At 35.6% G+C, this 46,197-nt stretch carries 35 protein-coding genes and 1 pseudogene; 24 read left to right on the top strand and 12 right to left on the bottom strand.

Annotated elements, in window-relative coordinates; genetic code table 11:
* The 4 genes from D7V20_RS11520 to D7V20_RS11535 all read left to right on the top strand — a co-directional run.
* Window positions 1–4,192, top strand: a 4,192-nt coding sequence (locus tag D7V20_RS11520; protein WP_120384429.1) for a beta strand repeat-containing protein, incomplete at its 5' end; no start/stop codon positions are given.
* 113 nt (window positions 4,193–4,305) lie between these two features.
* Complete coding sequence (locus tag D7V20_RS11525; protein ID WP_120384430.1) at window positions 4,306–4,902, top strand: IMPACT family protein; 597 nt, start codon at window positions 4,306–4,308, stop codon at window positions 4,900–4,902.
* Entirely contained in the window at window positions 4,895–5,512 is a 618-nt protein-coding gene (locus D7V20_RS11530) for an acyltransferase (protein WP_120384431.1), read from the top strand. Before D7V20_RS11525 ends, D7V20_RS11530 begins: the two co-directional genes overlap by 8 nt.
* Before the next feature lie 126 nt (window positions 5,513–5,638).
* Entirely contained in the window at window positions 5,639–6,481 is an 843-nt protein-coding gene (locus tag D7V20_RS11535; RefSeq protein ID WP_120384432.1) for a universal stress protein, read from the top strand.
* Window positions 6,482–6,865: 384 nt separating this feature from the next.
* Here D7V20_RS11535 and D7V20_RS11540 read toward each other — a convergent pair whose 3' ends face one another.
* The 4 genes from D7V20_RS11540 to mutS form a co-directional block, all read right to left on the bottom strand.
* Window positions 6,866–7,531: an O-methyltransferase gene (locus D7V20_RS11540; protein WP_120384433.1), complete on the bottom strand. Its 666-nt coding sequence runs from the start codon at window positions 7,529–7,531 to the stop codon at window positions 6,866–6,868.
* A 258-nt stretch (window positions 7,532–7,789) separates the two neighbouring features.
* A complete protein-coding gene (locus D7V20_RS11545; protein WP_120384434.1) occupies window positions 7,790–8,509 on the bottom strand; it encodes a D-Ala-D-Ala carboxypeptidase family metallohydrolase in 720 nt (239 codons plus the stop codon).
* Window positions 8,510–8,649: 140 nt separating this feature from the next.
* Window positions 8,650–8,973 carry a ferredoxin FdxA gene (gene fdxA / locus D7V20_RS11550; RefSeq protein ID WP_120384435.1) on the bottom strand — a complete coding sequence of 108 codons (324 nt, stop codon included), beginning with the start codon at window positions 8,971–8,973 and terminating at the stop codon, window positions 8,650–8,652.
* 217 nt (window positions 8,974–9,190) lie between these two features.
* Window positions 9,191–11,833 (bottom strand): DNA mismatch repair protein MutS, encoded by a 2,643-nt coding sequence (mutS, locus tag D7V20_RS11555; RefSeq protein ID WP_120384436.1) that lies wholly within the window; start codon window positions 11,831–11,833, stop codon window positions 9,191–9,193.
* Between the two features lie 447 nt (window positions 11,834–12,280).
* On the opposite strand from mutS, the gene D7V20_RS11560 reads away from it, so the two are divergent.
* A complete protein-coding gene (locus D7V20_RS11560; protein WP_120384437.1) occupies window positions 12,281–12,556 on the top strand; it encodes a metal/formaldehyde-sensitive transcriptional repressor in 276 nt (91 codons plus the stop codon).
* 21 nt (window positions 12,557–12,577) lie between these two features.
* Window positions 12,578–13,690 (top strand): S-(hydroxymethyl)glutathione dehydrogenase/class III alcohol dehydrogenase, encoded by a 1,113-nt coding sequence (locus tag D7V20_RS11565; protein ID WP_120384438.1) that lies wholly within the window; start codon window positions 12,578–12,580, stop codon window positions 13,688–13,690.
* Window positions 13,691–13,857: 167 nt separating this feature from the next.
* Here the strand turns inward: D7V20_RS11565 and D7V20_RS11570 are convergent, their stop codons facing one another.
* Genes D7V20_RS11570 through D7V20_RS11580 form a run of 3 tightly spaced genes read right to left on the bottom strand, consistent with a single transcriptional unit; the run spans window position 13,858 to window position 17,040 of the window.
* On the bottom strand, window positions 13,858–14,715 hold the full coding sequence (locus D7V20_RS11570) for an SDR family NAD(P)-dependent oxidoreductase (protein WP_235831634.1): 858 nt from the start codon (window positions 14,713–14,715) through the stop codon (window positions 13,858–13,860).
* Window positions 14,715–15,560 carry an SDR family NAD(P)-dependent oxidoreductase gene (locus D7V20_RS11575; RefSeq protein ID WP_120384440.1) on the bottom strand — a complete coding sequence of 282 codons (846 nt, stop codon included), beginning with the start codon at window positions 15,558–15,560 and terminating at the stop codon, window positions 14,715–14,717. The genes D7V20_RS11570 and D7V20_RS11575 overlap by 1 nt, the downstream gene beginning before the upstream one ends.
* Window positions 15,561–15,582: 22 nt before the next feature.
* A complete protein-coding gene (locus D7V20_RS11580) occupies window positions 15,583–17,040 on the bottom strand; it encodes a flavin-containing monooxygenase (protein WP_120384441.1) in 1,458 nt (485 codons plus the stop codon).
* A 104-nt stretch (window positions 17,041–17,144) separates the two neighbouring features.
* Here D7V20_RS11580 and D7V20_RS11585 point away from each other — a divergent pair, with 104 nt between their 5' ends.
* The 8 genes from D7V20_RS11585 (at window position 17,145) to D7V20_RS11620 (ending at window position 28,931) form a co-directional block, all read left to right on the top strand.
* Window positions 17,145–17,801, top strand: a complete 657-nt coding sequence (locus tag D7V20_RS11585; protein ID WP_120384442.1) for a TetR/AcrR family transcriptional regulator — start codon at window positions 17,145–17,147, stop codon at window positions 17,799–17,801.
* 370 nt (window positions 17,802–18,171) lie between these two features.
* Window positions 18,172–18,939, top strand: coding sequence for a hypothetical protein (locus D7V20_RS11590; RefSeq protein ID WP_120384443.1), 768 nt, complete (start codon window positions 18,172–18,174; stop codon window positions 18,937–18,939).
* Window positions 18,940–18,989: 50 nt separating this feature from the next.
* Window positions 18,990–19,379, top strand: a complete 390-nt coding sequence (locus D7V20_RS11595) for a hypothetical protein (protein ID WP_120384444.1) — start codon at window positions 18,990–18,992, stop codon at window positions 19,377–19,379.
* Between the two features lie 190 nt (window positions 19,380–19,569).
* Complete coding sequence (locus D7V20_RS11600) at window positions 19,570–19,887, top strand: hypothetical protein (protein WP_120384445.1); 318 nt, start codon at window positions 19,570–19,572, stop codon at window positions 19,885–19,887.
* A 353-nt stretch (window positions 19,888–20,240) separates the two neighbouring features.
* The gene (locus D7V20_RS19845) at window positions 20,241–20,411 is read left to right on the top strand and encodes a hypothetical protein (RefSeq protein WP_171407811.1); all 171 of its coding nucleotides are present in this window, start codon (window positions 20,241–20,243) and stop codon (window positions 20,409–20,411) included.
* Window positions 20,412–20,641: 230 nt separating this feature from the next.
* Complete coding sequence (locus tag D7V20_RS11605; protein ID WP_120384446.1) at window positions 20,642–21,220, top strand: hypothetical protein; 579 nt, start codon at window positions 20,642–20,644, stop codon at window positions 21,218–21,220.
* A gap of 902 nt (window positions 21,221–22,122) precedes the next feature.
* Window positions 22,123–28,104 (top strand): calcium-binding protein, encoded by a 5,982-nt coding sequence (locus D7V20_RS11615; protein ID WP_120384448.1) that lies wholly within the window; start codon window positions 22,123–22,125, stop codon window positions 28,102–28,104.
* A gap of 194 nt (window positions 28,105–28,298) precedes the next feature.
* Window positions 28,299–28,931 carry an HD domain-containing protein gene (locus tag D7V20_RS11620; protein ID WP_120384449.1) on the top strand — a complete coding sequence of 211 codons (633 nt, stop codon included), beginning with the start codon at window positions 28,299–28,301 and terminating at the stop codon, window positions 28,929–28,931.
* Between the two features lie 82 nt (window positions 28,932–29,013).
* Here the strand turns inward: D7V20_RS11620 and D7V20_RS11625 are convergent, their stop codons facing one another.
* Window positions 29,014–29,451: a PaaI family thioesterase gene (locus D7V20_RS11625; RefSeq protein WP_120384450.1), complete on the bottom strand. Its 438-nt coding sequence runs from the start codon at window positions 29,449–29,451 to the stop codon at window positions 29,014–29,016.
* A gap of 115 nt (window positions 29,452–29,566) precedes the next feature.
* A complete protein-coding gene (locus D7V20_RS11630; protein ID WP_120384451.1) occupies window positions 29,567–29,812 on the bottom strand; it encodes a hypothetical protein in 246 nt (81 codons plus the stop codon).
* Window positions 29,813–30,002: 190 nt separating this feature from the next.
* Between D7V20_RS11630 and D7V20_RS11635 the strand changes: the two genes are divergently transcribed.
* From D7V20_RS11635 to D7V20_RS11645, 3 genes are all read left to right on the top strand, one after another.
* Window positions 30,003–30,419, top strand: a complete 417-nt coding sequence (locus tag D7V20_RS11635) for a GFA family protein (protein ID WP_120384452.1) — start codon at window positions 30,003–30,005, stop codon at window positions 30,417–30,419.
* A 142-nt stretch (window positions 30,420–30,561) separates the two neighbouring features.
* Window positions 30,562–31,401, top strand: coding sequence for a DMT family transporter (locus tag D7V20_RS11640; RefSeq protein WP_120384453.1), 840 nt, complete (start codon window positions 30,562–30,564; stop codon window positions 31,399–31,401).
* 234 nt (window positions 31,402–31,635) lie between these two features.
* Window positions 31,636–32,964 (top strand): MATE family efflux transporter, encoded by a 1,329-nt coding sequence (locus D7V20_RS11645; RefSeq protein WP_120384454.1) that lies wholly within the window; start codon window positions 31,636–31,638, stop codon window positions 32,962–32,964.
* A gap of 271 nt (window positions 32,965–33,235) precedes the next feature.
* On the opposite strand, the gene D7V20_RS11650 is transcribed toward D7V20_RS11645, so the two are convergent.
* Window positions 33,236–34,471: a pyridoxal phosphate-dependent aminotransferase gene (locus D7V20_RS11650; RefSeq protein WP_120384455.1), complete on the bottom strand. Its 1,236-nt coding sequence runs from the start codon at window positions 34,469–34,471 to the stop codon at window positions 33,236–33,238.
* 219 nt (window positions 34,472–34,690) lie between these two features.
* On the opposite strand from D7V20_RS11650, the gene D7V20_RS11655 reads away from it, so the two are divergent.
* Window positions 34,691–34,873 (top strand): hypothetical protein, encoded by a 183-nt coding sequence (locus tag D7V20_RS11655; protein WP_120384456.1) that lies wholly within the window; start codon window positions 34,691–34,693, stop codon window positions 34,871–34,873.
* A 64-nt stretch (window positions 34,874–34,937) separates the two neighbouring features.
* Here the strand turns inward: D7V20_RS11655 and D7V20_RS11660 are convergent, their stop codons facing one another.
* Window positions 34,938–36,383 (bottom strand): sensor domain-containing diguanylate cyclase, encoded by a 1,446-nt coding sequence (locus tag D7V20_RS11660; protein WP_120384457.1) that lies wholly within the window; start codon window positions 36,381–36,383, stop codon window positions 34,938–34,940.
* Window positions 36,384–36,957: 574 nt separating this feature from the next.
* On the bottom strand, window positions 36,958–37,737 hold the full coding sequence (locus tag D7V20_RS11665; protein ID WP_120384458.1) for an A1S_2505 family phage non-structural protein: 780 nt from the start codon (window positions 37,735–37,737) through the stop codon (window positions 36,958–36,960).
* 259 nt (window positions 37,738–37,996) lie between these two features.
* Between D7V20_RS11665 and uvrB the strand changes: the two genes are divergently transcribed.
* The 6 genes and pseudogenes from uvrB to D7V20_RS20005 all read left to right on the top strand — a co-directional run.
* Window positions 37,997–40,018 (top strand): excinuclease ABC subunit UvrB, encoded by a 2,022-nt coding sequence (gene uvrB / locus D7V20_RS11670; RefSeq protein ID WP_120384459.1) that lies wholly within the window; start codon window positions 37,997–37,999, stop codon window positions 40,016–40,018.
* A gap of 128 nt (window positions 40,019–40,146) precedes the next feature.
* A complete protein-coding gene (locus D7V20_RS11675; RefSeq protein ID WP_407923951.1) occupies window positions 40,147–40,734 on the top strand; it encodes a lipocalin family protein in 588 nt (195 codons plus the stop codon).
* A gap of 343 nt (window positions 40,735–41,077) precedes the next feature.
* Window positions 41,078–42,001: an EamA family transporter RarD gene (rarD, locus tag D7V20_RS11680; protein WP_120384460.1), complete on the top strand. Its 924-nt coding sequence runs from the start codon at window positions 41,078–41,080 to the stop codon at window positions 41,999–42,001.
* Between the two features lie 131 nt (window positions 42,002–42,132).
* Complete coding sequence (locus D7V20_RS11685; protein ID WP_235831633.1) at window positions 42,133–43,857, top strand: hypothetical protein; 1,725 nt, start codon at window positions 42,133–42,135, stop codon at window positions 43,855–43,857.
* 365 nt (window positions 43,858–44,222) lie between these two features.
* A complete protein-coding gene (locus D7V20_RS11690) occupies window positions 44,223–45,680 on the top strand; it encodes a glyceraldehyde-3-phosphate dehydrogenase (RefSeq protein WP_120384462.1) in 1,458 nt (485 codons plus the stop codon).
* 298 nt (window positions 45,681–45,978) lie between these two features.
* Window positions 45,979–46,197 (top strand): annotated as a pseudogene (locus D7V20_RS20005) (hypothetical protein); the annotation flags it as partial.

Genomic DNA, 46,197 nt, shown 5'->3' on the forward strand with positions numbered 1-46,197 from the left:
CATTCAAGATACAGCGGGGAATGATGCGAGTAGTATTACGCAGACGGCTTTACCATCAGACGATAACCACTCGAATATTGATCTTACTGCACCACAATTACAAAGCGTAGAAGTCAATTTAGTAGGGCAATTGGTATTCCATTACAATGAAGCATTGGATGGAACTAATCTACCGAATGCAACTGATTTTAGTGTTACGGTCAATGGTCAGACTGTGAGTCCAAATACAATTACGATTTCAGGTAATGATGTTCTGCTCAGTTTCATTCCAGCGATTGGAATAGGACAAAGTGTGAGTTATGGCTATACCGATCCAAGTGTAAATAACGATACATCAGCCATTCAAGATGTTGCGGGGAATGATGCTGGAAGCATTCCACAAACCACATTGCCAATGGATGACAACCATTCAACAATTGATAGCACAGCGCCACAATTACAAAGCGTAGAAGTGAATACAGCAGGGCAATTGGTATTCCATTACAACGAAACTTTAGATGGAAACAACCCACCCAATGCCAATGATTTTAGTATCACGGTCAATGGTCAAGTTGTTATTCCAACTGCAATTACAATCACGGGCAACGATGTCTTATTGAGCTTCATTCCAGCAATTGGCATTGGACAAACGGTTACGTATAGCTACACCGATCCAAGTATAAATAACGATACATCAGCCATTCAAGACACAGCGGGGAATGATGCTGCAAGTATTCCATTAATAAACTTACCGACTGACGATAACCATTCAACAATTGATAGCACAGCGCCAATATTACAAAGCGTTGAAGTCAATCCCGCTGGACAATTGGTATTCCATTACAACGAAGCCTTGGATGGAAACAACCCACCCAATGCCAATGATTTTAGTATCACGGTTAATGGTCAAACCGTTACGCCAAGCAGTATCAGCGTGACAGGTAACGATGTTTTATTGAGCTTCGTTCCAGCGATTGGAATAGGACAAACGGTCACATATAGCTACACCGATCCAAGTGTAAATAACGATACATCAGCCATTCAAGATGCTGCGGGGAATGATGCGAGTAGTATTGCACAGACGACTTTACCAGCAGACGATAACCATTCAACAATTGATAGTACAGCGCCACAATTACAAAGCGTTGAAGTCAATTCTGCTGGACAATTGGTATTCCATTACAACGAAACTTTAGATGGAAACAATCTACCGAATGCGACTGATTTTAATATCACGGTTAATGGTCAAATCGTTACGCCAAGCAGTATCAACGTGATAGGCAATGATGTATTCCTGAGTTTTATTCCAGCAATTGGAATAGGACAAAGTGTGAGTTATGGCTACACCGATCCAAGTGCGAATAATGATACATCAGCCATTCAAGATGTTGCGGGGAATGATGCGAGTAGTATTCCATTAACGAACTTACCGACTGATGACAACCACTCGAATGTGGATAGCACAGCGCCACAATTACAAAGCGTTGAAGTCAATCCAGCAGGGCAATTGGTATTCCATTATAACGAAGCCTTGGATGGTACAAATCTACCGAATGCGACTGATTTTAGTATCACGGTCAATGGTCAAGTTGTTGTTCCAACTGCAATTACAATCACGGGCAACGATGTCTTATTGAGCTTCATTCCAGCAATTGGCATTGGACAAACGGTTACGTATAGCTATACAGATCCAAGTGCAAATAATGATACATCAGCCATTCAAGATGTTGCAGGGAATGATGCAAGTAGTATTCCACTAACAAACTTACCGACTGACGATAACCATTCAAATATTGATAGTACAGTACCAAACTTTGTGAGTGCATCAGTTGACACGTTGGGCACAACACTGACGTTGACCTATAACGAAATTCTAGATGACGGTAACTTACCATCAGTAAGTAACTTTACAGTAACCGCTGGTGGGATCGTCGTCAATGTCGTTGGGATTAGCGTGAGTGGTCAAGATGTGATTTTGAGCCTCAGTCAAGCAGTAACGACAGGGCAAAATGTACAAGTTTCCTATACAGACCCAAGTGTAAATAATGATATTAATGCGATTCAAGACATCGTAGGGAACGATGCCTCAGACTTAAGCTCAACACTAGTCAATAATAACTCTACAGTAGCAACAGCTGACAGCACAGCACCTGTTTTACAAAACGTTGAAGTCAATCCAGCAGGGCAATTGGTATTCCATTACAACGAAGCATTGGATGGTGTGAATCTACCGAATGCGACTGATTTTAATATCACGGTTAATGGTCAAGTTGTTGTTCCAACTGCAATTACAATCACAGGTAACGATGTATTATTGAGTTTCATTCCAGCGATTGGGATAGGACAAAGCGTTACGTATAGCTACACCGATCCAAGTGCGAATAATGATACATCCGCTATTCAAGATGTTGCGGGGAATGATGCTACAAGCATTCCACAAACTACTTTGCCAACGGATGACAACCATTCAACAATTGATAGCTCAGCGCCAATATTACAAAGCGTTGAAGTCAATTCTGCTGGACAATTGGTATTCCATTACAACGAAACTTTAGATGGAAACAATCTACCAAATGCGACTGATTTTAGTGTTACAGTTAATGGTCAAATCGTTACGCCAAGCAGTATCAACGTGACAGGTAACGATGTATTCCTGAGTTTTATTCCTGCAATTGGCACTGGACAAAGCGTCACATATAGCTACACCGATCCAAGTGCAAATAATGATACATCAGCCATTCAAGACACAGCGGGGAATGACGCTGCAAGTATTCCATTAACAAACTTACCGACTGACGATAACCACTCGAATGTTGATGTTACGCCACCGCCTGCACCGATTATTCTGGGTGCGGAAGATAATGTAGGGACATTCGGCAATATTTACTCAGGTAGCCTGACGGATGATTTAAGTCCAACTATTTATGGTGTTGCGGAAGAAAACAGTATTGTCACTGTTTTTGTAAATAATCTTGAGGTCGGTACTGCAATTGCAGATGGTTCAGGTCGCTGGAGTTATGAACCAACATTAACCAATACAACGTTTAGAAGCGTTCAGGGTTCTCATTTCCAAATTACAGCAACTGCTACAGATGCTTCACATAATGTTAGCCCAATCAGCAATATTTTTGATATAGGAACATATCAAGTCAGTACCACACAGAATCCGACCACAGTACTAGATAAGGATAGTTTATTAGGTTTAGTGGGACTCGATGCCCTTGGACTTATCCGATTAGATAATCAGCCCATAGCTGCTTATGATCTAAATAATGATTTGAAAAAAGTTGTTATTAAAAATGAACAGCTCATTGCATTAGATTCAACGATCAAATATTCGCAATCTGTAGCAGATTTACTTGGTTTGCAGATTAATTATAAGGAAGGAGACATTTTATCGCTATTAGGGATTAAAGTAGGATCAGTGGCCACTTTGGAAATTACAGCTAAAGATGATGGCATAGTGTCTAACAATGAAATAACAGAATTTCTTGCTTCTGTTTATATTCCAAGTCTACTCAATGTCACTGTATTACCAACATTAAGTATTGAAGCATGGGACAGTCGTTATATTAGCGATACCAATAAAGATAGTAATGGTCAAATTGTTGGATATAGCAAAACAGATGCAATTTCGCTTACAGATGTTCAATTATTAAGTGGAACAAAAATAGATATTTACGACCAATTTTCTGATTTTGATCAACATCTGAGTACTTCCAATGTACGAGTTTATGGAACAACTGGAAATGACTCAATTCAAGGTGGTGCATTTAATGATATTTTACGGGGGGGAGATGGTGCTGACACTTTACAGGGCAATGCAGGCAATGACTGGTTAGAAGGTGGTAAAGATAATGACTCTTTAACGGGAGGAATCGGTTCAGATACAGCAATTTACCATGTGCTTGTTGCGAATGATGCAACAGGTGGAAATGGTGTAGATACATGGACTGATTTTCACAAAGGAAATGTGATAACGGATATTGAAGCGGATAAAATTGATATCACTGAATTACTTGAGAACTCGGCGAATATTGGAAATATCCAACAATATGTATCGGTGACGTATGATGCTTTAAAAGATCAAACAGTGCTGCAAATAGATCGTGATGGCTCAGGTAGCACTTATACCAAGAGTAATCTTTTGATTCTAGAGCATGTTAATACCACACTTGAAGAGTTACTTCAAAATCAGCAAATTATTTTCTAATCATTCAATTCTAAATAACGCCCTAAGCTCGCTTGGGGCTTTTTTATTGTCACTTAGCACAGAATTACAAGCTATAATCTAAAGGTATTTTATTTGAATCTTTTATTTTGATTATGACTTTTACACTAGCAACAGAAACGGCTTACGAAGAAGAGATTAAAAAAAGTCGATTTCAAGCGATTGCAGCACCTGTAGAAAATGAACAGCAAGTAAAAGAATTTTTAGAAAAGCATTTAGATGTATCGACAACGCACCAATGTTGGGCTTGGAAAATAGGGCATAATGTTCGATTTAATGATGATGGTGAACCTTCTGGAACAGCAGGTCGGCCTATTTTGGCAACCATTGAAGGCAATGAGTTGACCAATACAATTGTTTTGGTCAATCGCTGGTATGGGGGAATTAAGCTTGGTACAGGTGGTTTAGTTCGAGCTTATGGTGGCTGTGCAGGGCAATGTTTATTATTGGCTGAAAAAATTGAACAAATTGAGAAAAAAGCAGTTTATTTTCAATGCCAGTTTAATGAGTGGGCCATTTTTCAATATGAGTTGAATTCGCAGCAAATTGATTACACAGAGCAATACACTGCACAAGGGGTGAGTGTTGAAGCGATGTTACAAATCCATCAAATAGAACCTCTTAAACTAAAAATTCAAGATGTCACACGTGGGCGAGAGCACCTCAAAGTATTGGAAGAAAATAATGCTTGAACAAGATCCATTGCTCAAATATAGAGAACAACATAAACATCGACTGAATTATATGCCATGGCTATATTATTCATTAAAGCCCAAGAATAGAGTTTGGGCAGAACAATGGCAAAAAGAATATCAAGACTATTTGATGGCGATGGAAACCGTTGAAATTGGCAAGAATTGTTTTATTTCTCCATTGGCGCATATCTTTGCGGAACCTGGTCGTAAGATTGTGATTGGTGACAATACCTTTATCGCCGCTGATTGCACTTTGCATGGGCCTTTGCAAATAGGCAATGAAGTGGCAATCAATCATCATTGTATTTTAGATGGGGGGCGAACAGGAATTAAATTACATGATCAAGTACGTATAGCCGCGTATTGTCATCTTTATGCTTTTGACCATGGAATGGATTTAGCTCAACCTATTTATCAGCAAGCAGTAACATCCAAAGGTATTGAAATTGCTCAGGATGTTTGGTTAGGGGCGCATGTTGGCATTAAAGATGGTGTAAAAATTGCTGCACATGCTGTGGTGGGGATGAACAGCATGGTGACTAAAGATGTTGCTGAACGAGAGATTGTGGTTGGTAATCCTGCCCGATTTGTGCGATATCGTGAATAATTGCTCAATTTCTATAAATAGATCATTAAATTACGGAATTTATTACATAATACTGTCCAAATTGATAAAAACTTATGCTAACTTAAAATAAACAGCCCAAAGCTATACAGCTAAAGCGAGGTTATAATGAACAGAGTAGTAGCTTGTATCGACTCTTCTCCATGCATTAATGCAGTCGCAGAAGCAGCGGCATGGATTGCTCAGGAAACTGGTCGTGAATTGGTTTTATTACAAGTATTGGACTATTACCCAGCGAGTTATCATCTTGGGGAAATTAGTGGCGTAATTGGTTTCGAAAGTAATGCGATGCTGTTAAAAGAGCTTGCAGAATTAGAGCAAAAACAAAGCGAACTGGCTTTGGATTATAGTAATAATTTACTTAAACATATCTCTGAACATATTCTTGAAAAATACGGTATACAAGCGAGTCAGATACAAGAAAAAGGTGATTTTCTAGAACAAAGTTTTAACCAGTTAGATGTTGACGATATCGCTGTGATTGGTAAAGTCGGTGAACGTTCTGCCGAGAAAAATAAGACACTGGGGAGTAATGTTGAAAACTTTATTCGGGGGACAAAAAGCTCAGTACTGACTGTCGGAGAGACTTTTAAGCCACCTACACGTTTTATTTTTGCTTATGAGCTTTCAGATGCTTGTCAGAAAATGTTAAAGCGGGTTGAAAAAAGTGATCTACTCCGATTATTACAATGTCACTTGGTTTATGTTGGCGATCATCCTGAAATACTCAATGAACCAACACAGCGTTTAAAAGATGCGGGTTTGGATGTGGTAGTCGAATATCGTTATGGCGATGTTGCGGAGAATATTTTGGAATACCAAAATCAGCACCAAATTCAATTGATTGTGCTTGGTGCATTCAGTCACAGTAAAATTCATCAATTTTTCTTAGGAAGTGTAACCACCACTATTTTCCGTAACTCATCAGTTCCATTACTGGTTGCAAAATAAGTTTTGAGTCAATTTAAGTCTTAAAATAATAGGTGATTAGTTAAGTAATTACTGTGATTTTATTCACGAAATTTGAATGCCACGTCTTTTAAAATACGTGGCATTTTTTATCAGAAAAATTAAAAAAAATCTTGTGAAATATTGCAATTTAAAATGCAATAGCTTTTTTTGAGGAGATTAATTTAATTGATTAAAAAACAAACTGTTGTTAAAAATATCGTATATTCATGTGTTTAATTGGTAATATATGAGTTATCCACAATTCTACAAACAAGTTCAGGGGATAAATCAGTGCATTGATTGTGCTGGCTAAAAATACCAATTCATATTGTCAAACAAAAAAATCCGCTATAACGATAGAGGATTTTTTAGATGAAAAATATTTTATTTTACAATGGCAATTGCAAAACCATCATGGCCTTTACTACCGACAGTTTGTAGGGCAGTGCACGATAAAATTTTTGGATGATTCTGCATGGCTTTATACATGTCACGAATCCCTTCGATACTTGGTTTATGATTTTCAGGGTCCAGTATGTCACCTGCACGAATCACATTGTCTAAAACGATTACTGTACCAGCGTGAGAAAATTTTAAACTGAGTTCCAAATATTCAGGATAACTTTGTTTATCAGCATCAACAAAAATAAAATCGAAAGGTTCAGTATTTTCAGCTAAGGCATTTAATATATCAGCCGCACGCCCAACTTTAAGTTCGATCGTTTGTGGAAGTTGAGCTCGATCAATGTTTTCTTGCCCTAAAGCGGCATGGGTGTCTCGGCCTTCAATCGTTAAAATATAACCATCTTTAGGCAATGCTCGTGCTAACCACATGGTGCTATATGCAGCAAATGTCCCTAATTCCAAAACACGTTTACATTGATTCATTTGAATAAGCATTTGTAAAAGCATGCCTTGGTTTGCAGCAACAGCAAGATGATCTGGAAAACCTTTATCCTCAGTATTTTTGAGTGTTTGAGTCAAAATTGGGTCTTCAGGGATTAAATGTGATTCGATGTAACTATCGATGTCTGACCACATTTGTTGCATGTTGTACCGCCTCATTAGAGTCACTGGGTTTGTGTAATGTGCATTTTAATGGTTTATACGTAGAGTGCAATTTTCATGGAAACTTTTGGATAATATTTAAGCATTATTTTGGCTAAAGATTTATATAAAAATTGAATTGAAAGATTACTTGAGTAGAGTAACTTTTTTCTTAAAGTGAACAGCCAAATAAAAAGAGATCAAATGATCTCTTTTATATTCTAAAAATGGCAATTTAAAACAGTCAGCATTCAAATACGATTAGAAATTACACATCGAACTATTACGGGTTAAATCAGGTCCCCAAGTACGGTAGCCTTGTGTGTCAATATGAATTTGACCAGAAGCATATAAACCCAGTCCCATATTTAAGCTTTGTCCATACTGCGACCAGAATTGACAGAGTTTGAATTTGGTATTTTCAATATATGCATAATCTTCAGGTTGCGGATATTCAGGCCCAATACGGAAATCGATTGCCGAATTAAACAAATGGCGTGAAGAACTTGCACCACCAGCACATTGGTTTAAGGGTAAATCACGATACACCGATGTCACTGTGAAATCTGTGAGTACTTTTGAAGCCACTAAATATTTAAATACTTTTAAAGTCGGTAATTGATTCCGCCAAATTTCTTCACTTGGAATCATATATTCAGATTTACCACATTTGTCCCAATCACGGGCCGTTTTAAAAAGTTCAAAACTTGGAATAATATTTCCAACGCTATTCTTTTCAAGAAAACGTTCATAATCACGGGCACGTGACTGATTAGAACCGATCATGAGCCAATTACGATATGAGTTGGGCATGACTTTAGGTGGAATAGCACGTTCAATCATAATTTTTTCCTGAGGAATATAAATTCGATGGCCATGAGGTGTACTAATCGTTGGACCTTTTTGGGGAGAAGACGTACAAGCAGTCAAAAGTGTTGCAAAAAAACTGACTGTAAGCAGACCTTTTAGAATATTTTTCATTCTCAATATTAGCTAAAGAAGGTAACGGGCTATTCTAGACTAGTTTGAATCTCGTAATATGGATAAATTGCAAATAAATGTACAATTTGTTTATTCAAATGAAAAAAGACCAGCTTAAGCTGATCTTTAATCTCAAAAAATTACTTTTCTAAGTATTGTAATTTATCAGGTTTACCATTCCACTCTTCACGATCCGCAGGTTGATCGCCAATTTGAGTGATGTTAGGCCATTTCTGAGCCAACTCAGCATTTAATTCAATAAAGACTTCTTGACCTTCTGGTAGCTCGTCTTCAGAAAAGATTGCATTTGCAGGACATTCAGGTTCGCAAAGTGCACAGTCAATACATTCATCCGGACTAATGACAAGGAAATTCGGACCTTCATAAAAACAGTCAACAGGACATACTTCTACGCAGTCTTGGTATTTACACTTGATACAATTTTCAGTGACAACAAAGGTCATGGCGTCAGCTACCTAAAAATATGGTTCTAATTAATAATGGTGTATTTTAGGCAAAAAGTACCCCAACTAACAATTGCTTTTATTGATATTTATTATATGCAGGACTGCTAATTTTGATAAAAAAAGAATAAACAGACTATTTTTCACTCAAAAAGTGCAAAGCTCGACTTAATTATCCAGCTTTGCACTTTTTTGAATAAGGCTAGAACAATAAAAACTAAGGCTGTTTTAAAAGTTCTTTCAGTGCATACAGTTGGGCAAGGGCTTCACGAGGGGTTAAATCATCCACATCAATCACGGATAATGCGTCTAAAACAGGTGATGCTTTTTCCACCTCAATCACTTTTTCAATGATTTCAGGTTCAGCTTGAAAAACCTCAGATTCAGCAAACAAATCATTTTGGATAACGGATTGTGGTTGCTGCTGTTGTTTTTCTAAAATTTTTAAGCGTTTTTGTGCTTCTTTAATCACACTCGCAGGAATACCAGCAAGTTTTGCAACTTGTAAACCATGACTTTGGCTTGCAGGGCCGTGTTGTACTTTGTGCAAAAGAATTAAATTACCATTGAGTTCTTTTGCTGTGACGTGATAGTTATCAATTGCTGATTCTTTAGCCAGTTCTGTAAGCTCAAAATAATGTGTTGCAAACAGACATAGACATTTGATTCGCTTGGTTAAATCGAGTACACATGCCCATGCGAGGGATAAACCATCATAAGTACTGGTACCACGACCAACTTCATCCATCAATACTAATGATTGATTGGTGGCATGGTGCAAAATTTGAGAAGTTTCAGTCATTTCCACCATAAACGTTGATTTGCCAGTAGATAAATCATCGGCAGAACCAATACGTGTGAAAATACGATCGATTGGACCTAACTTTGCAGCTTTAGCAGGTACAAAGCTACCACAGTAAGCAAGTAAGCTAATCAATGCTGTTTGACGCATAAATGTCGATTTACCCCCCATGTTAGGGCCTGTAATGATCGCCATACGATGATTAAAATCAAGCAGTGCGTCATTCGGTGTATACGGAGCTTTATTTAAAGCTTCTACCACTGGATGACGTCCGGCTGTAATTTTAATACCAATTTCAGGACTATATTCAGGACGGTTCCAACTGTGTAAACGCGCTTGGTGGGCAAAATTACACAACATATCGATGTGTGAAATAGAAGCACTCATCATCTGCAAATTGGCAATATCTGCTTTTAATTCATTCAATAGCATTTCGAACAAAAGCTTTTCGCGGGCAAGTGCACGAGACTCACTCGACAAGACTTTATCTTCAAAAGATTTCAGTTCAGGCGTGATATAACGCTCTGCATTTTTCAGTGTTTGACGGCGAATATAATGCTCAGGCGCTTGTTCCGCTTGAGCTCGCGTTAATTCAATATAATAGCCACTGACACGGTTATAGCCAATTTTTAAGGTATTGATTCCTGTAGCTTCACGCTCTTGTATTTCCAAATCAATCAGGAATTGTCCTGCATGATCCCTAATTTTACGCAGTTCATCCAACTCAGCATCGAAACCTTCTGCAATTACATTGCCATCCCGAAGAAGTACAGGAGGTTGTTCAACAATGGCTGACATTAGACGCTGATGCAAACCATTAAAATCACCAAGTTCTTCATTTAATTGCGAAATAAATGCTGATTTTTTAGTATTGAGAATAGGTTGAATTGCATGACGAAGGAATGGAATTTGTGCACAGGCTTGGCGTAATTGGACTAAATCACGGGGACGAGCACTTCCAAGAGCAACACGGCTTAACACACGCTCAATATCACCAATTTCTTTTAACACCAATCTCACTGGGGACTCATGATAACCCTGTAAAAATGCTTCAATTGCGTCTAAGCGGGCATCGAGAAGTTGTGTATCACGGATGGGTTGCATCAATGTACGGGCAAGTAAACGGCCACCCATAGCAGTTTGGCAATCATTAATTAAATGAAATAACGAAGTGCCGTGTTCAAACAATGGATCAATGATTTCTAAATTACGACGAGTGACAGGATCTAGTGCAATAAAATCTGAGCTTTGCTCTAATTTTATTGAACGAATATGTGGTAATGCAGTTTTTTGAGTTTCTTTGGCATAATGAATTAAAGAAGCAGCTGCAGCTTTGGCTAAGGGTAAATGATCAATCCCAAAACCAGAAAGTGTGGCAACAGCAAACTGATCGCATAAAGTTTTTTGTGCATTATTTAAATTAAAATCAACATTTGGACGTTTGGTTACAGGGCAATCGATTTGTTTTTTTATAGATTCAATAATATTTGGATCAATTATATCTTCATCAATGAGGATCTCACTTGGCATTAAACGTGCTAATTCAATAGCCAGTTGCTCTGTTTTGAATTCTTGTTGTTGAACTTTAAAAATACCTGCACTTAAGTCCAGTAAAGCGATACCAATTTGATTTTGTTGGAAGCATAATGCAACAAGATTTGAACTTTGTGTTGCTGTTAATAAGGCATCATCTGTGAGTGTGCCAGGCGTGATGATTCGAACAACTCCACGTTCTACGGGACCTTTACCTGTAACTTCACCAATTTGCTCACAGATAACGACAGTTTCGCCTTTTTTTACTAAACGTGCTAAATAGCCTTCAGCAGCATGATAAGGCACACCCGCCATAGGAATTGGCGCACCATTGGCCTTGCCACGATGAGTGAGTGTAATACCCAGTAATTTGGCTGCTTTTTTTGCATCATCAAAAAAAAGTTCGTAAAAGTCACCCATACGATAAAACATTAAAGAATGTGGATGCTGCATTTTTACTTTTAGATATTGCTGCATCATAGGGGTGTGAGAAGATAGATCAGCCGTTGTTTCTATGTTATTCATGTATATTAAAACCTTAAATTTAAAAATTAAATAGGGCTAATTGGAGAGTTTGGCTGTCTAACCAATTCAAATTATTTCTCTACAAAACCGAACTAACATTAGAAGAAACAGATGGTTTGAATTTGTTTCTATGTCTTTTAGATCGACAGTGTACAAGAAATCAATTTGATTCCTTACGGTTTACCATCTTAACAAATTGAGACTGATTCGCAAAAAGGATTACCGATAGGATTGAGGAAATAAGCAACAAAAAAACTTTTTTAGAATGCGTAATTGCTAGTTTGAGCGTAGGCATCTGTAAGCCAAGATCTATATGGATAATTTTTTAATTTTAACTAATTGAATATTAATGACTTAAAAACCTCATTACGATTATTTTTCGATGATTCATTTCTATCTTTTATACTATAGGGTACTATACTACAAGCTTTGAATGGATAATGATTTATGCCAAATCAAGTTGAAGATAAGAAAAAAATACTTCTGCGTGTTAAACGCATTATTGGACAAGCTCAAGCGATTGAAAATGCTTTAGAAGATGGTGTGGAGTGTGGGGCAATTTTGCAACAAATATGTTCTGTGCGTGGTGCAATCAATGGTCTAATGAATGAAATGTTAGAAGTTCATTTAAAAGATACCTTGGTCTCGGGTGAAACCACAGAACAACAACGAAGTGAAGAACTGACTGAGATCGCTAAGATTCTCAAGTCATATTTAAAATAAGTTTTTATTAGGAGAAATTCTATGAAATCACGTGCTGCTGTTGCATTTGGTCCAGGTGAACCGCTTAAAATCGTTGAAGTAGATGTTGAGCCGCCTAAAAAAGGTGAAGTCTTAATCAAAATCTCGCATACAGGCGTGTGCCATACCGATGCGTTTACCTTATCTGGTAGTGATCCAGAAGGCGTATTTCCTGTTATTTTAGGGCATGAAGGTGCTGGTGTTGTTGTCGAAGTGGGTGAGGGTGTAACCAGTGTTAAAGCTGGTGATCATGTCATTCCACTTTATACAGCTGAATGTGGTGAATGTCTGTTCTGTAAATCAGGCAAAACCAATCTGTGCGTCGCAGTCCGTGAAACACAAGGTAAGGGTTTAATGCCAGATGGCACAACACGTTTTTCTTATAATGGTCAACCCATTTACCACTATATGGGCTGTTCGACCTTTAGTGAATATACGGTAGTCGCTGAAGTTTCTTTGGCAAAAATCAACCCAGAAGCAAACCCTGAGCATGTATGTTTATTGGGTTGTGGTGTTACCACAGGTATCGGTGCTGTACATAATACCGCTAAGGTACAGGAGGGTGATAGTGTTGCAGTCTTTGGTTTAGGTGGTATCGGACTTGCAGTTATCCAAGGTGCGCGACAAGCAAAAGCAGGGCGTATTATTGCTATTGATACAAATCCTGAAAAATTTGTACTTGCAAAAGAATTTGGTGCAACTGACTTTTTAAATCCACAGGATTTCGATAAGCCAATCCAAAACGTTATTGTTGAAATGACAGGATGGGGAGTAGACCACTCTTTTGAATGTATTGGAAATGTGAATGTGATGCGTTCGGCACTTGAATGTGCCCACCGCGGTTGGGGACAGTCTGTAATTATTGGTGTAGCAGGTGCTGGTCAAGAAATTTCAACTCGACCATTCCAACTTGTTACGGGTCGTAAATGGCTTGGTTCAGCTTTTGGTGGGGTGAAAGGTCGTTCACAACTTCCAGATATGGTTGAGGATGCAATGCAAGGAAAGATCCAACTTAAACCATTTGTGACGCACACCATGGACCTAGAAAAAATCAATGAAGCATTTGATTTAATGCATGAAGGTAAATCTATTCGTACAGTCATTCATTACACGTAAATCATGCTTATATTTTCAGTACATCGTTATAGCGACGCGATGTACTGGAAACGAAAATTAAAAAAGGAGCACTTATTTCTAGACGTTTATGTTGTAAAAACGTCAGAAATAAGCTCCGATTATCTATTTGTAATAGTTCTTATTTTGACGGATTGTTTTTATTTGAATTATTTCTTTTTAGCCATGCGTGAGCGTACAACAGCTGTAAATATCGCTTGATATGACGATGGTAAAAGTCTTGCTGACCAGTCATAGAGTTTAGAATCTGGGCCAATAAGCACGCGTCTTTTATTGTTTTTAACCGCCTTGAAAATGGTATTGGCGGCTTTTTCTGCTGAGGTTAAAAAAGTCATTTCAAACTCTTTGGTTGCATCTTGTGAGGATTTTCCAGTGAGTTTGGATAACTTTTCAGAAATTCGGGCCGACTGAGCAATATTGGTTTTGATCCCACCAGGGTGTACGCATGTTGCACTAACGACAGAATTACTGATTTCTAAATCTTGTCTAAGAGCTTCAGTAAAGCCTCGTACAGCATATTTACTGGCATTATAGCCACTCATAAAGGGCTGTGCTGTCAAACCAAAGACACTCGAAATATTGACAATATGTCCTTCACCTGATTGTTCCAAATAGGGCAAGAATGCTTTGGTACCGTAAATAACGCCCCAAAAATTAATATTCATAATCCATTGATAATCTTTAATTTCTAAGGCAGCTACTGTGCCTGATAATGCGACACCTGCATTGTTAATAATCAAATTTACTTTGCCATGGGTGTCAAATACATATTTGGCCCAATCAAAAACTTGTTGCTGGTCACTCACATCAACTTTTTGGCATGTAATTTTTAAATCTTTAAAACGAGCTTTGCTTTGAATGATTTGTTTGGTTTCTTCAACTGAGTCTAAATGGAGATCTGAGAGTGCTAAATGGCAGTTTTCCTGAGCGAAACGTATTGCCAAAGCACGTCCAATTCCTGAACCTGCACCAGTAATCGCGACTACAGCATGATTAAAATGCTTAATCATTTAAACATTCCTTTTTTGAGTTTGATTAAGTTATAGGGCTTCTGGTCAATGACTTTTTTCATGTCTGACCAAATCAACTTGTTTAATATTTTTAAAGGTACAAACTTAGATCCTAACCATATTTTCATAGAATCATTGCCGTATACGATGCGTGTTGAGCCTTTTTCAATATGTTTAATTAAATATTCGGTGATTTCCTCAGGTGAAGTTTTTAAATAATGTTTAGAAAAAGCCTGTCCACCGGTAGACTTTGCAATATTTGTGTCAATTCCACCTGGGTGTAGTAAATGGACTTGAACACCACTATTTTGTAATTCACACATCAGCGCTTCGCTGTAACCTCTTACTGCAAACTTACTGGCGCAATAGTCTGAATGGTTTGGTGTACCAGCTAGACCGAAGATACTGGATACATTGACAATATGTCCTGTATGTTCTGACAGTAATTGAGGTAAAAATGCACGTGTACCAGATACAACACCAAAAAAATTAATTTTCATCACATGTTCATAATTGCTTAAATCCATTTGCCAAGCGGGCATATGAGCACCTTCAACCCCCGCATTATTGATGACAACAAAAGCATTCCCCAGTTTTTGTTGACATAAATTGGCAAAAGTTTGCATTTTATTTTGATCTGATACATCAAAAGCTTGGCTGACCATATGACAACTTGGTGTCTGATCTTTGATCAGCTGAATAGTTTCATCAAGTCCAGCTAAATTAAAATCATTCAGACCTAGTTTTGTACCAAGCTTTGCAAAAGCCAATGCATAGGCGCGTCCCATACCCGAACCAGCGCCAGTAATAATGATGACTTTATTTGAAAAATATTGTGTCATTTTCTTATTCTCAGTTGAATGCTTAATTAAATTTATGATGCTGTGGTTTAAAGTTTTTTGTCATTTGGTGATAGGTAAAACTAAAACCAGGGAACATTGCAATCACATGACCACTTTTACTTTTGTACCAACTATTACAACCACCAGTTTGCCAAACGGTTTTATCCATTTCTTTATGAATCATTTGTGTATAGTCATTTTCTGCTTTGGCTGTCACTTCAATACTTTGTTTACCTTTTTTCAAAGTCGTTTGAATTGCACTTAATACATAATTCATCTGTGATTCAATCACAAAAATTGCTGAAGTATGTCCAATACCTGTATTTGGCCCAGTGATAATAAATAAATTTGGAAAATGGGGCAGGGTCGTTCCCAAATATGCACGTGGAAATGCTTGCCAACTTTCAGCGATGCTTTGTTTATTTTCGCCAATAACAGGATAAGAAATCACACCATCCGTTGCATCATAGCCAGTTGAATAAATAATTAAATCAAGATCGAGATGTTGTCCATCTGTAGTATTTATTCCTGTTTTATCGATTGAGGCAATCGCTGAGTCTCGGGTATGCAAGGTGACATTGTCACGGCATAACGCTGGATATAAAGTGTTGGATAAAATGATACGTTTACAACCAATCGTATAGTCTGGTGTGACTGCTGCTCTAAGTTTTGGATCTTGAATTTGTTTTTCAATATGCTTAAGTGCTTGTTTTTGTGCAAATACATTAAGTGCTGCTTTGGAATATTTAAAACCAATCATGCGTGTTTCCAGTTGCCAATAGACAGCAGTGCGTACAGCTTTATGAATGAATTTATTGCCAATTAATTTTTGTTGTGCGTTGTTAAATTTATAATCAGGGCGAGGCATCACCCAATGCGGTGTACGCTGAAAAACATGTAAATGGGCAACATCGGGTGCAATAGCAGGAATCACCTGCGCAGCACTCGCACCACTACCAATAATTGCGACACGTTTACCTGTATAATCGTAATTATGATCCCATTCATTGGTGTGAAATGATTTCCCTTGGAAACTTTCACGACCTTTAAAGTTTGGAATCACAGGCGTACTCAATGGACCTGATGCATTAATAATAAATTGTGCACTTAAAACTTCATCTTGATCTGTATAAACATTCCAACGCTTCTTATGAGTATCCCATTCAACCTTTACCACATTACAATTGGTCTTTGTTTTACTACGTAAATCATATTTATCAATCACATGGTTGGTATATTGTTCTAATTCATTTTGTTCAGCAAACATCTGACTCCACGCATAGGGTTCATGCGAAATTGAATAAAGCGGGGATTGAACATCTACAGCAGCGCCTGGGTAACTATTTTGACACCATGTACCGCCTATAAAATCACGACGCTCTAAAATTAAAAAATCATTGATATCATTTTTTAATAAATTGATCGCAGCGCATTGTCCGCCAAACCCACTGCCTATAATAATTACTTGATGGTAAGACATATCTTGAATCCTTATTTTTAACGGTATTGCTATAATTTTTTGATCAATCTGATGACAACTGTCTTCACTTTACATTTGACAATAAATGTTGTCAAATATAAATCATGAAAAAAAGCCAAGATGCCCTAAATGGGCGAACCTATGCAGGCGAAGCTCAAGCTGAACGCCAAGCCAAAAGACATCAAAAATTTATTGAAGCTGGACATGAGTTGTTTGGCACGATTGGTTTTAGGCAAACAACTGTTAGAGTGATTTGTAAGCAGGCTGAGCTTACAGATCGTTATTTCTATGAGTCATTTTCCAGTATGGAAGATGTTTTAGTGGTGGTGTATGAACAAGCGATTCAAGAGATTCAGAGCAAAATTCTAGGGGCAATTCAAAATAATGATTATAAAGATGATGTCGATGCTTTGATCCGACAGGTACTTGATATCTTTTTTCAGGCGGTCGAATGTCCGAAAACAGCTCGAATTATTTGGTTGGAAGTTTTAGGGGTAAGCCCACGTGTTGATTTAATTTATAACCATGCAATACGTAGTTTCGCAGCGCTTTTTTTACAACTCAGTCTTTCTGTTTATCCTAATATTCAGTTATCTAATGCTGAGCGTGATGTGGTGGCGATTGGGATTGTTGGTGCAATCAGTCAATCTACCATGGCTTGGTTATTAAATGATTATCAACTTGAACGCCAAATTATGGTGAGTTCGATGTTCCATATTATCAAAGGCACTTCATCTCAATTAATACTTAATTCGCAGTAGTTTGCATTGCATTACCAACAGATTGATTGGAATTACTGAGTAGATTTGAAAGTAAGCTACGGTGTACGACTTACCAGATAATTGTAAATGTATCTTGAGCGTCTAAAATTATATGAGCATTATCAAAATTTACAAAAAGATTTCAGAGAAGAATTGATGTTAAAAAATTGAAAATAGACTTTTGCAAAATACAAATAAATGGCTATATGTATTTTGAAAAAAAACAAGTAAAATTCACATAAAGTGTTTAAAATCATAAGTATAAATTTAAATATTCGTTACATTTTTTAACAAGTAATTTTAATTTTGAGTAAAAAAGACACATTTTTAGGTTATATTGTTACAATCATAAAACATATGAATAACAATAATGCATATCCATTTTACGGTTGAAGGCCGTGATCATGTAGAGGGGACAGGACCAATCCAAGTCGGTTGGTTTCTAACAGATGATAAGGCTGCAATTCTTTTTGAGGCACCTTATCGTATGCGTTCGCAATCTCAAACGAAGCATGCAAAGTCAGCCAGCCGTTGTCCAGCAGTGCTGCAACTCGAAAGCCGATATTTCGTGATTAATTGCCCGTTTGATTTTCATCTTCGTTTTGATCGTGATAACACAGGTAAACCAAAATTAATCAATGTACTTGGTGATGCTTCGCCAGTTCGTGGCAATAAACTACGTGAATTGCTGACTTTAGTGAATGAGAATGAATGGCGCACCCCGAATGTGCCGATTCTTCAGCTTAAACTTCCGTATTGTTTCATTGCAGATGAAGTGGTGTATATCACTCAATTAGATGCATTTGGGCATTACAGAAAAAATCCTTTACCAGGCACGATTTTCGGTGGTCGTTTTCCGATTCATATTTGGCCTAGACCATTGATGTGGGCGTTTGAATGGCATGACACTTCTAAGGATTTGGTTTTAAAACGTGGCGAGCCTTTGTTTTATTGTCAGTTTGATGGTTCTGATCCATCACGTACTGTGAAATTAGTTCAAGCAGAAAAGACTCCTGAACTTATGCAGTATATGGATCAGATTTCAGGTGTGGTGAATTATGTCAATCAGACTTTTTCGTTGTTTAATGAGGTGGAAAAAGTGAGGCCTGAAAAATTTCTAACTAAAAAGTATGATTAATAATTTATATCTTTTTATACATTTTTAAAAATAAATGGTGCTTTTATCTTATGGATCATATTAAATATTTTTTATTTTCATTCTTAATTTTGATTATCTTTGCAAAGTTAATAATATTGCCAGTTAATGAATATTTTATTCTACCTAATTATTTAGAATATAAGTCTAAGCATGTTGAAAATATTAAAAATGGGTATGCTTGCTATGAAGGAAAATACAAAACAAGGAGTGGAAATTATGTTTATGAGTATCGTATTGGGAATTCTCATATGACAAGTTTTTCAGGGTTGAAAGTTAAATTCCCATTTTCTTATAAAAGAGGAGAATTTTTTAATAAAATTGAAATAAACAGTCCAAAATGTATCTTTGTTGACTATGTTGAAATAGATTATTTTTTCATCAATGCGAAGTATGTTTATGATTTTAATTTATTTCTTTAAAAATTAGGAGGCGGGTTGGTTATTGAGAATATATAAAATCTTATTTAAAAAATGAAAAATATTATTTTTCGAGTAATTTTTTGGGTTTGTTTTTAATTTTATAAAGATGTTATTAAGTGCACTTCATACCATTTTGAAGTTAAAGGTGTGTTATGGTTAAAATATATTTAGTATTATTTTTGTAATTTTATTGGTTGTATTTATTATTTTTGAATTTAATTCTTTAAAATATTCTCCCTCAATTGAATATTTTGAGGAAGAAAAATTATGTGGAACTTATGAATATGAAGATTATGCAATTTCATCTAGACCTCCATATCCAAAAGAATACTTTATAAGGTTTGATAAATATGGTTTATTTGGATTTAGAAATAATACATACCCTAATAGATTAAATTTCGAAAATTTAAAAAAAGGTCAAAAAGTTTGCTTGGTTTTAAAGCGAAGGAAAGATAAGGGTGATGATTTGAAACAAGCAATTTTAATTTTATTAGAAACTGAACAATAAGGTGATTTTTATGAAAATTAAGCTTTTTTTGAATTTAAATATAATCAATTATTTATTTTAAACTTTATACATGATTCACCGATTAGATATACTAATTTTCAACAACTTGCTGACATTCAGTTCAAGCAATCAGTGATAGAAAAAAGTTATAAAGCAGAATACATAAAAGTAAAAATTCAAATAAATGGTTATACGTATTTAAAAAAACAAGTAAAATTCACATAAAATGTTTAAAATCATGAGTATAAATTTAAATATTCGTTACATTTTTTAACAAGTAATTTTAATTTTGAGTAAAAAAGACACATTTTTAGGTTATATTGTAACAATCATAAAACTTACGAAAAACAACAATGCATATCCATTTTACGGTTGAAGACCGTGATCATGTAGAGGGGACAGGACCAATCCAAGTCGGTTGGTTTTTGACAGATGATAAGGCTGCAATTCTTTTTGAAGCGCCTTATCGTATGTGTTCACAGTTACAGACGAAACATGCAAATTATTTTCAGAGTTTAAAATAAAGAAAATGAAGGAGAGTTAAAATAGTTTATTCTTGGAGATTTATTTGTGATGAACGGAAAAAATAAATGTAAATTTCAAAAGTAAACAAAATATAATGATACATGTTTATTTTTGGAGTGAATGATAAATAGATGATAACTTTCCAGGATGTAATTAATTGTGGAATATAAGTGAATGAATATTATTAGTTTTTAATTGTTAGTACATAAATTTATTTTAAGGAGTTGAGGTGGGTAAGAATATTATTAATACAGAGAATAATTTCAACTATCTACTGGGTCGGGTTTTATTCGACTTATCGCCAACTAAATATTTTTTTATATATATGTATTTTATATTTTTTATTGCTGCATACGTATATGGATTTTATGTTAGTGAATATGGTGGAATAACACCTTTTGCAAAATCAATGGTATTAGCATCGCCACAACTTAAATTGGTAAATGATGTTGCATTCATTTCGGAATTGATTATTTTTTTAATATTAATATTGAGATACTATTTTTATGGCCTTAATGTTAAAACTAAATATGGTTTTAAAAGACATGAAAGGCAACTTCAAAGCCTGAATAGTGGGAAAGAAAATCGGAATTTTGTTACAGCGATGGGTATTTTATTTTGTTTAGGTTTGATTGGCTTGAGATATGGTGTTTTTGTATTTTTAGAATCTGGAAATATACCTAAAATTAGGGGGGCAATAAAAAGTTCAGAATTAATATTGTATTTATACATGATATGCGGTTTTATTTTAGATCTAATTTTCTTTGTAATTACAATATTTATATTGGAGTTAAGAAAACATATCTAAATATTTAAAATAATTAATGATGTGGAAAAATGACTTGTAAAACACCAAGTGTATCTGAAGCTGTTGGAAATGGAATTGTGGATGATATTGATAATCTTTTGTCTATATTTATTTTTGTGGATTTATTTCTAATGAGTAGAAAAAGTGAATGTCAAAAGTAAATAAAATGTTAACAAAATAGTGGGTAATTATTTTTTATGATTGGTAGGTATTTGGGATTTTCCTGATTTTAGAGCATTGTTAAGTGGTTTAATAGTAAATTTAATTGATAATTAAGTGTTATTTTAAGGAGTTGATGTGGAGAGAGATGCTATTGAAACAGGAGGTAATGTGAATTTTTTGATAAGTCGTATTTTATTTGATTTATCACCTACTAAATATTTCTATATATATGTATTTTATATTTTTCATTGCTGCATACGTATATGGATTTTATATTAGTGAATATAGTGGAATAACACCTTTTGCAAAATCAATGGTATTAGCATCACCGAAACTTAGACTGGTTAATGACGTGGCTTTTTTTTATGAATTGATTATTTTTTTAATATTAATGTTGAGATATTATTTTTATGGTCTTAACGTTAAAACTAAATATGGAATTAGAAAACATGAAAAAAGACTTCAAAGCTCGAATGGTGGGGAGGGGAATAGGTATTTTATTGCAATAATAGGAGTAATATTTCTTTTAGGTGTGATTTTTTGAGGTATGGGTTTTTTGTATTTTTAGAGTCAGGGGATACGCCTAAAATGAGGAGGATGATAGAAAATTCACAGTTCTTATTATATTTATACATGGTATTTGGTTTTATTTTGGATTTGTTTATTTTTATAATTACAATATTTATATTGGAGTTAAGAAAACATATCTGAATATTTAAAATAATTAATGAGGTGGAAAAATGACTTGTAAAACACCAAGTGTAGCTGAAGCTGTTGGAAATGGAATTGCTGATGGTGCTGTGGATGGTATTGATAATCTTTTTAATGGTTTTGGAAATAAACCATACTTGTGGTTTGGGAAAATAGGTAATCTGTCTTATGTCAGTGATATCGCCAATGCCGCAGCAACAGGTGATAGTAAACTCGCAATACAGAAAAGTGTATCCTTTGCAGGTGGGCTATATGGTGGGTCTGCAGGAACTGCAGGAGGTGTTGCATTAGCAGCATCGCTTGGAGGATCGGCAGCAGCAGCTTTTTTACTTCCACTTGCTGGAGGTGTTCTAGCAGGTGTAGCTGTCTCTTATGCTATAGATTACTATTTTAGCCAAAAGGAATGTGAAGATAAGGATAAAGATCCCGCAGAAGATTTTCTTCCACCACCGGATGGAGGGGGCAATAATGATTACAGAATTGAGTATTATGATCCTTTAGTTATTGATATAAATAATGATGGTGTGATTAATACAGTTGCCGAGAATGGTTATCAAGGCGCTTTATTTGATCATGATAATGATGGTTTTAGGACTGCAACAGGGTGGGTTGCTCCGGGTGATGGGTTACTTGTTCGGGATAAAAATAATGATGGTATTATTAATAATGGTGGGGAGTTATTTGGGGACAACACATTGTTGGCTAATGGAGAGTTCGCTAAAAATGGGATAGAAGCTTTAGCAGACTTAGATAGTAATGGAGATGGGATATTAGACAGTAATGATCAAGCCTTTAATGAAATTAAAGTGTGGCAAGATTTAAACAGTGATGGAATTAGCACAAGTGATGAGCTGTTCAGTTTATTAGATGTAGATATAACGAGTATAAATCTGAGCAGTCTTACAAATGTAAATAGTGAAGTTGAAGGCGGTATAGTTAAAAATCAAATAAATTTTACGAAGAACGATGGGTCTTCAAGTATCATTGCTGATGTAAATTTTACAAATAATCCATTATATGCGAGAAATGATAATATTATTGTTTCAAATGAAGTGGCTACTTTGCCTAATGTAATAGGAGCTGGAAGATTAGCTACATTACATCAAGCTGCAAGCTCTTCATCAGAGTTAGAATTAGTATTACGACAATATCAGAATGCAACAACACGAGCAGAGCAGAAAAATTTATTAGATAAATTAATGCTGGAATGGGCTAAAACAGATCCGCAATATAATGATAATGATATTGGTATTATGCGGCATGAGAACTTGGATTGGGTAGAATCTTCAAGTTCGACTAATGTGATCAGATTAACACCAAATTCCCCCTTGCCTTCTTATATAACACAACCACCACCTGCGCCAGAAGTTGCGAATCAGCAACTTAAGAATATAGTTAAATTTATCAATGCGACGTTAGGTATCGCACCAACAACCATGTTGTATGAGATTCATGACAGTCAAATTGATAAATATACTGAAGCCTATAATGCAATTAAAGAAAATTTATATAAGCAACTATTAAATAAAACGATTTTAAAGCCCTATCTGGATGCAATTGATGTTTATACAGATGCGGAATATCTTTTGTATGACTTCACTAATCTCGCTCAATTGATAAATCAGAAATATCAAACTTCTCCTATTCAAGCATTAGAAGATTTGAAGGATTTATTTTTAATTAATGGACGTATACTTGAATTTGGTGGTTGGGAAAAAGGATTGTTATTGTTGAGCGAATGGCGCGATACTTTGGGAAGCAGTCCTTTATATCAAGCTAAAGTTGATAAAATTTTTAATGAATTTGATTCTGTTTTGTTAAAAAGCACTAGTGAAAATGACCTAGTGTTTATCCAAAACTCTGTTAATAATCTTTTTGAGGCTTTAGGTGGTGATGATACCTTAATAATAAAAAACTCTTCTGGCCTTATAGTTAATGGTGGTGATGGTGATGATGTAATTGTTTCAGGGGTGGGAAGTGACTACTTAATTGGTGGAACGGGGAAAAATAGCTATATATTTTATCAGGGAGCTGGTAATGATTTCATAGCCTACAATACGTTAGGATTTGATTTTGATAAATTAGTATTTTTAAATATAAATTCTACAGATGTGGAATTTTATAAACAGAACCAAAATTTAATCATAAAGTATGGTGTAAATGATACGGTCACTTTGATAGGCGCATTGGATGCTTCTTCGACAAAGGAAGTAATATTTAAGTTTCATGATGTGCTCCATACATTAAACAGTTTACGTGATGTACCACTTCCTAATTTGAATACTACGGACAATGATCTGTACCTCAATGGTTGGAATGGTGTGGATATACTTACAGCTAATAGCAATGACAACCAGATTTATGCTTTTGATGGGAATGATACTATAACTGGCGATACGGGGAATGACCGATTACATGGCGGAATAGGTCAGGACACCTATATCTTTCGATCTGGGGATGGAGTTGATGAAATTTATGAATCAGATTTCTCGATAGAAGCCAATACTGTCAGTTTTCAAAATGTCAATTCAGCAGATGTACAGTCTGTAGTTTTTGAGGGGAATGATTTAGTCATTAAATATGGAGCAACAGACAAATTAGTTCTGAAAAACTACATCAACAATTCACAGAACTCGTCTTTGAATCTTCAGTTCGCAGATCAGGTAAGTTGGCAAAATACAGACTTGATGGCAAGAGTTACTTTCGAGGGGGGGGATGGGGGCGATGTTATTGAAGGGGTTTTAAACCATAGAACTAATATTATCAATTCAAATGATGGCGATGATATTGTGGTTGGAAATCTTATCGCTGTGAATATTATTGATGGTGGAAAAGGTAACAATCAATTAACAGGTGGAAACAATACAGATACCCTTCAAGGTGGATCAGGTGATGATTTTATTTATGGGTTAGGCGGTAATGATTTAATTTTAGGGGGTGATGGAAACAATACATTGTTCGGAGGTGATGGGGATGATGTTATTACTGGTGGTGATGGTAATGATTGGTTGCAAGGAGATGCAGGGGCGGACATTCTAACTGGTGGGATGGGGGATGATGCCTATGATGTTGATGAGCTAGATACCATAATTGAAAATTTAAATGAAGGCAGAGATATAATATTTATTGAAAATAATTTTGATCTTTCAGGTACAAATATTGAATCTATTCGTTTAAAGGGGGATGGTAACTTTTTTGCTGTTGGTGATGAAAATGAAAATGACCTATATGGTAACTCAGGGAATAATTACTTAGACGGTAAAGGTGGAGGGGATCTGCTGAGTGGTGGTGCTGGTGATGATTATTATGTTGTCAGTCAATATGATCAGCTTATAACGAATCCAGATGGAACGACATCACTGCTACTTGGTGATCAGGTTGTAGAGGGCTTATTGAATTCTGCAGGTTATGTATTTGGTGATAGTGGTGGCACAGATACTATTGAACAATGGGATGATAAAAAGTTCTATTCACAAGACTCGAATGGAAACTGGTTCGATACTGGGAAATACCATAACCTACAATCTAATGTAGAAAATGTAATCTTAAAAGGCGATGCAAAATTAGCATTTGGTAATGAGTTAGATAATATCATTACAGGAAATGAGCAAGATAATTTTATCAATGGTCTTGCTGGTAATGATACCTATATTTATAAAAAGGGCGGAGGAACGGATACTTTTAGTTTTGAGGATGAGTTATCTGCTGTAAATATCTTGAAAATTGAAGGTCATGAGGCTAGTAGCTTATATGCTCAAAAATTCGGTGAAAGTGTTCTAATTGGATTTAGAAATAGTACTGATAAAATATGGTTGTCAAATTATAATTTAGCTGATTATCAAGATAGTGAAAATATTACATTTAGTAATAAGTTTGATCAAATCGTATTTGATTCAGGGGAAGTATGGACAACAAGTGAAATTGATTCACTCTTATTTCGAGCTGAGAATAACCAAGCACCTGTTATTCAACAGTATCCTTCAACTCTAAATGTAAAAATCGAAGAAGTCCTCCAATATACTTTTAATAATGTCATTGCCGATCCTGATGCTGATGACCAACTCAGTTTTACACTTACTTTACAAACACAGGGTCAAGATGGTGAGTATCAAGATATTCCTGAATGGATTGTTTTTGATTCACAAACTTTAGCTATTACAGTTAGCCCTCCAGAAGGAGCTGATGTTGGCCAATTAAATTTCTATTTGTGGGGAACTGACTTATATGGGGTAGGCACTGGTGTTGGCGTAAATATCAATATACAGCCATCTGCAAATACACCTATCCCTGGGGCAATTTATGACACATTGGGAAATGACGCACTTGTTGGTGGAATTGAAGACAACATATTCTTCTATACAGCGGGTAAAGACACGATTCAGGATGCAGGTGGCGTCGATATCTTACGTTTTAGTAATGGAATTACCTTTAATCAAGTCGGTTCAGGGTTGATGAAGACAGGCAATGACCTTGTATTAAAAGTCAATGGAAGTACAACCAATCAAGTCACTTTAAAGAATTATTTTCTTGCAGGAGATCATCTGATTGAAACCATTGATTTTGAAACAGGCGAACAACTCACAGCAGAACAAATATTTAATGCTTTTGGTGTGACACTACCAGAAACAGAACAGGAAACAGGTTCTACAGATGTTATCGGTGATACGACCTATCAGTACACGACAGGTGAACTCACCATTACTGAGCAATCAGGTACAGATAAAGTCATCTTTAAAAATGGTCTTACATTTAGTCAAGTGGCAAATTATCTAACCAAGTTTGGTGATGACCTGATTTTGAAAGTAGATGGCAGCAATACCAATAAGGTGACAGTTAAAAACTTCTTCTTAGCGGGCCAATATCTTGTTGAAAGCTTCCAGTTTGAAACGGGTGGGCAACTCAGTGCAGCGCAAATTTTTGGTGCATTTGGTATAACCATGCCAATGACAGAGCCTGAGAATCCAACTGAACCAGAATCAGTAAGTGTGGTCGGTAATACGACCTATGATTACACTACAGGCAGTTTAACCATTACAGAACAATCAGGTAATGACACAGTAGTCTTTAAAAATGGGATTGGTTTTAGTCAGGTTGCTAATTATCTAACCATGTCTGGTGATGATTTGATCCTGAAAGTAGATGGTAGTGACACCAATAAAGTAACCGTCAAGAATTTCTTCTTAGCAGGCGAATATCTTGTTGAAATTTTCCAATTTGAAACAGGTGGACAAATCACTGCAGAGCAAATTTTTGGTGCATTTGGCTTAACTGTTCCAGAACAAAACAATCCAGAAACGTCCCAACCTGAAACAGGTCTTGAGGCGATGAACAGCACCTATACCTATACCTCGGGTACATTGCAAATCGATGAGGATTATGGTGTAGATGAGATTGTGTTTAGCAATGGAATTAGCTTCAATCAAGTTGCTTCACAGCTCATGATGTCAGGTGATGATCTCGTTTTAAAAATTGATGGAAGCAATACAGACAAAGTTACCATTAAAAACTTCTTCTTGGGTGGAGCATATGAAGTAGAAAGCTTGAGTTTTGAAACAGGTGGAAGTATTTCATCTAGTCAGATTTATCAAGCTTTTGGTTTAGATCGACCACTCAATGCAGAAGATGAAATTAGTGCAGTGGTACTTGGTGATACGGGAGATAATATGCTCGTGAGTGATGCAGCGGTGAGTGAGTTATTTATCCTAGATCAAGGGCAAGACATGATTCAGTTGCTCCAAAATGCTTCGGGTGAAGCAGCAAAAGATTATGTCAGTGATTTTAGTCTGGTTGATGATAAAATAGATTTATCAGCGGTTTTTGTGAATAGTCAGGTGAATAATTCCAATCTTGATGACTATTTGCAAGTTTTCTACGATGCAGATGCGAAAACCAATACTTTAAGTGTTCGAACATCGGTCAATAATATGCATAAGGATATGTTGGTATTTACCAATCAGGCTGAGCAATTGTATGTAGACGATTTATTGTTAAATCAATCTATTCTGTATTAACTGAAAACTGAAATTAAAAATGAGGTGACTTAGGTCACCTTATTTATTTTGGTAATTATTTTCAAAATTTAGTTTTTATTTTCAATCATTAGAACAAAGACTGGTTTGTAAATCTTAACTTGAATTTTGTATAAAATGATGACTTACTTGAAATCAAAGCTATTTCCATACACTGTAAATATTAAAATTTGGAAATGTATATGTTTAAACAGCAATTTGAATCTTACTGGACACAGTTTTCTAGTCACCTAGAAATTGACCATTCAAGTGAATTACTTCACTTATTAATCCATGCTTATTCAGAACCACAACGCCATTATCATACAGTGCAGCATATCGTTGAATGTTTAGCGCTTTTTCACCAAATAAAAGATCAACTCGAGGACCCAGTTGCGGTTGAATTGGCAATTTGGTTTCATGATGTGATTTATGATCCGCAAGCTATGGACAATGAAGAAAAAAGTGCTGAATTGATGAAACAACAGTGCCTACAGCGATTTGAAAACGCTAAAATTCATAAAATTTATGATTGGATTATTGCGACAAAGAAGCATTTACCAGCTACAAATCAGGATCTTAATTATTTATTGGACATTGATTTGGCAATTTTGGGAAGTTCTCAACAGCGTTTTGCAGAATATGAACAACAAATTCAACAAGAATATGCATGGGTTGAAGTAACACAATATCAATTCAAAAGAACAGAAGTATTAAAATATTTTTTGGACATGAAACCTTTGTATCAGACTGAATATTTTAGAAATTTGTTGGAAGACAATGCTAAATTGAATTTAGCAAACAGCCTGAATAAATTCTCACATATTTAGTGAGAATGCCCCATTCTAAAGACATGTTTAGGTATAAAAGTGCCATTCAATATCATGAACAGCACGAATACAAGCAATATGATTAAGGACGAATAATCATACAGGTTGCTGTAGCATGCGCATATAACTTGCCATCTTCATCCACAAGTTTGCCTTCAGAAATTGCAAGATTTTTACTTAAATTAATTACTGAACCAATCGCAAGGAGTTCTTTGTCTTTAGGTATAGGGCGACACATTTTGACATTTAAATCGATAGTCCCATAGCCTACACCTGCATCCAAAGTTGTATGCACGGCACAACCCGTCGCTGAATCTAAAGCTGTTGCAGCAAAACCGCCATGTACACCACCCAAAGGATTTAAATGACGTTGATCTGCTTTGACTTTGAAGCTGGCATGACCATTGGAGATTTCAACTAAATCCATTGGAATAGTTTCGCTAATACTTGCTCTTGGAATATGACCTGCAATCATTGCTTCTAAAAACTCTAAGCCTGTCATTTCTTTCGGATGTTTCATATTTGTTCCTAATTTTTATCTTAAAAATAAGTTCCAAAAAGGAACCTTTAAATTAAGATAGGCTGAGACAAGATCACTGTCAAATCTTTTGTGGTGACTATAGGGTTAGAAAATTTTAGTATTCGGTATTATAGAATTTTTCAAAATGGTCAGATTGATGAATGATTTTTAGCGCAATTTTTTCGCCAGTTGCCCATGTGGCATGCGCTTTTTGCAAATCTACATCGATGATATCGAGCTCTTTACACAATGTTCGAGTGCTTTCAATGACAATAAATTGAGGTGATTGAATTTTCAAACATTTAGCAATATAACGCTGAATGCCTTGTAATGTATAAACATCAATTATTTTATAACGCATATTTTCCAAAAATTATATTTAATTTATTGTTGTTCTAGTCTAATCCTAATGAATTATAAATTTCAAATGAAAAATATTTTAAATTTATTGTTCATAAAAAAGAAAGTATTCACAAGGACTTCATTTAAAAAGCATAGTATTTTAAAGTTCAAAGAGAACATGAATTTATAAGTAGAAAAGGAATAAAACGATGAAAGGGCAATGTCTTTGTGGTGCAACCACGTTTAATGTCGAATTGAGCAATCACGATGTACATGTGTGTCATTGTTCAATTTGTCGTCGTCAAACCAGCGGTGTGATTATGACCATTGACATAAAACAAGGGACATTAAAGTTTGATCAGCAAGCGCATTTGAGTGTATTTAATTCATCAGAATGGGGTGAGCGAGGTTTTTGTAATGCTTGTGGTACCACATTGTTTTGGAGAACTAAAGATCAAAGTTATTGTAATATCAATGTATTCTCACTTGAAAATATTCCTCAAGATTTGAAGTTGAATCTAGAGATTTATATCGACAATAAGCCTAAATTTTATAGCTTTAATAACGAAACAAAGAAAATGACCGAGGCAGAAGTGGTGGCTTTATTTAGTGCATCAACAGAATAAATTTAGCGATATTAGCATTATTTTAGATTAATTATTGAATTTGGATCAGAAATATTGATTTAAGACATGAGTATTAAATGCTAGCAAAAAGCTTTTGAATTTTATATACCTAGAAAAAGTTGTTGAACATGGATACTCAACGATGCTGTTTAAAATAACATTGGCAATGATTGCTTTTGCTGCAAATTCTGTATTGTGTCGCTTTGCATTGGCTCAAAACCAGATTGACCCAATGAGTTTTAGTACCTTGCGGGTACTCAGTGGAGTGCTGGTTTTAAGCTCATTGTTTGTTATTGCAAAGCGTAATTCAAATATACCAATACCGTTGAATTGGGAACTCAAAAATGGATTTTATTTGGCGGTATATATTGTTGGATTTTCATTGGCCTATGTGAAAATTGATGCAGGTGTAGGTGCATTATTATTATTTGGTACAGTGCAATTCACTATGGTGATGTATGGGCTATGCCATGGTGAAAAAATTAATTTTAAAAGAGCATTGGGGCTGGTACTTGCCTTAGTCGGTATTGGCGTTTTACTTTTGCCCGGAGCAAATGCACCAAGTGTGGTTTATTCGATGCTGATGGTGATTTCAGGTATTGCTTGGGCGGCCTATAGCCTTTCAGGTAAAAATTCTCCACATCCTTTGAGTAGTACTTTCAGCAATTTCGTCTTGGCTGCGCCATTTGTTGTGATGGCAGGTTTTTTGTTTGCTCAAGATATACATATCAATTTACAAGGTTTTATGTTGGCAGTCGTTTCGGGTGGGCTGGCTTCAAGTGCGGCATATGTGTTGTGGTATTCCATTTTAAAACATATCGATAGAATCATGGCAAGTACGGTGCAGTTAAGTGTGCCATGTTTAGCGATTATTGGAGGTTCACTGTTTATTGGAGAAAGCATTAGTTTGAGAATATTACTCTCTTCAACCATGGTTTTATATGGAATATTATTGGTGATTTTTGCGGTAGCTAAAAAGTAATTTAAGGTTAATTCACTTACAAGAATATCGATATTGTAGGGATACTTGTTTATTTTTTTCTTTAATTTTCAATGTTATTTTTATAAAAATTAGATATATTCATAAAATATGCAAATTTTATTGTTTGATAAATTATTTAATATGTTAAGTACTGACTTAGCATTGACGATTCTTGATACTCAAAATATAGAATTTAATGTCATCAGATACTGAATACAACAAAATCAAGAATATATGAAAAAGTTTATCCATCTGTTTATTCCTATTCTGTTAAGTAACCTCGCCGTAGTTCTAGGGGGTGTTGCGGATACTGTATTTTTATCGCATGTCAGCACCATAGATGTTGCAGCAATGTCAGTCACGCTTTCAATTTACGCATTGGTATATATTTTAGGCTATGGACTATTGCAAGGCATGATGCAGGAGCTTGCAGAAGCCAAAGGGCGACATGCTTTAACTGCGTCACAAATCATCATTAAACAAGGTGTGTTGATGGTGTTGTTGCTGTCGGTTTTTGGCGTCATTTTTCTTACCCATGCCGAAGCTGTTTTAAATCTTCTTAGGGCAGATCAGCATTTACAAGTTTTGGTTTTAGACTGTCTTTTTATTCTAGCTTTAGCACTTCCGGCGCAACTTTTATTACGTTCTTTTTTTATTGTGACGCAAACCTATGGGCAAGCCAAAATGGTGTTTTATGCGAATGTTTTCGCATTGCTACTCAAGTTGAGCTTATCTTATGCATTGATTTATGGTGTCGCTTATTTCAACATTCCCAAACTTGGTGTGCAAGGTGCTGTTGCTGCAACATTACTCACCCAATGGATCATGTTGTTTGTTTATTATGGGCTTTTCCTAGAGAAAAAGTATCGAATCCAATTCTCAGGTCAATTTTTTGATTTTAATATTCTCAAAAGAATTTTGAGAATAGGCTTTCCAATGGCCATTATTATTCTCATTGATGTGATTGCTGTGACCTTTATTTCACTGCTTTCTATTCCTTTAGGTAATACCGCATTAACAGCACATCAAATTGTCATGGGCATTGCGTCATTATTATTTATGTTCCCGTCATCCTTATCGGCTGCGTATAGTATTTTAATTTCTACCAAAGTTGGAGAGGGAGATCTTCAATCTGCATGGGCGTTAACTCAGAAAGCTTTAAAAACAGGATTTGTTATTGCACTGTTTATTGTGATTTGTGTTTATGGATTTAGAGATTTATTGATCCCAATTTTCACCAAAGATGTAGCAGTCACTGGGTTGGTGACCAATTTATTATTGATCGTTTGTATTATGCATATTGCAGATGCCATGTTGTGTATTTTGGTGAATATGTTGCGTTGTTGGTCTGTGACCATTAGTCCTATGTTGATTTATACCTCAGTGATCCTTGTGATTGGATTGGGTGGTGGCTGGTATGTCGCTTATCATGCTGTTTCTTGGAATGGTTTTCGTATACCCGCGCTAGGTATTTATGGTTTTTGGATTTTACTGACGTTTGCTTATATTCTTGCTGTAGCAGTGTGCAGCTTATGTTTAAGATATCGTAAATATTTGAAATAACGTACTTAAATACTTTAATCATTCAATCTACTATTTCATTCAAAGATTGAAGTTATTTCAGGGCAAAATAGATAGATGGTAAGAGGGAGAATAAAAACCCGCAGAGTAGAACTGAGCGGGTTTTTAGTCTAAGAATTTATGGGTTAGACTTCTTGCGTAAGTCGAGTTGTGATGAGCATTTAATTTATTACAGAAAGTCCCTCTCCTTTTAAAGGAGAGGGACTTTCAATCTTAATTCCTGATCATTTTGGACTTTCGCAAATGATTTATTTTACTTCGCAGCTTTTTCAGCTTCAATTGATGCAATTGCAGCATCTACACCTTCAATTGAATCAGCAGCTTTTTTGATACGCGCAAGTGCATCTACAAGGACTTCATCCGCAGTTGCATACGAAATACGCATGAAACCACCTAAACCGAATGCATCACCTGGAACAACCGCAACACCAGTTTCTTCCAATAACCATTCAGAGAATTCTGTGCAAGATTTTAAACCTTTAGCACGGATCAATGGACGAATATTTGCATAAGCATAGAATGCGCCGTCAGCGGGTAAGCATGAAATACCGTTGATTTGATTTAAACCATTCACTACCAAATCATGGCGACGTTTGAATGCTTCGATCATTGGCTCAAGTACATCTTGTGGACCATTTAACGCAGCTTCAGCAGCAACTTGTGAAATTGACGTTGGGTTAGATGTAGACTGTGATTGGATTTTTTTCATTGCGCCAATCAGCTTAGCTGGACCTGCTGCATAGCCAATACGCCAGCCAGTCATTGCATAGGCTTTAGACACGCCATTTAACACGATTGTACGGTCATAAAGATCAGGTGCAACGGTTGCGATGTTATAGAACTCGTCATCCCAACGGATTGGTTCATACATATCGTCAGAAGCAACAAAAACTTCAGGGTATTTACGTAAAACTTCAGCTAAAGCTTCTAATTCAGCTTTGGTATAAATCATACCTGTAGGGTTTGAAGGGCTGTTTAACACCACCAAACGTGTTTTGTCAGTGATTGCTGCTTCTAATTGAGCAGGCGTGATTTTGAAACGTTGTTCTTCACCACATTTCACAATCACTGGAACGCCTTCAGCGATAATCACCATGTCTGGGTAACTTACCCAATATGGTGCAGGAATAATTACTTCGTCGCCTTTGTTTAATAAAGCAAGTGCTAAGTTAAAGAATGATTGTTTACCACCACAAGAAACCAAGATTTGGTTTGCAGCGTAGTCTAAATTATTATCACGTTTTAACTTTGCAATAATTGCTTTTTTAAGGCCTGGCGTACCATCTACAGCTGTGTATTTGGTAAAACCGTTGTTAATTGCTTGAATAGCAGCATCTTTGATGTGTTGTGGGGTATCAAAGTCAGGTTCACCTGCACCTAAACCAATTACATTTTTACCTGCAGCTTTTAATTCAGCTGCTTTGTTGGTAACCGCAAGAGTTGGGGACGGTTTGATGGCATTAACACGATCTGAAAGACGTACGTCCACGGCATTATTCCTTCTTATAGGGATTAAAAATAAAAAGCACACTATCATAGCCTAAAATAGTGCATATCGTTGCTTAATATCTAAACAAATTCACTAGAAATTTACGAAAATTAAAATTTACTGTATCAAGCCACTACAAATATCCAATCCATAACATGAGCGCTCGCATCATTCAGCAATTTTACGTACAATACGCTCAGTTGAAATTGAGTGAATCATATGAGCACCCAAAATACTCCCAAAAAAAAGTCATTGGTGAAGTTACCATTCCCAATGCCATCAGCTTCGGCTGAAAATCAGGATGACGTGGCTCACAATCAAGTGCGCCCAAAACCTGAACAGTACGCAGATCGGACATGGATGCCGCCACGTGGTACACGTCGTTCGATGGGTAAAAGGTAATATAAAAGGTGCATGAAGCACCTTTTTTTATAGCAGATTTTTTTAATCAATCATTAAATAAGATTTAGTTGTCTATGGGTTGAGTAAAATACTCATAATAATCTTTTTTCTTTTTATACATCACTTGATCTGCACGTCTTAACATATCTTCAACCTTTTCGTTGGGTTGAGTTGTTGCATGACCTATTGCAATGCTAATGGGGTGTGATGAATAGTATTGATTATCAATATTCAATAGTTCTTCAATGGTCATAATGATTGAATCTACAGCTTGCTGATTGGCACCTGACATCATCACGACAAATTCGTCACCACCGATTCGAGAAGCGGTATGGCTGGTATGTGTCACTGTACGATTGAGTATATTACCCATGCGACGAAGTAATTCATCACCTACATCATGCCCATATTGGTCATTGACTGTCTTTAAGCCATTCATATCAATGAAAATAGCTGAAACAGGGCGGAGTATACTACGTTCTAAGCGGTGAATTTCTTCTGTATAAAATGATCGATTGAACAGTTTGGTTAACACATCGTGTTTGCCTAAATATTCTAAATAGCTTTCAGCTTTTTTACGTGCAGTAATATCGGTCAATGCAACTTGAACCAAACTCCAATCATCTTCATAACCTGGGAAAACGGTAAATTGCAACAGTACATTTCGAATAGACCCATCGAGTGCATAATTGATCGCTTCACGTTGATGATGGATTTTTCCATTCCATAATTCAATCAATTGTTCACGAAAAGTTTGGTGCATTTCTTTCGCAAAAACCCGATACAGATTTTTAAATAAAGTTTCTTTATCTGCTGCCTTAAATAAATCTAAGGTAGCTTGGTTAACGTCCAGTAAAATAATGTCTTCAACACATTGATTGACAAAATCTGTATGCACATCTAGAAAAGTACGAAAGTCTTCAATGCCCACTTGACGTAATTGATCTAGACGCATTTTTACACGGCTAAAATCCTCAACCCATAATGAGGTAGGAGAATAAATAAAGCGAGATTCAGCAAGTTGGCGATTTTTTTCTTCGTTGCGATGCGCATTTTGATAATCTGTAATATCTTCAGTCGTGATTAGGACTTGATTAAAGGTATCTTCTGAACCAGGAAGTACCACTGCTCTAAGTTTAATATCGAGTTTTTTACCTGAAATTGTATAATTTGTGGTGGTGCTTAAATACTCATTATTACCATTCCATAAAGAGACTAATTCAAATAAATGTACTTTAAACATTTCTTTTTGGAAAATAATATTGAGGTTTTGACATAAGTGTTGTTGATTATTTGCTTCAAAAAGATCTAAAGTTTTTTTATTGACTTTAATAATTTTAATTTTATGGGCACATTCTATAACCAAATCAAAATTTTCTTCTAAAAATGGTTGGAGATCTGTAATTCCTTGTGCTTTCCAAAGGTCGAATTGTTCTTTGATTTCACTCATATCTTCTAACCACATGGGGATCGGTGATATATCAAATATAGTGGAATTCATAATATCCATTACAGGATTCTCATTTGTTTTTAAGTTCTGATTTAAGCGGAAATATACCTTAAAAGTCTCTAATATCAAAATACTAAAAATAAAAAATTGTTTATTATTTGTTTTTTAATTTTTATATTTTTTAGTATAACTTATTAAAAGCAATTTAATTTTTAAATGCCTGAAGGGTGATAATGATCTTCTCTTAAATTAAGTCTTGGTATGAAATACAATAAATTAAATAACAGTAAGAATTGATAAATTAAGATTTGCTCAACTATAGAGTGGGTATATTAGATTATTTTGGTAAGTATATCTAATCAATAGTTGTGTACTGATGAGTTCTAATAATAAGTAAAATAATTCAAATAATGATTTTATATTTAAATATAAGTGCATTTTAATTGTCATTAAGTGTTAATGATCATTGCGTGGGGATGTATAAAAGTTACAGATGAATAATTCCTTAAAATAAATAAGGGATCAGTTTAATTATATAATCTCTGATCCCGAGTCTTTAACAATTTGAGTTTTCACTATTCATCATGATTGAATAATCATTTATAACTGATGAAATTAATATCAATTCCATTATTTATTTCTTGGAATGATTTTCCGCCTTTGGTGGCGCAATTGTTCGTTTACCATTCCAGACATCAATAAAATCATTTTCGTTTAAATGATAAAGCTCTAATAAGGCTAAGATTGCACCACCTAAAATCATTGAGCCTTTAGTATCGGGTTGGAATTCCTGTGTTTTAGCATGCAGATTATGCAAAATATCTTGGATCTCAAACTCACGATCACGACCATTACTATCCGTTGGGTACATCGGGGTATTTAGAATAATTGTCGCTAAACTCTTTTCGGAATCGCTTAAATCTAAACCTTGTATCGCTTGATCAAGATCGGTACTAAAAATAACGTGATCATTGATAAAACTATGCAGCAATTTTTGAGTGAGTTTAGGTAGCGTTCTTTCGACAAAAGGACGGAAAGATTGTGGAAAAATCACGTTGTGTGAGATACCTTTAAACATCGGTGCAATTTCTTCAACTTTATAGCCTGCGACACCACAACCGACGGAAGTAATAAAATATTTTAGCTTAGGATGATTTTGCGTATAAATTTTAAAGTCGTCTATGTAGTGCTGAATTTGCGAAAGTGGCATTTGTTGCAAATGTTCATTCATGGTCGGAATTGCAAAACTTTGTCCAGACCAACCACGTCCAACGCCTTTCATCGCACCAAAATGTAAATGCGCCGTTTTTGCAGCACCGCCTTGATGTGTGCCTGCCATATTGCTACCAAATACAAAAACCGTATCTTCTGCTAAGCTTTTGATTATGCTTTCATCATGATATTGATAAGTCATGTTTTTTCAATCTTTTAGTCGGCTTATTCCCATGTTGCTATTGAATTAAAAAAGGGTCAAGGATATTTGTTGAATATTGTGTAATTGACCGCATTAAAAAAATAATCTTAACAAGTGAAAGTGTTCGTTTCTGTTAAACTTGTTGTCACGTTATAGCTATTATTTTTAGAATTGTTTCCTATTCGCTAAGGTTCATTTGTTAGTGCAATTGATTTGCCTAATAAATGATTGAATTATATTGGTAAAAAGAGAAAAGCCCGTGAGTGATCATCAACCTTTTGAACTTGTCACAAATTATGAGCCTGCAGGCGATCAGCCACAAGCCATTGCAAAATTAGTCGAAGGAGTAAATAAAGGTTTTCGTGATCAACTTTTACTTGGTGTAACTGGTTCTGGTAAAACTTATACCATGGCCAATGTAATTGCACAGACTCAACGTCCCACAATCGTTATGGCGCATAACAAAACTTTAGCGGCACAACTTTATGGTGAGTTTAAGGCATTTTTCCCAAATAATGCTGTTGAATACTTCGTGAGTTATTACGACTATTACCAACCCGAAGCCTATGTGCCATCTTCTGATACTTTTATTGAAAAAGATTCAGCTATTAATGATCATATCGATCAAATGCGACTTTCTGCGACTCGGGCATTATTAGAAAGACGTGATGCCATTATCGTAGCTTCAGTATCGGCAATTTATGGTTTAGGTGATCCAAATGCTTACATGAGTATGCTGTTGCATATTGTACAAGGCGACCGTATTAGCCGAGATGACATTATTCGCCGTTTAGTTGAAATGCAATATACACGTAATGAGCTTGAGTTTTTACGTGGTACTTATCGTATTCGTGGCGAAATTATTGATATTTTCCCAGCAGAATCAGACCAACACGCAATTCGTATTGAACTGTTTGATGATGAAGTGGATTCAATTCGTTGGTTTGATCCATTAACGGGTAAATTAGTACGTAAAGCACCACGTGTAACGATTTATCCAAAAAGCCACTATGTAACACCAAAAGATAATTTAGAAAGAGCAATTGGTACCATACGAGAAGAGTTGGCTGAACGTTTAATTTTTTTCAAAGCGCATGAAAAATTACTTGAAGCGCAACGTATAGAGCAACGCACTCGTTACGATTTAGAAATGATGCAACAGTTGGGTTATACCAACGGTATTGAAAACTATTCACGACATTTATCGGGTCGTCCTGCGGGAGAGGCGCCGCCGACCTTATTTGATTATATTCCCGATGATGCATTATTGATTATTGATGAGTCACATGTGACTGTTCCGCAAATTGGTGCGATGTATAAAGGTGACCGTTCACGTAAAGAAAATTTAGTGAATTATGGTTTCCGCCTACCGAGTGCTTTGGATAATCGCCCAATGAAGTTTGAGGAATGGGAGCGGATTATCCCTGCAACAATTTATGTCAGCGCAACCCCTGCAAAGTATGAATTGGAAAAGTCTGAACAGGTCGCGGAGCAAGTGGTTCGTCCTACAGGCTTAGTTGACCCTGAAATAGAAATACGTCCAGTACTCACGCAAGTCGATGATGTATTGTCAGAAATCAATATCCGAAAAGAATTGGATGAACGTGTTTTAGTGACAACCTTGACTAAACGTATGGCTGAGGATTTAACATCGTATTTAAAAGAGTATGGTGTAAAAGTGGCTTATCTACACTCTGATATTGATACGGTAGAACGAGTGAAAATTATTCATGAGTTACGTACGGGGGTACATGATGTTTTAGTGGGAATTAACCTATTACGTGAAGGCTTGGATATGCCTGAAGTTTCTTTGGTTGCGATTCTTGATGCGGATAAAGAAGGCTTTTTACGTTCTGAACGTTCATTGATTCAAACCATTGGACGAGCAGCTCGACATTTAAATGGTAAAGCTATTCTTTATGCAGACCGTATGACAGACTCAATGCAAAAAGCGATTGATGAAACTGAGCGTCGACGCACTAAACAAATTCAATTTAATGAAGAGCATGGCATTATTCCACGAAGTGCTGTACGCCAAGTGATTAAGGAAATTGATTCAGGTGAAGTGATTGAAGATGATGAAGTTGATGCAAAAATTCTTGAACAAAATAAAGCATTAACAGCAGATGAGCAACATTTACTCTCTGATCCAAAGTTATTGAGTAAGCATTTATCGAAACTGGAAAAAGAGATGTTAAAAGCATCAAAAGAACTTCAGTTTGAGCAAGCTGCACGTTTACGTGATGAAATTGTTCGTTTAAAAGCAAGAATGTTGCAGTAATTTATTCAATACAATGCGCTATTATGCTGTAGCTTTAGCTGTTATTTGAGATACATAAAGCTACAGTTTAAGTTTAAATTTATGATTATTTTAATAATTATAATACTTGTAGACGGTGAGGGTATACAGTGCAATTCCAAAAAAAATTACCCAAAGTGAATGATTTTAAAAAGCTAATAATGTTATGTAGTGCTATCGCTTTGCCTAATTTTTATAGTCAAACTTATGCAGAAAATTCAACTTTGGCAGCTGTTCCGAAATTGGAGTTAAGTCAGTATTTGGGACTTTGGTATGAGATTGCACGTAAGCCGATGTATTTCCAAAAGCAATGTGCAAAGGATGTCACTGCTCGATATACCGTAAATGAATACGGGAATGTTGCGGTGGATAATCGTTGTATTGATATGGATGGTCATGAGTTGCGTTCTGTAGGTGAAGGGTTTATTAGCAATGAGCCTTTTAATTCGAAACTAAAAGTTAGTTTCTTGCCTGAAGCAATTCGCTGGATGCCGGTCGGACGTGGTGATTATTGGGTGTTGAAAATTGATCCAAACTATCAAATGGTATTGGTGGGTGAACCTAAGCGGAAATATCTATGGTTGTTGTCACGAGATCCACACCCAGATGAAGCGAAAGTTACTGAATTTTTACGATATGCTCAAATTGTAGGATTTAGTTTGAAAGATATTATTCGAACCAAACAAACCGAACCATAAAAGAGAAATAACCGTAATTGATTCTTGAACCAAATTTTTAGATGGGTGTATATAAATCACTTTGTAGAACTATAAAATTAATTTATTTTTCAAGTGATATATAATTAAATATGTTTATACTATTTTATTTGAAATATTAGATTTTTTGCATAAGTCGAGTTGTGATGGGCATTTATTTATAATGGGGGGTTGCCTCTCATTATAAAAGATACACATTATTATGCGTAAAACCTTTTCTCTGAGCCCTGTGTATGGCCTAAGAGAAGAGATTCTGGATATTAATCTTGGCCTTTTGATTTTTGCAAAAGATCTATTGAACATAGTATTCGCATAGAGGTATCAGATGTTTAAAGGTGTAGCATTATCTGTCTTGGCATCTGTCACTTTTGGTGTTTTGTATTTTTATACTAAATTACTCGGTGATTTGGATAGCCAGCAAACTTTTGGTTGGCGGATTATTTCAACTTTGCCTTTTTTAACATTGTTTATGTTGTTTAGTGGCGATTTTATTCATGTAAAAACCATTTATAAAAGAATCATTGAAAAGCCAATTTTATTGCTTTTCATGATAGTGACATCAACATTAACCTGCTTCCAATTGTGGCTATTTCTTTGGGGGCCAATGAATGGTCGAGGACTGCAAGTCTCGCTGGGTTATTTTTTATTACCACTGGTTTTGGTTTTACTGGGTAGTGTTCTATATAAAGAAAAATTGTCTAAATTTCAGATGCTAGCCGTGGCTTTCGCAACTTTAGGTGTGGGGCATGAGTTGTGGCGACTGGGCACTATTGCATGGGAAACAATTAGTGTTGCGATTGGTTATTCATTGTATTTTCTCATTCGAAAAAAAATTAACACAGACAATCTTGGTGGTTTTTGGTGGGATATTTTGATTTGTATGCCACTTGCGATTTATTTAACTCAAACTGGATTGAACAGCTACGGTCAATTTATTGACTCTCCAAGTTTAATAGCCGTTGTTGCAGGATTGGGTATTTTAAGTGCGATTGGACTTGGTAGCTATATTTTGGCTAGTCGACATTTACCGATGATTTTATTTGGTCTATTAAGTTATTTGGAGCCTGTTTTACTGGCTTTGGCATCATTTGCTTTAGGCGAGTCGATTTCAAGAGATGAATGGTTAACCTATATTCCAATTTGGTGTGCTGTGGGGTTATTGGTGGTTGAAGGGATTGTGCATCTTTACCGACAAAAGCAGCGGAAAAAGAATTTAGAACTCAATATCGAAAAATTCGATAAATATTAGGCAAAATACTCAAATTGATTGTTTTTTGCTAAATTCATTGTTTTTAATTAACAAAACTTAAAAAATATGATAAATATGTCTCATTAATAAGGTTTTTTATATTTACTTTTTAGAAGTAAAAAGTTGGTCATATGATGAACTCTACAGTGATTCCATATCAAACAAGAGCAATGTTGTCGCAATTAGAACCGAGTACAGATTTAAACTGGGAAGATACTCTATTGCATGTATTTGATAGCGAAAATATTGAAGTAAGAGAAGAAATAGATCGTCAAATTTTAAAACCAAAAGATATTCAATGGAATCGTGTCACCAATACATTTGAATACACCATTACCAATTCGCTGAGTATTTTAAAACATAGTTTTACCAGTGAGCGTATGCGTTCGATTGCAAGTAAATTGAGTAATTCGATAAACTGGCTGAAGAATATTACCGATAGTGTACAAATTGCAGATTATTTAGAAAATGCTTTGCATCAAATTGATTTGATTCCTGTAGATGATAATTTAAATTTGCAACGTGAAAAAATGTTGATTCGTAGAGTCTTTTTGCAAGACGTAGCGAAACTCATCCGTAAAATAAAAATTCAGCCACCACAAGGGATTCGTAATTTAACCTGTGAACAAATACGTTGTTTCATTGTTGAAGTTTTTATTAAGCAACAGTTATTGGGTTATTGGTTCAAACCTTTATTGCCTAAATCAGCAGAATTAAGAAATCATCCTTTTTTTAAATATTATGTTTTAAGTGAACAAAAAGTTAGAAAATTTGACATCGTAAAAACGTCAGAGTTTATTTATTTGATCGCACCGATTCAAAATTTTGAACAAAATCCATATTCAATTCGACGTTTCTTATTTGAAGAAAATATTGAGTATAAAAACCAAATCTTTATAACGGGTTTGGTATTGGAAATTGATCAAATATCAAATGATGGCTATAAAGATGATATACATCACTTGATGCAGAAGATGGTGACTATTCAAAGCCAAGTACAAAAGGATGTAATTGATATTGTACAAGATTTTGAACACTTTACAGATAAGACATTGTTGCCATTTTTAATGGAACCTTTAGGCATGTCTGCAAGTAATAGTGATTCAGTTGCTCAAAATCATTTAAAGAAGATTGAACAATTGATCACAGCCAATATTTTAATGCCTTTGCGAAATGCCGTTAAAAACGATTTATCTCATATAGAAGAGTTTGAATACTTATTTATGAGCGTACATCGTATTTTGTCAGAAATTCTTTCGCATTATCGAGATTTTAAAGAACAACCCGCTTTATTTTTTAATCATGCTGTTCAGCTTTTTGAATATCGTTTGTTGGCTTATTTAAAACTTTTGGAAAAAAGAAAAGACGAAATTTTTATTCCAATGAGTAAATATGAATGGCAGGTGATGCATGATCGTTCACAACAACCAATCAAAAAAATTCAAGCGATTTTGCTTGAACAAATGACGGATTATCGTGATTTAACCAATTACATTGCTCAATTGAAAAAAGAACAAACAACATGGCAAGGTTCTTTTTTCAAAAGAATTTTGCGAGGTGAGCGTGTTGAGAAAGAAATTGTACAGACCAATCAAGCTGCTTTGTTGATTAAAAAGCAAACGTATATCGATGTGTTGGCGGTTCCCAAAAACTTACGTAAATACAATGTGTTTATTGAGTTTGAAAGTTTAACCTCGATGAGTGAGTTGGAGCGTCATTATGCATTTCCAAGTGGTGATAATGGTTTGATACGCTTACCTTTATTGATCAAAATGCCAGAAAATCTAATTGATTTTAATATTGAAGAATTTAGTACGGCAATTAGTTATGACTTACATTATTCACCGAATTCGTAGTTTGTTTATAGACGCTTAAAAAGTGAAGCAGAAGCACGAAGTATAAGGATTTGCTCATTCTTATATGAATCATGATTTTTTTCATAGTTAAGCGGCACGCTGAAAAAGAGGCTGTCGATTTCTGTACGCTCATATGTAAGTTTGTTATACGTGGTGGTGTTCGAAAAGAACATACTTACACTATAAATGGGTTTTATTTAGTGTTTTACACTTTAAAATCAAGTTGTAATCCTAATTTGAATAGTAAGTATTACAAAATATTATAAAAATGATAGGTGATATGATTTCAACTAAATGAGAATTCCTTTACAATAATGGGGTTTTTAAAATCATGTCTAGATATACATAAAATAGAGGACGTATCTGTGAGCAAAGACACTATCATCGCCCTACACGCAGAGCACCAAGGTCGTTGGAAAAACCGTGAAGAAATCGCGGAACGTATGATTGCATTAATCGGTCAATTATACCGTGAAAAAAATATTGTGACTTCTGTTTACGGTCGTTCTTTAGTTAACCGTTCAGTGATTCAAATTTTAAAAGCACACCGTCGTACACGTATGTTGGACGTTGAGCTTTCAGTTGTAAACACGTTCCCGATTCTTGAAGCATTGGCTAAAATTGAAAATATTGGCACTGCTGAAATTGATTTAGGTAAATTAGCTGTTGCTTTTAAAGAGCAAGGTGGCGATGTTGATGCATTTGTTGCAGCAGCAGTTAAAACCGCAGAAGGTCGTGAGACTTCAGTAGAAGGTCGTGACGTTGTACTTTATGGTTTCGGTCGTATCGGTCGTATTCTTGCGCGTTTAATGATTGGTCAGTCTGGTCTTGGTCGTGGTTTAAATCTAAAAGCGATTGTTGTTCGTAAGTCATCTGATGGTGATTTAGAAAAACGTGCATCTTTATTGCGCCGTGACTCAATCCATGGTCCATTCTCTGGTACGATTTCTGTTGATGAAGAAAACGAAGCAATTATTGCAAATGGTCAGTTTATCAAAGTGATCTATGCTTCTAATCCAACTGAAGTTGATTATACCGATTATGGTATTAGCAATGCTTTGGTGATCGATAACACAGGTAAATGGCGTGATGCTGAGGGTCTTGCTCAACACCTTAAGTGCCCAGGCGCTGCACGTGTGATTTTGACTGCACCAGGTAAAGGTGACATGAAGAACGTGGTGTTTGGTGTAAACCAAGCTGACATTCTTGATGAAGATGCGATTATCTCTGCTGCAAGTTGTACAACCAATGCAATTACACCAACACTTAAAGTATTACATGATAAATACACCGTGTTGAATGGTCACGTTGAAACAGTTCACTCATTCACAAACGACCAAAACTTAATTGATAACTACCATAAAGCAGACCGTCGTGGTCGTGCTGCAACATTGAACATGGTTATTACTGAAACAGGTGCAGCTAAAGCAGTTGCTAAAGCACTTCCTGCACTTCAAGGTAAATTGACAGGTAACTCTGTACGTGTTCCAACACCGAACGTTTCTCTTGCGATTTTAAACTTAACTTTAGATAAAGAAGTTGATCGTGAAGAAGTGAACGAATACATTCGTCAAATTTCGATTAACTCAAATCTACAAGGTCAAATTGGTTATACAAACTCTACTGAGGTTGTATCTTCTGACTTTATCGGTTCTCGTACAGCTGGTGTATTTGATGCGCAAGCAACAATCGCTTCTGGCAACCGTTTAACTGCATATGTTTGGTACGATAACGAAGTTGGTTATAGCTGCCAAGTATTACGTATTGCAGAGCAAATGGGTGGTGTAAGCTATCCTAAAATTCCTGCTGAAACAAACGCATAATGTGTTAGCCTAAGAAAAACCCGATGTAAAGTCGGGTTTTTTATTGTTTAAATTTTTAGATTTGTCCTAGATATTGATACAGCATAAAATTTAATTGCCACATTTAATAAAAAATAAAATTCTATTTAGTCTTGTATATTTTTTCAATGTTCGTTAATGCTCAGCTACTAAGTTACATCCTATGTTTAGAGGTTGTTTTTAGTGAAAACGCTTTACTATGGCAAGTTGATAATTTTCATAATCAAATTATAAGAACTCTAGAATTATTAATGCCTTATAATATATCGATTCTGAATTTATGAAACGACAGGCCTATGATTTAACATGTAATTGGCTTAAAAATACATTTTATGCAGCTATTGCTATGCCCAAATTTGTGTTTGGTTTTGGCTGTCTGGCGCATGTGTACAATCAATATTTATATTTTTGTTATAGGCTTAGAGGTAATTCTGAAAACAAGCAAGTATTCATTGTAAAAGTTACAGTGGGTTGTACGTATGCAAAAGTGCTTAAAATA

The sequence above is a fragment of the Acinetobacter rongchengensis genome, assembly GCF_003611475.1.
Classification (GTDB): domain Bacteria; phylum Pseudomonadota; class Gammaproteobacteria; order Pseudomonadales; family Moraxellaceae; genus Acinetobacter; species Acinetobacter rongchengensis.

Bases quoted from the DNA above. Each gene is read 5' to 3' on its own strand.
- D7V20_RS11525 (WP_120384430.1), top strand. From the start codon at position 4,306: ATGACTTTTACACTAGCAACAGAAACGGCTTACGAAGAAGAGATTAAA.
- D7V20_RS11530 (WP_120384431.1), top strand. From the start codon at position 4,895: ATGCTTGAACAAGATCCATTGCTCAAATATAGAGAACAACATAAACAT.
- D7V20_RS11535 (WP_120384432.1), top strand. From the start codon at position 5,639: ATGAACAGAGTAGTAGCTTGTATCGACTCTTCTCCATGCATTAATGCA.
- D7V20_RS11540 (WP_120384433.1), bottom strand. From the start codon at position 7,531: ATGCAACAAATGTGGTCAGACATCGATAGTTACATCGAATCACATTTA.
- D7V20_RS11545 (WP_120384434.1), bottom strand. From the start codon at position 8,509: ATGAAAAATATTCTAAAAGGTCTGCTTACAGTCAGTTTTTTTGCAACA.
- fdxA (WP_120384435.1), bottom strand. From the start codon at position 8,973: ATGACCTTTGTTGTCACTGAAAATTGTATCAAGTGTAAATACCAAGAC.
- mutS (WP_120384436.1), bottom strand. From the start codon at position 11,833: ATGAATAACATAGAAACAACGGCTGATCTATCTTCTCACACCCCTATG.
- D7V20_RS11560 (WP_120384437.1), top strand. From the start codon at position 12,281: ATGCCAAATCAAGTTGAAGATAAGAAAAAAATACTTCTGCGTGTTAAA.
- D7V20_RS11565 (WP_120384438.1), top strand. From the start codon at position 12,578: ATGAAATCACGTGCTGCTGTTGCATTTGGTCCAGGTGAACCGCTTAAA.
- D7V20_RS11575 (WP_120384440.1), bottom strand. From the start codon at position 15,560: ATGACACAATATTTTTCAAATAAAGTCATCATTATTACTGGCGCTGGT.
- D7V20_RS11580 (WP_120384441.1), bottom strand. From the start codon at position 17,040: ATGTCTTACCATCAAGTAATTATTATAGGCAGTGGGTTTGGCGGACAA.
- D7V20_RS11585 (WP_120384442.1), top strand. From the start codon at position 17,145: ATGAAAAAAAGCCAAGATGCCCTAAATGGGCGAACCTATGCAGGCGAA.
- D7V20_RS11590 (WP_120384443.1), top strand. From the start codon at position 18,172: ATGCATATCCATTTTACGGTTGAAGGCCGTGATCATGTAGAGGGGACA.
- D7V20_RS11595 (WP_120384444.1), top strand. From the start codon at position 18,990: ATGGATCATATTAAATATTTTTTATTTTCATTCTTAATTTTGATTATC.
- D7V20_RS19845 (WP_171407811.1), top strand. From the start codon at position 20,241: ATGCATATCCATTTTACGGTTGAAGACCGTGATCATGTAGAGGGGACA.
- D7V20_RS11615 (WP_120384448.1), top strand. From the start codon at position 22,123: ATGACTTGTAAAACACCAAGTGTAGCTGAAGCTGTTGGAAATGGAATT.
- D7V20_RS11620 (WP_120384449.1), top strand. From the start codon at position 28,299: ATGTATATGTTTAAACAGCAATTTGAATCTTACTGGACACAGTTTTCT.
- D7V20_RS11625 (WP_120384450.1), bottom strand. From the start codon at position 29,451: ATGAAACATCCGAAAGAAATGACAGGCTTAGAGTTTTTAGAAGCAATG.
- D7V20_RS11630 (WP_120384451.1), bottom strand. From the start codon at position 29,812: ATGCGTTATAAAATAATTGATGTTTATACATTACAAGGCATTCAGCGT.
- D7V20_RS11635 (WP_120384452.1), top strand. From the start codon at position 30,003: ATGAAAGGGCAATGTCTTTGTGGTGCAACCACGTTTAATGTCGAATTG.
- D7V20_RS11640 (WP_120384453.1), top strand. From the start codon at position 30,562: ATGCTGTTTAAAATAACATTGGCAATGATTGCTTTTGCTGCAAATTCT.
- D7V20_RS11645 (WP_120384454.1), top strand. From the start codon at position 31,636: ATGAAAAAGTTTATCCATCTGTTTATTCCTATTCTGTTAAGTAACCTC.
- D7V20_RS11655 (WP_120384456.1), top strand. From the start codon at position 34,691: ATGAGCACCCAAAATACTCCCAAAAAAAAGTCATTGGTGAAGTTACCA.
- D7V20_RS11660 (WP_120384457.1), bottom strand. From the start codon at position 36,383: ATGGATATTATGAATTCCACTATATTTGATATATCACCGATCCCCATG.
- D7V20_RS11665 (WP_120384458.1), bottom strand. From the start codon at position 37,737: ATGACTTATCAATATCATGATGAAAGCATAATCAAAAGCTTAGCAGAA.
- rarD (WP_120384460.1), top strand. From the start codon at position 41,078: ATGTTTAAAGGTGTAGCATTATCTGTCTTGGCATCTGTCACTTTTGGT.
- D7V20_RS11685 (WP_235831633.1), top strand. From the start codon at position 42,133: ATGATGAACTCTACAGTGATTCCATATCAAACAAGAGCAATGTTGTCG.